Source organism: Hydrogenophaga bisanensis, assembly GCF_042665135.1.
In the GTDB taxonomy this organism is placed as follows: domain Bacteria; phylum Pseudomonadota; class Gammaproteobacteria; order Burkholderiales; family Burkholderiaceae_C; genus Hydrogenophaga; species Hydrogenophaga bisanensis.
On sequence record NZ_JBHTBX010000002.1, the window covers coordinates 248,635 to 302,874 of the forward strand.

A 54,240-nucleotide genomic window follows, 5' to 3' on the forward strand; every position below is an offset into this window, starting at 1 on the left:
TTCATGGGAAGGAGTGTCGCATCCTGCTGGCGCGAAATCCAGTGCCCTTCCGTCGTACCGCAGCTTCTGAACGGGGTTGAACCTCTTGTTTGTGCGCAGGCCAGGTGATAGCCTGAACCCGTCCGTGTCGCAGGCTTCTTCCTTTGCACGCACCGCGGCGCCTGCGTCGTTCTTCCACCCCTGTCGGAAAGCGAGCGAACCGTGAACAACGCCCCTCTGCGCACCTTTCATTTTCCTGAAGGGGCCTGCATCGTGCAGGCCCAGCCACCGATGGGGGTGCCGGTGACGCCATCATCGCCGGCCCGTGCGGTGATGACCGATCTGACCCATGTGCGCGCGGCGACCATCGCGCCGGACATGCCCTTGGGTCAGGCGCGCCAGACGATGATCCATCAGGGCGTCCGTCTTCTGTTTGTGGTCAGTGACTTGCCTTGTGTCGATGGACTGATCACGGCCAACGATCTCGAGGGAGAGCGGCCCATGCAGGTGATTGCCCAGCGAGGCGCCCGCTACGAGGACCTCTCTGTGGCGGACGTCATGTCACCCCTGTCCGCACTGGATGCCATCGATCTGGGTGATCTGGCGCATGCCACGGTCGGGCAGGTGATTGCCACACTCAAGCAGATTGGCCGGCGCCACCTGATCGTGGTGCAGCAGGCCACATCCCATCACGGTCCGCGGGTGCGTGGTGTGATTTCGCAGGCCCAGATCGAGCGCCAGCTCGGACATGCGATCGAAATGGTGGAGACCGCCAACAGCTTTGCCGAGATCCGTTCGTCGCTCGCCCTGGCCTGAGGCGGTTGCCCGCGTCTCAGCCCAGGGAGTTGAACGTCTGCAGCGGCGCCAGGGGCGGGAAGTCACCCGACCGTTTGCCCTTCATGGCCGCGATCGATTCGCCCACGTGCCGGTTGCTCCAGATGGCGCCCTGCAGCCAGCCCATCTGGCGCAGGCTGTCTTCCACGCTGTGGTCGCGCGCATAGTTGACCGCCTGTTTGGTGCCCCAGATGGCGATCGGTGGCTTGGATGCGATTTCCCTCGCGCATTGCAGTGCCGCGGCCAGCATCGCCTCCGGCGTGTCGAAGACCTCGTTGACCAGACCATAGCCCAGGGCGCGTTGCGCGCCCAGGCGCCGGCCGGTGTAGGCCAGTTCCTTGACCACCGCCAGCGGCACCAGCTTCGGCAAGCGCTGCAAGGTGCCCACGTCGGCCACCATGCCGATGTTGATCTCCTGGATGCAGAAGAACGCGTCCTGCGTGGCGTAACGGATGCAGCCGCAGGTCACCATGTCGACCGCGCCGCCGATGCAGCCGCCCTGGATTGCGAAGATCACCGGTATGCGCAAGGTCTCGATCTTCGTGAACGTGGCCTGCATGTCGGTCAGCAGGTCGAAGATGGCCGCCCGCCCTTCGGGGCTCTGGTCGTCCATCTGGATCGCCCCGGCAAAGGTCTCCAGGGCCATGCCCGCCGAGAAATGCTTGCCGGTGCTGCTGATGACCAGGGCCCGGGCCTTCCCTTCCTGGTGGATCTGCGTGAGCAGCTCGTCCAGTTCGCGCCAGAAGGTCGGGTGCATGGTGTTCATGACCTCGGGCCGGTTGAGCACCAGGTGGGCGACGTGGTCGTCACCCAAGTTCAGGGAAAAGCAGGTCGGTGTGGTCATCGGGGCTCCTGTCGCGCGCGGTGCGGGGGGATAAAGATGGGGCCTCACTGTAGCGGCCGCCGGCCAAGGGTTCTGTCCCGGGTTTGACGAGCTTGCCGACCCTGACCCCCAGCAGGCGGAAGCGGCGGCCCAGGTCAACCCGCTTGAGGCATTGACCTGCATGGCGACGGATCACGCCGGGGTCGTCGGTGGCCTCGTCGATCGTGATGTCGCGGGTGACCTTCTCGAAGTTGTCGTAGGTGATCTTGATGCCGATGGTGCGACCGGCATAGCCCTTGCGTTTCAGATCCGCCGACACCTGCTCGCACAGCCGCGTGAAGATGGCCCCCAGCTCGGCGCGGTCGCGCGCGGCGTGCAGATCCCGGTCGAAGGTGGTTTCGCGGCTCATGCTCACCGGCTCGCTCTCGGTGACCACCGGTCGGTCGTCGCGCCCCCAGGCCGCGTCGTGCAGCCATGCCCCGTAGCTGCGGCCGAAGTGTTCCCGCAGCCAGAGAGGGACCCTGGCGGCCAGATCGCCGATGGTGTGGATGCCGTGCGATTGCAGCTTCGCGTCCGCTTTCGGCCCGATGCCGTTGATCTTGCGGCACGGCAATGGCCAGATGAGCGACTGAAGGTCTTCGGGCATCACGATGCTGATGCCGTTGGGCTTGTTGAACTCGCTGGCCATCTTGGCGATCAGCTTGTTGGGCGCCACGCCGATCGAGCAGGTCAGCCCGGTGGCCTGGAAGATGCTTTTCTGGATGAGGCGCGCCAGCACGCGACCGCCCTCACGCTGTCCGCCCGGCACCTCGGTGAAGTCGATGTACACCTCGTCCACGCCCCGATCCTCCATCACCGGTGCGATCTCGGTGATGGTGTGCTTGAACAGGCGGGAGATCCGCTTGACCTCCTCGAAGTCCACCGGCAGCAGGATGGCGTCCGGACACAGCTTGGCCGCTTTCATCAGGCCCATGGCCGAACCGACCCCGAACTGGCGGGCCGCATAGGTGGCGGTGGTGGCCACGCCCCGACCCACGTAGTCCTTGAGGCGGGGGAAGAAGTCCACCGGAATCCGGTCCAGCGTGTCGGGACCCCAGTCCCGGTCCGGGAAGGCTTCGCGAAGCCGCGCCGTCAGGTCGTCCTCGCGGCGTCGCCCGCCGCCAATGACCACCGGCAAGCCCTTGAGCTGCGGATAGCGCAGCAACTCGACCGACGCGTAGAACGCGTCCATGTCCAGGTGGGCAATGCGGCGCGGCCGGTTGGACGGCGTTGCATTGTTGGGGGCTTCGGGTTTCACGGATGTGAGCATAGCGCGCGGCAGAGAAAGCCGATGAGCCCTGAGGGCCAACGCCACACCACTTGGCGATGGCCACCGACATCCCTACACTTTGACTTTCGTCAAACGATCCAACCATGGCCGAGCCGGTGCCCGATTCCGCATCCACCCAATGGCCCGACAGCGGTGCGGAGGTCTCTCTCCAGCCGGTGGCCAGGCTGGTCTATGCCAGCATCAGCCAGGTGGATGGACCGGTGTTGCAGGAGATGCGGCGCATCCGGGACCAGGCCTTGCCCCGCAATGAGGCCGACGGGCTGAAGGTCGCCTTGCTGCACATCCGCGGCTGGTTTGTGGAGTGGATTGAAGGGCCTGAGCAGGCCATCGAAGCCTTGCTCTCGCGCGTGGACCGGGACCACCGTCATCACAGCCTCAGGGTGTTGCACCGGAGCGTGGGGCAGCCGCGCCTGTTCCGCCCCTGGATCGGTGCCATCGTCCAGTCCGACGAGTCGATGGTGGACGTCGCCCGGCGGGTGCTGGATCTCCAGCATCGCCACGAGGCCGATCGACTGCCGGAGCCCGCCAGCGTCTGGCTGTCCTTGTGCTCGCCACCGGCCGAGGCAATGCGCTCGCCGATCGGGGCCTTTCCCCGGATCATGCTCTTGTCGGCGGCCGGATCGACGGCCTTTGATCTCACCAGCTGGGTCGCCCGCGAGACCGGGCAACCCCTGATCCGTCGCCGCTTTGCCGGTGCCGCCGATGATGCACCCGATGTCGAGAGCGACTACGTGGACCTGCCGGACATCGGCCCGGCGGGCGTGCGCCTGATTGCCAACGCCCGCAAGGGTCTGGCCATGGGCATGACCCATGCCTTTCTGCCCGACTATGCCGCGGTGCTGGTCCTGCTGGGTGAAGACGACAGCCGGAACCAGCGTCTGCTGGCGCGACTGCTCTCGGCCTGCCGGCAGGTGCATCACGTCCCCCTCATCATCGGCGCGGGCCATGGGATGGCAATCGGGGCCGACCTGCAGTCCCTGGTCGAGAAGCAGGGCTATCCGTGGCAGGCGGTGGACCTGGGATCGGCCCGGGCGGGCCTGTCAGCCACCTGGCAGGCGGTGGCGCCTGCGCTGGCCATGCTGGGCAGGGAAGACACGGCCGCAACCCGACCTGCGGGCTAAGATGACCAACCGTGCATGCGTCGGTTCGCATGCCATCCAGGGGAGTACACACATGAGTGACCTGTCGCGGCTGGTGGCCGCATTTGTCGTGGGCGCCGGCGTCGCGGCGTCGGGACTTTTCGTCAGCGGCGGGCTGGAACGCTTTCGCATGGCCGATCGCAGCATTGCGGTCAAGGGCCTGGCTGAACAGGACGTAGAGGCCGACTTCGCCGTGTGGACGCTGGGCTTTCGCCGCGCGGGCAACGAATTCGGTGCTGTGCAGCAGGCCCTCTCGGCGGACCGTGAGAAGGTGCTGGCCTTTCTGAAGTCGCGCGGCTTCAAGGACGAGGAAATGGAGTCCCGCCCTGTGCTGGTGCAGGACCTGCTGGCCCGGGACTACGCCCAGGGTAACGTTGCTTTCCGTTTCAATGGCGCCGGCCAGGTGGTGGTGCGCAGTCCGCGCGTGGCCGATGTGGCCCAGGCGGCGCTGGCGCTCGATCCCCTGATTCAGGCAGGCGTCCAGATCGGTGGCGAAGGCGAGGGGCCGTCCGGTCCGCGCTACCAGCTGCGCGGCTTCAACGACATCAAGGCGCCACTGCTCGCGCAGGCCACGCGCAACGCCCGTGAGCAGGCCGAAAAATTTGCAGCCGAGGCTGGGGCAAAACTCGGGCCCCTGAAGAACGCCAACCAGGGTGCCATCCGGATCACCGGGGACGACGGCAGCGACTACGACGACGGCAGCTCGCGCGTCAAGCGCTTGCGCGTGGTCAGCTCATTCGAGTACGAACTGCGCTGATCGCCTGGGCAAGGTGCTGGCGCGCTGGCCTCAGGGGCGGGAATGGGCCGGATCTGATCCGTGGGTCGGGGAGGGCAGGTGCTGAACCACCCGCCGGGGATCCGCAGCGCCGCGCTCCAGCGCCCGTTCCAGCCGGGACATCAGCCTCTGCTCGTCAATGGGCCCCTCTTCGCCCACATCGATGACACCGTCGGGGGGCAGAGCGGTGGTCACCCTCAGTTTGAGCACCGCCTGCGGCCCGATCGCGGGTGCGATCTCCAGGCCACGGGCCACGACCTGCTGCGCCAGGGTCCGGAACTGCTCCACCGGCGGTGGGGCCTCGATCAGCATGGCAAACCGGGCTCTGCCGATGCGGCACACCGTGTCCAGATCCCCGGCCAGTGATGAAAGGCGGGCGCCGGCGATGACCAGCGCGCGATCAGCCGCTTCGCGACCGTGCTGCTCGGCCAATTCCCCATGGTTGGCCAAGTCGACCGCCAGCAGACCGAACCGGGTACCCGGGTGACGCCGTGCCCTGCGCAGGGTGTCCCGCAGCCGGAACATGAACACCGGCTGGATGATCAGGCCCGTCAGGGGGTCGGTGCTCTCCATGGCCCGCATGCGCGCATGGTGTTCGCTGAAGTCCTTGGCCCGGCGATGCAGGATGTACAGCAGCAGCGGGATCTCGATCATGGAGCCGATCAGCAGGGCGTACTGGGTGATCCAGCTGTCGGGCAGCACGCCGGCGCTGCGCAGCGCAGGAAACGGATAGGCCAGATGCACCGGCAGAAAGCCCAGAAACAGCCACCCGGCATAGCGCTCACCCTGGCGCCAGGCCCACAGGCACAGACCGATGCTCAGGAAGACCGACAACAGACCGTACAGGCTGAGCAGGCGAAACGCCGTCGCATCCATCATGGCGGCGTACAGCGCCGGGAACACAGCACCGAACATGCACCAGGCCAGCACCGAGATGTCCAGCCATCGGCTGTAGCGCGACAGCGCACAGGTTTCACGCACGAACCAGATGCCGGCGGCCGCGAGCCATGACATGAAGACGGCGGTGGCCAGGTCGTTCCAGCGGGGCCATTCGCCCCACACGAAGAGGCCGCCGATGCCGGTGAAGCCCAGCTGGAATCCCAGCATGGCGGCCACATAGGCACAGTAAGCCAGGAAGGCCCGGTCACGGTAGAGTCGCAAGTGGACGACGCCCAGGAACAGCACCAGCAGACAGGCTCCCAGGTAGGCGCCGACGAGCAGGAAGGTCTGGTAGCGCTTGGATTGCAGTTCGCGTTCGTCCAGCAGGGCCAGCCTCGGGCTCGTGGGCGCCGGTGCGTTCTCCAGCCGTAGCCAGACGCGCTGTGCGTCGCTGCCGGTCACCGCAAACACCGGGGTCTGGTCCGGCAGGGCCCACTGGCTCAATGGCAGCTGGTCACCGGCGTCCTGGCGCGACACCTGATCGGGTTGATCGACGCGAGGCTGGTACAGGGTGGCGCGGTTGATGAAGGCGGCCGCCGACAGCATCAGGTACCAGCGCTGGTTGGCATCGCGTGCAGGCAGCGGCACTTCCAGCCACAGCGCGCCGGCGCCCAGTTCGAAGGAGCGAAGGCGCTCCATGGGGGTCCATGCCCCTCCGGGCAGGTCTCGCACGGTATCGATAGCAGCCCGACCTGTGGTGTCTATCCAGTACCGACTCGACAGCGTCGGATCGGCCGACCTTGCGGGGTCCGGGGGCGTGTCAGCGTGTGCGAAGGACAGGCACCAGGCCAGGCTCGCCAGACAGATCAGCCATCGTGCCAGGAGGGACATGTGGGCAACGGGTCGGTGTTGTTGGTTGGATGATGCCCGATCAGATCGACTTGGTCACCAGCCAGCCCTTGAACAGCCAGGGCAGGCTCGGACCGGCGCCGGCCGGCACGCCGCCCTTGTTCTCGGCACTGATCCCCAGCTCGGTCACCTCCTTCAGCGCCGGCTCGTCCACCGGCAGCTGCAGCGTCTTGTATCGGCTCTCGATGATGCCCAGCGACCGGGGGGGCTGATCACCACTGATCGCCCAGACCTGCATGCTGTCTTCCCGGCCTTCCTTGACCTCGTTGAGCCGTTGTATCGTCAGGGCCCGGTCCTGGGGATTGAACGTGGCCAGCATGGCCGGACGCCCCTGGGCATCCAGCAGCACCGAGACCTGCCGGATCTGCGGCACCTGGATGAGGCGGGCCTGCAGCTGCTCGATCTGCGCCTGCAGCTGGGTGGTCATGCTCGTGGCGGCGGCCCAGGCCAGCAGGATCACGATGAGCAGGAGGATGGACAGCGCACGCCACCAGGCGCTGACACCCGGGCGGGGGGCGGAAAGGGACGGGGTTGGGTTTTGCTCGGCTGACATGAAAGGGACGGATACACCGTGCGTGAATCGATCGGAAGCGATACCGGAAAGGACCCAAGTATGCCGCCAAGCGGCAGGGGGCCGGCGCGCGGTCAGCATCGTGTAGTCCCGCCGTCTTACACTCGCTGCCCGCCCTGTCCTGCTGTCGGGCGACCAAGCACCGCCCTCGCCACCGAACCGCGAAGTCTCCGATGATCCTGTCCGCTGCTGAACTGGCCCTGTGGTCTGCCATGGCTGGCGTGCTGTTGACGCTGGCCGTGCTGGCGAGCATCGACATGGTGGTCAGTCGCACGCTACCGTCGGTGCGTGGCTGGGTCAGCACCGTCTTCACCAGCATCGCCTGCCTGCTGATGTGCGGCTGGCTGGAGACCCTCTGGCCATCGCTCAGGGACATCGACCTGATGCCTGTGAAGGCCACGCTGGGGCCCCTGTGCGGTGCGCTGGCGCTGGCTTATCTGGGGCACTGGTCCGGCATGCGCGGCGACGACCGGCTGGTGCGCCTCCTTATGGGGCCGGGTGCGGGCATCATTGCCCTCGGCGCGGCGGCCTTGCTGGTCTGGACCCTGCGCGGCGGCGACGACCGGGATGTCCTGATGTGGACCGCGGCGGTCAACAGCCTGGCGGTGATCATGGGCTCGTTGGTGGCGGTGCGCAGCGTGCTGCTGGGTGATCAGCTGGCCCGCTGGATGGTGCTGGCCTGCCTGTGCCTGGCCCAGATGACGGCGGGTCACTACGCCAAGGGCCTGGGCCACGAATGGGGTCTGTGGTACTGGGGCCTGACCGCGACGGCCACCGTGGGCTACTTCCTGACCGTGGTCACCATGGTGCGCCTGCGTAACCGGGAATGGCGGCGCCTGAGCCGGCAAGCACAGGGCGCCATGCCCGTGGCCGACAGTGCCGGCCTGCCCCGGGGCGTGCAGCTGGTGCAGAAAGTCGATGACGCCCTCTGGCGCAGCGCCCGCATGGAGCGTCCCTGCGTGATCGCGGCGGTGGTGGTGCCCAACCTGTACGACTACGGTGATCAGTTGCCGTCAGACCCCGAGGCCGAGATCCTGGTGACCTTGGCGGCCCGCATCCGGCAGGTGGTGGGTTTCCGCAACGTGGTCGGGCTGTTCCACCAGCGCTGCTTCGTGCTGGCGGTGTCGGCGGTGCAGGATCCCCATCGCCGCGAAGTGGTGGGCAGCCGCTTGCTGCAGGAGCTGCGCATGGCGGTGCTGCTCAGCCCTGATCCGACGGTGCCACCCTTTCAGCCGGATGTGGGCATCGGCATCATCGACGTCCCGGCGGGATCGGAGGAAGTGGATGCTTTGCGGGTGATGACCCAGGCCGAACACCTGGCGCTGGAGGCTCGCCACACGCCCCAGCGCCTGTGTCACCGGCCCTGGTCGCCCATCAGGACACCACCGGCCGCCCTGTTTGCGTCGGCGGCCGAGACCATGCCGTCCCCGCTGACGCCCTGAGCGAGCCGCCGCTCAGGCGGTCGGGAACGTGCCCGGCAGCAGGATGGATTTGTCCACCGTCTCGATTTTGGTGTGGCCGCAGAAGGCCATGGTCAGGTCCAGCTCCTTGTGCAGGATTTCCAGGCACTTGGTGACGCCGGCCTCGCCCATGGCGCCCAGGCCGTACAGGAACGGGCGCCCGATGTAGACCGCCTGGGCGCCGAGCGCGCGGGCCTTGAGCACGTCCTGGCCACTGCGGATGCCGCCGTCCATGTGGATCTCGATCTGGCCGCCCACGGCATCGACCACGGCCGGCAGTGCCTCGATGCTGCTTTGCGCGCCATCGAGCTGGCGACCACCGTGGTTGGAGACGATCAGGGCATCGGCACCCGACCGGACGGCCAGTTTCGCGTCCTCCACGTCCTGGATGCCCTTGAGGATCAGCTTGCCGCCCCAGCGCTTCTTGATCCACTCGACATCGCCCCAGTTGAGGGCCGGGTCGAATTGCTGGGCGGTCCAGCTGGACAGGCTGCTCATGTCGGCCACCCCGGTCACGTGGCCGACGATGTTGCCGAACTGGCGGCGCGGGGTGCCCAGCATGCCCAAGGCCCAGCGCGGCTTGGTGGCGATGTTGATCAGGTTGGCGATGGTCAGCTTGGGGGGTGCCGACAGGCCGTTCTTCAGGTCCTTGTGGCGCTGGCCCAGGATCTGCAGATCCAGCGTCAGCACCAGGGCCGAGCAGTTGGCGGCCTTGGCGCGGTCGATCAGGCGTTCAATGAAGCCGCGGTCCTTCATCACATAGAGCTGGAACCAGAAGCCTTCGCCGGCGTGCTTGGCCACGTCCTCGATGGAGCAGATGCTCATCGTCGACAGCGTGAACGGAACGCCGAACTTGCGGGCGGCTTTGGCCGCCAGGATTTCGCCGTCGGCGTGCTGCATGCCGGTCAGGCCGGTGGGGGCGATCGCCACCGGCATGGCCACCTTCTGGCCGACCATGGTCGTCTCGGTCGAGCGGTTCTCCATGTTGACCGCCACGCGCTGGCGCAGCTTGATCTTCTGGAAATCGTCGTTGTTGGCACGGTAGGTGCTCTCGGTCCAGGAGCCGGAATCGGCGTAGTCGTAGAACATGCGCGGCACGCGCTTCTGGGCCAGGATGCGCAGATCTTCGATGTTGGTGATCACGGTCATGAACTTGTCTCCGGGGGATGTCTGGACGGTGGGCCGATCTTAGCGATGGCCGGGCCCAAGGGCACTTGAAAGCCGGTGTGTCCGGTTTGAAATTTCTGATGCCTCAGGCGGGGGATGGCCGGCCGGCGCCCGGTCTTGGCGCTGTTGCAGGCCAGGCGTATGATTTTCTGGCAGCCCGATGCTGCCAGGAGGAACACCGTGTCGCAGCAAACTTCCCTGGGAGCCCTGGCGGGCTCCCGCACCGCCATCGCCCTGGTGGCTGCGCTGCTGGTGGCTGGCCCGTCACTGGCCCAGACCGCGCCCACGCAACTGTGGGTGGACCTGTCCACCTCCACCATGACCGGCATGCCTTCCATGATGCAGGGCGGTGTGGGCGGGATGATCGGTGGCCTGTTCGGTGGGCGCGGAGGCGGAGGGTCCCAGACCTATGGTCATGCCAGTGGCCGCTTCATCCAGCAGGGCAGCAACCCCGGTCTGATGGGCTCCTTTCCGCCCGATCGGGTGATCGACGTGGCCCTGTTCAATCCGCGGCGGCCCGGGGTGGAGGCGGCGCTGGCCATTCCGCCCACGATGGGCATGGGTGAACAGCTGCCCCTGGTGCCACCCAGTCCGAGCTTCCGCGAGCCGGGCGAGGCGACCGGCCCGACCGAGGTGCCCGACATCAAGGGTCGCATCCTGGTGTACTGGGGCTGCGGTGAAAAAGTCCGTCCGGGCCAGCCACGGGTCATCAACCTGGCCAGCAACCCGACCCAATGGGCGCCGGTGCTGGCGGGACGGCATGCCCCCGAGCGGGCTGCCCGGGTGGGGGCACAGCATGCCCTCTACCCCAACGAAAAGAACACGGTCAACCCGCAGGCCAACACCTCGCTGCAGGGCGAGCACCAGGTGCTGGGTGACGGTGTGCCCGCCTCGATGCGTTTCACGCTGGGCGAGCGGCAGGACCTGATGACCGCCATCCGGCTGCAGACCCAGGGGGCGCTGACCGACAGCATCCAGCTCAGCTGGCTGCCGATACCGCGCGCCCATGCCTACCATCTGCACGCCATGGGCATGGCCGGGCAGGACATGGTCCTGTGGTCCAGCGCCGACAACGGGGATGCGGGGCTGGGGCTGTTCGACTACCTGACCGAGTCCACCAGCGCGCGCTGGGTCAAGGACAAGGTGCTGCTGTCGCCCGAGACGACCGAGTGTGCGGTGCCCCAGGGCATCTTTGCCGGGGGACAAGGCGCCGAGGCCGGCGGGGGAGCCATGCTCCGCATGATCGCCTACGGGCCCGAGAGCCACTTCAGTCATCCCGTCAAGCCGGCCAATCCGCCCAAGAACTGGCAGCCCGAGTGGACCGTGCGGGTGCGCACCAAGAGCCAGACCATGGCCATGCTGGGCATCGACATGTCGGGCATGGCCTCGGGTGGGCAGGCGCCTGACCGCGAGGCGCCGCCTCCCACAGAGGATAAGCCCTCGTCCGGCGGCATCCTGCCCGGTGCGGGCACCATCCTGCGCGGCATATTCGGTCGCTGAGCCGGGTCAGCCCAAGGGCAGGACGAACGATCTTTCAGTGGGCGTGAGCGGCTCCAGCCAGCCGAATTGCTGCTCCAGCACCGCGAGCGTGGCTTCCGACGCATCACCGCCCCGCGCCTGGCGTTCACGGATGCGGCGCCTGAGCTCGTCGGGCGGGGCTTCGCAGGCCAGGATGTGGAAGGGGCATCTTGCCTGTGTGGCCAGTTCGGCGAAGGCCTGGCGTTCACGCTGGCGCAGAAACGCGGCATCGACCAGCACCGTCCAGCCCTGGTCCAGCAGGGCACGGCTGCGTGAAAGCAGCGACGCATAGGTATCACCGTGCGCCTGTGGCGAATACAGGCCCGTGTTCAGGCCCGACCCGCTGGCTGCCAGGGCGGCCAGGCCGTGCAGGCGTTTTCGCTCCACGTCCGATCGCAGGCGGATAGCCCGTCCGCCGGTGTGGGCGGCCAGCCAGCGGGTGGATGCCCAGGTTTTGCCGCTGCCCGAGAGGCCATGCGTGATGACCAGACACGGCGAGGGGCGGTGTAGGGGCAACTCCGCCAGCTGGCTGGCCAGTTGAAGGTAGGTGCGCACCTCCTGCAAGGCTGAGGAGGCCTGGTCCACGGATGTCCGCAGCTGGGTCCACCGGATGCCCGCCACCTTGGCGCGCACCAGGGCACGGTAGACCGCAAAGAACGGCAGCAGGGATGGTGCCGTCACATCCCCGCTGACGTCGAGCCATTCGCTCAGCAGCACGTGGGCCAGACCTGCCTGGCCGATGCGCCACAGGTCCATCCAGGTGAAGGCGATGTCGCTGGCCACGTCGATCCAGCGCAGGGCGTCGTTGAACTCGATGGCGTCGAACGGGATGACTTCATCGCCCATGCGCACCAGATTGGCCAGGTGCAGATCGCCATGGCCCTCGCGCACACGGCCATCGGTGCGCCGTTGCTGCAACAGCGGTGTCAGCTGTCCGATGTGTGCCTCGGTCCAGTGCGACAGCGAATTGACCATGCGCAGGTCGGTGTCGTCGGTCACCGTCAGGCGCAGGGAGGCGAGGTTGTCGCGCGCAAACGCCGCCACGTCGTCGGGTGTGCCCCACGGGCTGTCGGGGCCAGCCACGGCGGCGCTGGCCTGGAATCCCGCCAGGTGCCTTGCCAGGGCCTGCATCATGCCGGGAGTCAGCTCGCCACGGTCGGCCACGTGATCCAGCCGGACGGCCTCGGGAAACCGGCGCATCTGCACCGCCCAGTCGATGGCCTGAGATGGGTCACCGCCAATCACCGGATGGGTCGGGGTCCCGGTGATGGCTTGTGCGCACAGGTAGATCCTTGATGCCGGATCGGCTGGCGCGAAACGGCTGTTGACGCGCAGTTCGGCCTCGCAGGCGGTGTGGCGCTTGTCCAGCGTCGAGAAGTCCATGAAAGGCAGGGCCACCGGCTTCTTGATCTTGTAGGCGCGGTTGCCGGCCAGCAGCACCCAGGCGCCGTGGGTCTGCATCAGCTCGACCTGGTCCACCTTGTGCGGATAGCGGCTGGGGTCCATCAAGGCAGTGATCAAGGGCGGGACATCGGGCAGCATGACTTGACTGTATCGTGTCGGCGGAGAATCAGGAGACACTGTTGTGAACCTCGCCCATCTGCTGCAGCGCAAGGCGCTGGAACATCCCGATGCGACCGCCATTTTCAGTGGCGCACGGGCCGTCGCCTCCCACGCCCAATGGGCGCAGCGATCCGCCCGTCTTGGCGCGCGCCTGCGTGCGGCTGGACTGCAGCCCGGCGAGCGCGTGGTGCTGTTCATGCGCAACCATCCGCGCTATCTGGAGCTGCTGTTCGGGGCCTGGTGGGCCGGGCTGGTGGTGGTGCCGGTCAACGCCAAGCTGCATATCAGGGAGGTGCAGTGGATCGTGGAGAACGCCGACGCGCGCCGGGCCTTCGTCACCTCGGACATCGTACCCGACCCGCGGGAACTCACCGGGCTGGACGGCGTGATGGACGTGGACAGCGCCGAGTGCGACGCGTGGATCAACGAAGGAGACGGGCTGCCCGACATCGAAGAACGCACCCCCGACGACACCGCGTGGCTGTTCTACACCAGCGGTACCACGGGCCGTCCCAAGGGCGTGATGATCACGCACCGCAACCTGCTCACCATGGGCCTGGGCTACTTCAACGACGTCGATCACGTTGCCGCGCAGGATGCCATCGCCTACGCGGCACCCATGTCGCACGGCGCCGGCATCTACGCCATTCCGCACCTCATGGCCGGTGCGCGGCACGTGGTGCCCGCCTCGGGCAGCTTCGACGCGGCCGAGCTGTTCGGGCTGGGCCGCCAGCTTGGCCCGCTTTCCCTGTTCGCGGCCCCCACCATCGTCAAGCGCATCGTCGACGAGGCCGAGGCGCAGGGCCTCACGCCCGAGCAGTGTGGCCAGAGCTTCAAGACCATCGTCTACGGCGGCGCGCCCATGTACGCCGCCGACATCCGCCGCGCGCTGCGCACCATGGGCCCGCGCTTCGTGCAGATCTACGGCCAGGGCGAAAGCCCCATGACCGGCACCGCCCTCAGCCGCGCCCACCTGGCCGACACCGCGCATCCGCGGTTTGAGGCGCGTATCGCCTCCGTCGGCGTGGCGCAGACCCCCGTGCGCATCCGCGTCGCGGGGCCCGACGGCCAATCACTGCCCGCGGGCGAGGTGGGTGAAGTGCTGATCCAGGGCGACAGCGTCATGGCCGGCTACTGGCGCAACCCCGAGGCCACGCAGGCCGCTATCCGCAATGGCTGGCTGTGGACCGGCGACATGGGCGCGCTGGACGCTGACGGGTTCCTCACCCTCAAGGACCGCAGCAAGGACCTGATCATCAGTGGCGGCAGCAACATCTACCCGCGCGAGGTGGAAGAGGTGCTGCTGCACGCGCCCGGCGTGGCCGAAGTGGCGGTGGTCGGCGCGCCCGACCCCGAGTGGGGCGAGATCGTCGTGGCCTTCGTGGTGCCACAGCCCGGTGCGGCGCTGGACGCCAAGACGCTTGACGCCTTCTGCCTGGACCAGATCGCCCGCTTCAAGCGGCCCAAGCGGTATGAGCTGGTTGAAGTGCTGCCGAAGAACAACTACGGGAAGGTGTTGAAGACGGTGTTGAGGGGGCGGGTTCAAGCCAGCCCTGGTGCTTGCCGATAAAGACTCAACCACCAGAGAGAATTGAACATGGACATGTCCGTTTCCCCCGCCCTTGTCGCTGACCGTGTGGCCCAGATGCGCCAGGGCGCGGTGGAGCAGCAGGTTCAGATTCATGTGCTCAAGGAGGCCATGCAGACGCAGGCTTCGGCGGCAGCCACGCTGCTCAATGCGGTGGCGGGCGATTTGCCGCTGGCGAGCACTGGCCCCACGGGGACACAGGTCAACACGATGGTTTGACCGTCCTCGGGCTATGTCCGCCTGAGCATCCTGGCCGCCAGCACGCTGGCCAGCAACACCAGCACCGCGCCGGTCAGCGCCGTGAGCTGTAGCGCATCGGTGAAGGCGGCCTGTGCCGCGACGATCAGCCGTTTGCCCGAATCGCCCGGCATGTGCTCGGCCACCTTGAGTGCGCCGCCCAGCGTCGTCAAGGCTTCAGGCGGCAGGTTGGCTACCCCGGCCTGCGCCAGTTGTTGGCGGTAGATCAGCGTGCCTGCGCTGCCGAACAGGGCAATGCCCAGCGCGCCGCTGAATTCGGCGCTGGTCTCGGCGATGGACGAGGCCGCGCCCGCACGCTCCGGTGGCGCGGCGGTGATGATCTGCTCGGTCCCGATGGCAAACACCGGTGCCATGCCCAGGCTGACGACGATCATGCCAGCTACCAGCATCCACAGGGCCCAGGAGCCATCGGCGCCCACCATGGCCAGCATGCCCAGTGAGGCGGCTGCCAGGCACCAGACCATGACCCGTCCGGGGCCAAACCGGGCGGCCAGCCGGGGTGCCAGCACCATCGAACCCACCACAAAGCCCAGTGCCCAGGGCACGGTGGCCCAGCCGGCCTGCAGCGGCGAGAGCATCAACACCATCTGCAGGTACTGCGCGATGAAGATGTAGATGCCGAACATGGCCAGGCACGACAGGGCGTAGGCCATGATCGCGGTGCGGAAGGTGGGAATGGCAAACAGCCGCAGGTCCAGCAAAGGGTAGTCGATCTGGCCCTGCCGCCGCAGGAAGAGTGCGCCGATGGCCATGCCCGCGGCCAGCAAGGCCAGCCGGGGCAGGCTGGGGCCGTGTTCGGCCATGACCTTGATGGCGTAGATCATGCTCAGCACGGCCGAAAGCGACAGGACCACGCTGGCCGGGTCGACACGGCCGGCGTGTTCGTCGCGGAACTCCGGCAGCAGCCGAGGGCCCAGGACCAGCAGCAACAGCATCACGGGGACGGCGGGCAGGAACACCGATCCCCACCAGAAGTGCTCCAGCAGCCAGCCGCCCACCAGTGGGCCGATGGCGCTGCCCACCGAAAACGCGGTGATCCAGACCCCGATGGCGAACTGGCGCTGCGTCTCGTCGTGGAACATGTTGCGAATCAGCGAGAGCGTTGATGGGGCCAGCGTGGCACCGGCCACACCCAGCAGCGCGCGAAGGGCGATGAGCTCGGCCGGTGTGCGGGCAAAGGCCGCCAGCACCGAGGCCACGGCGAAGAACGCAGCTCCGATCAGCAACAGGCGCCGTCGCCCGATGCGATCGCCCAGCGTGCCCATGGTGATGAGAAAGCCGGCCACCAGGAAGCCATAGACGTCGATGATCCAGAGCAGTTCCGAGGCGCTGGGCGAGAGTGCCCGGCTCAGCGCCGGCACGGCCAGGTTCAGCACCGTCAGGTCCATGGCATAGACCAGGCAGGGCAGGGCGATGACCGCCAGGCCCCACCATTCACGTGCCGTGGCTTTGGGGTGCGTTGTCATCCGGGCTTGTCCGCTGCGAATGGCCATAGGCGCGCTCGACCCGCGCCACACGCAGGCTGTAGTGCGCGTACCAGCGCTCGCGGCCCAGGGTCTGTGCCATCAGGTGTTCGGTCTGCTGCTTCCAGGCCGCAATGTCGGCCTCGGTGGCCCAGTAGGACACGGTGATGCCGAAGCCGTCGGCGCCGCGTGCGCTCTCTACCCCCAGGAAACCGGGTTGCTGGCGGGCCAGTTCCACCATTCGGTCGGCCATGGCGGCATAGCCCTGATCGCCCTCGGTCCGCTGGGAAGAGAAGATGACGGCGTAGCAGGGTGATTGCATGGTGGAAATCGATCAGGTCGATAGGGCGTACAGACGAGGCTGTGGCGCATTGTGCACCGCAGCGGGGGCATTGCATCGCTGTCGCATGGGTGACGAGGGGTGGGATGCGGGTTGCGCACCACATCAACTCGGTACAAGCGCAAGGCGGGCCGCTTACCTAGCATGAATTGGCCACGTCACGGGCCTTGTCCGGCCGCCGGGCAGGCGTGATGTCAGGCATCCACCCATCCAACGAGGAGACCTACCCATGAACACCCGCGTTGCACGACGCTGCGCCACCCTGCTCAGCCCCTTGGTCTTGCTGGCACCCTTGATGAGCCTGGGGGTCGCCCAGGCCCAAACCAGCCCCCCCACATCAGAATCGCTCAATGCGCGATCGGGCCCGCTGAGCATCGCCAGCGAAAACGTCTCCCGTCTGGCGGCGCGGGGATTCGGTGGGGGCACGATCTACTATCCGCGCACCAGCGGACGCTACGGACTCATTGCCATCAGCCCCGGATTCACTGCGACCGAAGGCAGTGTTGCCTGGATCGGCGAGAAGCTGGCGTCTCACGGATTCGTGGCGATCGTGATCAATACCAACACCACGCTGGATCAACCGTCGGGCCGGGCGCGGCAGCTCAGGGCCGCGCTCGACCACGCGGTCAATCGGGCCAGCAGCACGGTGCGCAGCCGCATTGACCCGACCCGTCAGGCGGTTGCGGGGCACTCCATGGGTGGCGGTGGTTCGCTGATCGCTGCCGAGGAGGACCCGTCCCTCAAGGCGGCGTTCCCGCTCACACCCTGGAACACCAGCAGCAGCTTCACGCGCGTGCGCGTGCCCAGCATGATCTTCGGTGCCGACGGTGACACGATCGCGCCGGTGGCCGTGCACGCACGCCCCTTCTATGCGAGCCTTCCCCAAGGCACGTCCAAGGCCTATGCCGAACTTCAGGGGGCGTCCCACTTTGCGCCCAACGTGCGCAATGAAGCCATCGGACGCTATGGTGTGGCCTGGATGAAGCGCTTCATGGACGGTGACACGCGCTACTCCACCTTCCTGTGCGGGGCTGAACACGACCGCTACAACACCTCCGTGCGTTTCGACCGGTACCAGAACAACTGCCCTTACTGAGGTCCCATGGCTATCCATGACCTTTCTTCTCGCCGACGGGCGGATGGGGTAAGCCAGCCCCGGATGACGGGCGACAGGTCCGCGCCGGGACATGGCTGGTGGCTGGTGGCCGCAGTGATCGGCACCCTGGCCACGTTGGTGTGGTGGCTGGCCGGGCAGACGCCGCCGGCGAGTCCGGATGCCGCTTCGGGACCAGTATTTCCGGCAGGGGCTGGCGGCCGCACTGCCCCCAGCCCCTGGCTCAACCCCAATCTCGGCATCGACGAGGACGAGCCGGTGTTGCCGTCTCCCACGCCTGCCGTCCCGGCACCGGTGATGGCAGCGTCGCCTGCCGACAAGGTGTTTGCCGTGGATCAGGCCGGCAACCTGGTGCTGGATGAGCCGATGCGCCTGCGGCTGGAGAACCTGGTGGTGCTCTCTCCAGAGGATCAGCTGTCCGCCAGGGTGGAAGCCCAGGTGGCACACCTGCCGCCCAAAGCAGCCGCTGCAGCGAGAGAGCTGGTCTCCCGCTATGAGGGGTACATGTCGGCGCAAAAGCTGTCCTCATCCTCGGTGCAGGCGCCACTGCTGCCGCAGGAAGGGTTGGCCGAGCTGGCCGAGTTGCGTGCGCTGCGGCAGAGCTACTTTGGTCAGGCGGCGGCGCAGCGCCTCTTCGGAAAGGAAGAGCAAGTGGTGCAACGGCTGCTGGAGCTGATGATGGATGATCCGGTGCCGGATGCACCCATGGCCGAAAAGGCCCTGCGTGCGCAAGCGCGCTACGATGAGGAGCGATAGCCATTGCCGTGAAATGCGGGCGACGGTTCGCCGGGAGGCTTCAGCATGGGACGACTCGACGATGGAAGCGACTTCACTGCGCAGCCCATCTGGCTGCCGCCTGGTGCGCGGGGCAGACTCATGGGAGACACGTTCTGTTTTGCCTCCACAGGTCTGATCAGCCGCGCTTGCCGGCATTCGGTCACCCTTGTGCAGGCCCTTGAACCGGACAAGCCATTGAGGGTCGGGACGGCGCAGGGATTGGTTGAGGGACAGCTCATTCTGGTGCCCCCGCAGACCGAGCGCACCTTGAACGCCGAGCACTCGCCGTTTCTGATGGTGGACGTGGAGCCTATTCACATCGACTACCGGGTGCTCGCCGGTGTGAGTGGGCGGGTCGGCACCCTCGATCACCTGGCCTTCGACGCGCTGCGACAGGTGGGTCAGGGGTTCCTGCATGATGGCCTGCACGGGCGCGAGCTGGATCATGCGGTTCGCGAGGCACTGTCACAGCTGACAGGTCACTTTCCGCGGCCACCTGCACTGGATCCCCGGGTGCGCTGGATGATGACGGAGATCCAGAGCGATCCGGGCCGTCCGTTGACCGATCTGGCAGCCGAACTCGATCTGTCGGTGGAGCACGCGTCCCGGCTGTTCTCCAGCCAGGCCGGATTGCCTCTGCGGACGTACTGTCTGTCCAGCAAGATCCGGCTGGCCGCCCGCTACCTGGGAAGGGGGCGTTCGTTGACGGAGGTGGCCCAGATGGCCGGGTTTGCCGACTCCGCGCATTTCGCCAAGGTGTGGACCCGCTGCTATGGGGCGCCACCGTCGGTGTACTTTCCGGTGGACCGGATGCAGGTCGATCATTCGGCGTTGCCCAGGTGGATCCAGCCACCCAGGTACTGAGCGCTCAGCAGGCGTTCAGCTGCAGCTGACGCTGCCGCAACCGCTCATGGTGGCCGGACGCACCTTGCCCGGGTCTGCCAGGGTTTCGGTACGGGAGTCGAAGCCGACATCCTTCATGTGCAAGGCCAGGCCTGCGTCCATGGTGGCGGCATGCTGCGGAAACCACTCCACCAGCGCTTCGGCCAGGCGGTTGATGATGTCGGTGTCACCCTTCTCGAAGTGCTCGACCACCGCATTCATGGTCTCGAGGATGGTGGCGTGGTGGCTCGCGTGGCAGTTGTCCGCCGCAAAGCCGGTGGCCACCATCCAGCGTTCCTCCTGTGCGAAGTGCTCGACCGTGTGGTCGATGAAGCGCTTGTACAGGGCCAGCTGCTCGTGCTCCGGTGTGGCCAGCAGCTCGTTGAGCATCTCCACGAATTCCTCGTGGGTGTCGTCCATGCGGGCATCGCCCGTCTGGAGCTGGGGTGCCCAGGTCAGGCCCTGGGTGGTGTCGGCGGTGGTGGGGTTTTCCATGGCGGCAATTCTGGAGTCGTCGCGGTGCAGAAGGCTTGACCGATGTCAACAGCCATCGATCACCATGCTCCCGGGTCCAGCATGTTACCGCCGACGTTGCCTGCGGTCAGGCGGGCGTCTCGCGCCCCAGCAGCTGGTCCACGGCCGCACCCATTTCCGGGGTGTGCAAGGCCGCGTCCAGTCGCGCCAAGGGCGGCAGGGCCAGGTAGCTGCGCAGGTGGTGGGCATCGTCGGCCTCATCCATCGCGGGCTGGTATTGGTCCAAGGATTCCATTCTGCCGTTGGCCAGGCATTCGCCCAACCTGGCACACAGGTAACCAAGAGCCATCATGGGCGCCCGCTCTGGCCGCGCCTTGGCGGCTGGCGTGACCAGCACCCGCCCGATGCCCGCCACGTCCTCGACCAGCGAGGCGGGCAGGCCCCAGTGCCGCATCATCAGCGCACCGGTCTCCACGGCGCTGATGCCGATCAGTTCCTGTTCCAGGCGCGCCCTGCCCAGGCGGTCGGCGGCCAGCCATTCGGTCAGCCGGCCAGCGGGCAGCATCGAGGCCATGGCCAGCTGGCCGACAAAGCTCAGCACCACCTGGGTGGACAGCGACCCCTGTTCGGACCAGTGCAGGGCCTTGCCCAGACGCACAGCCAGTTCGCTGGCGCAGGCGCTGGCCTTCCAGATGCGGTCAAAGGCCTGTTGCGCCTCGGCCAGCTTGGGCTTGAAGGCCTCGGCCAGCATGTACTGCAGGCAGATGTTGCGCACGCTGTTGATGCCCAGGAAGGTCACGGCCTGCCCCAGGCTGGCCACCGGCTGGCGCAGGCCGTACATCGGGGAGTTGACGGCGGAGAGCACTTTGGCCGCGATGATGGGCTCGGCCATGATGAGCTGACTCAGTTCGGCCGAACCGGCGCGCGCCAGAAAGTCGGGTGACAGCAGTTGCTGCATCGATTGGGGCGGGCGCGGAATGCCCCGGATGGTTTGCAGCAGCTGCTCGCGCCGCTGTTGCGGGAGTGCGGCGTCCGTGATCCACTGGAATGCCGCCAGGGCGGGAGGTATCGGCGCGGCGGGGGGCGGGACCGGCGACGGTGATGCCGTCACGGGGGGCATCTGCGGCGCGCTGCGCTGGATGGGCGCGGCGGCGCCGCTCACGGGGGCGGTTCTTTTGCCGGGCGCCGTTGGGCTGGCCGGGCGCCGGGCGAACCACCAGACGGCGGCCACGGCGAAGACAGCGGCAATCCAGAGCATCAATACAGTCACGGGAGTCCTCCAGGCATGGCCGCGACTTCTGAGGGCGGCACGGTTGTGATGCCTATGGCATCGGCAACGGCCGCCGGATCTTGATTCCGTCCGGCTTGGCCCTGCCGCCGTCTGTCCGAAGCCGGTGCGGTGTTCAGCCCTGTCGGTGGTGCGGGCGTGTGGCCAACGCGTCGGTCAAGTGTTCCACCACCAGCACCGCCTTGGCGAGGGTCTTGCCCGGGTTGCGGATGCTGTGCTGCACATCGGCGGGGTAGCGTGCGCTGTCACCTGCCTTGAGGGTCTGGTCGCTGTCTGCGGCCTGCACGCACAGAACGCCGCTGAGCACCGACAGGTGTTCGCGCGCGCCCGCGTCATGGGCTTCCGAGGCCAGCACACCGCCGGGTTCGACGGTGAGTTCGTACCACTCCACCTGTCCCGCCAGCGCAATCGGGCCCAGGATGCGCAGCGAACATTTTCCGTCGATGCTGGCCGTCACGGGGATCGCATGGGCAGCCACCCGCTCAACCATGGGTGAGGCCTTGGCGGTCTGGCCAGGCGCCAGCAGGTCGGTCAGCTCGATGCCCAGCGCACTGGACAGTCGCCAGAGCACGGCCACGGTGGGGTTGGCCTGGTTGCGCTCCACCTCGGACAGCATCGACTTGGAGACCCCCGCGCGACGGGACAGCTCGTCGAGCGAGAACTTCTGGGCTTTGCGGACTTCCTGCAGCCGCGAGCCCACCGCCGGAGGACCGTCAGAGAGCGGGGTATTGAAGGGCGCTTGCGTCATGGTTGATTTGATCGTTAAAATGAACAAAAGTTCGATATATCGAAATTGTTCGTCGATTCATTCTATCCCGTTCAGTCATGTCCACCGCCAGTCCTACCCCTAACGAGCAGCCCGGCCACTTCCTGCAATTTGCCAGCGACAACACCTCTGGCATCTGCCCCGAAGCCATGCAGGCACTGGTGGCGGCCGATGTGGGGTTTGCGGCGTCCTACGGCAACGACCATGCCACCCAGCAGGCCTGTGATCGCATCCGCGAGCTGTTCGAAGCCGATGCGGAGGTGTTCTTCGTGTTCAATGGGACGGCCGCCAACTCCATTGCCCTGGCATCGTTGTGCCAGTCGTATCAGGCGGTGATCTGCAGCGACACCGCCCACGTGGAGACCGACGAATGCGGAGCGCCCGAGTTTTTCTCCAACGGGTCCAAGCTGCTGTCGGCCCCGCACCGGCAGGGCAAGCTGACATCGGCCGGCGTGCTGGAGGTCATCACCCGGCGCACCGATGTCCACTACCCGCGCCCCAAGGTGGTCACGCTGACCCAGTCGACCGAGATGGGCACGCTTTACCAGAAGGGCGAGATCAGTGGCATCAGCCGGGTGGCGCAGGAGCACGGGCTGAAAGTCCATATGGACGGCGCCCGCTTTGCCAACGCGGTGGCGGCGCTGGGTGTGGCACCAGCCGACATCACCTGGCGCGCCGGTGTCGATGTGCTGTGTTTCGGCGGCACCAAGATGGGGTTACCGATCGGTGAAGCCATCGTCTTCTTTGACCGCCGTCTGGGCGAGGAGTTTGCCTACCGCTGCAAGCAGGCCGGGCAGTTGGCCTCCAAGATGCGCTATCTCTCGGCGCCCTGGCTGGCCATGCTGACCGATGGGGTTTGGCTGCGTCATGCCGGGCACGCCAATGCCATGGCTCATCGCCTGTCCGAGAAAGTGGCGGCCATCGCGGGGGCGGAACTCCTGCTGCCCACCGAGGCCAACGGGGTCTTTGTCAATCTGCCCGAGGCGGCCCTCACCCGCCTGAAGGCCATGGGCTGGACCTTCTACACCTTCATTGGCGGTGGTGCCCGTTTCATGTGCTCATGGGCCACGACCGAGGCGGCCGTGGATCACCTGGTGCGTGACATGGACCGGGCGCTGGGGGGCTGACGCCCCAGCCTGCCACTCAGCCCAGACGGGCGCGGTGGCGGGCGATCTGTGACTTCACCTGGGCCGGCGCGGTGCCGCCCAGGGTGTTGCGGGCGTTGAGGCTGCCGCGCAGGCTCAGGCACTCGTAGACGTCTTTCTCGATCGACGCATTGAAGCCCTGCAGCACGGCCAGCGGCAGTTCGGACAGGTCGCAGTTGTGGCTGGTGGCGGCCTTGACGGCGTGGGCCACGGTCTCATGCGCGTCGCGGAAGGGCAGGCCCTTCTTGACCAGGTAGTCGGCCAGGTCGGTGGCCGTGGCGTAGCCCTTGTTGGCGGCGGCCTCCATGGCGGGCGCGTTGACGGTGATGCCGCCTTCCTTGGCGCCGGTGGCCGGGTTGAGCTGGCCGCCCACCATCTCGCAGAAGATGCGCAGGGTGTCCTTGAGCGTGTCGACCGTGTCGAACAACGGCTCCTTGTCTTCCTGGTTGTCCTTGTTGTAGGCCAGCGGCTGGCCCTTCATCAGGGTGATCAGGCCCATCAGGTGGCCGACCACGCGGCCGGTCTTGCCACGCGCCAGTTCGGGCACGTCGGGGTTCTTCTTTTGCGGCATGATGGAACTGCCGGTGGTGAAGCGGTCAGCGATCTTCACGAAGCCAAAGTTCTGGCTCATCCACAGGATCAGCTCTTCGCTGAAACGGCTGATGTGCACCATGCACAGGCTGGCGGCGGCGGTGAACTCGATGGCGAAGTCGCGGTCGCTCACGCCATCCAGGCTGTTCTGGCACACGCCTTCCATACCCAGGGTCCTGGCCACGCGCTCACGATCGAGCGGGTAGGTGGTGCCGGCCAGTGCGGCGCTGCCCAGCGGCAGGCGGTTGGTGCGGCGGCGCACGTCGGCCATGCGCTCGGCGTCGCGGCTGAACATCTCCACGTAGGCCAGCAGGTGGTGCGCAAAGCTCACCGGCTGCGCCACCTGCAGGTGCGTGAAGCCGGGCAGGATGACGTCCACGTTCTGCTCGGCCACGTCCACCAGGGCTACCTGCAGCTCCTTGAGCAGGTCCGAGATCAGGTCGATCTCGTCGCGCAGCCACAGGCGCACGTCGGTGGCCACCTGGTCGTTGCGGCTGCGGCCTGTGTGCAGGCGCTTGCCAGCGTCGCCCACCAGCTGGGTCAGGCGGGCCTCGATGTTCAGGTGCACGTCTTCCAGGTCCAGCTTCCACTCGAAGGTGCCGGCCTCGATTTCCGAGCGGATCTGCGCCATGCCACGCTGGATGTCGGCCAGGTCCTTGGCGCCGATGATGCCTTGCGCCGCCAGCATCTCCGCGTGAGCGAGGCTGCCGGTGATGTCGGCCAGCCACAGTCGCTTGTCAAAAAAGACACTGGCGGTGTATCGCTTGACCAATTCACTCATCGGCTCCGAGAATAGGGCGGACCAGGCTTCGGATTTCTTGTCGAGTTGGTTGGTGGACATGGTGCTAGCCAGCGACAGGCGGGATTGGGAGGAGCGGTCGGCAATACCTTGACGACGCGCAGGAGGGAAAAGGCTGCCGGATGAATCCGGGGTCGGATTCCGGCGCCAGCAGCCAAAGATCTCTATGAAGGATTCCCGGATTTTATCGAGCTTCCTGGACCTGCAGTCCGGACGATCCCGGACCGGGCCAGCCGAATTGCCGGAGCCGGCCCGCATGCGGCCCTATGTGTTCGACACCTGCCAGCCCGGTGTCGTGCTGCGCGCTGTCGTGTTCGTGCAGGCCATTGTCCTGGTGGCGTCGCTCTTCGAGACCTCGGGCTGGATGGCCTGGCTGCTGCACGCCGCGACCCTGACCGGGGCGGCGTTGCCTGGACTGCTGGTCTGGCTGCTGTCGGTCTGCCTGCTCAAACGGCTGCTGGACCGCTTGCCGCACCGCGCCCAGTGGCTGGTCAGCCTGTCCCTGGGTATCGTGGCTGGGCTGTATGGCTGCGGCTTGCTGGCCTGGATCGGTCTGGTGTCGCCCGCGCCTTGGGTGGCCAGCGCCGCCAGCGGCGCGCTGCTGGCGGCCATGCTGACCTGGTCGCTGTTCTGGCGTGCGCGCGCCAGGATGCCCGCTAGTGCCGCGGCGCGCCTGGCCGAGTTGCAGGCCCGCATCCGTCCTCATTTCCTGTTCAACACCCTCAACAGTGCGATCGCTCTGGTGCGTGATGAACCCGCCAAGGCAGAGCGCCTGCTGGAGGACCTCAGTGAACTGTTCCGCCACGCCCTGGCCGACGCCAAGGAAGCCGTCACCCTGCGCCAGGAGCTGGATCTGGCCCGCCACTACCTGGCCATCGAGCAAATCCGGTTCGGGGAACGGCTGCGCATTGAATGGAACATCGACGATACCGCGTCTCGTGCGAAACTCCCGCCATTGATCCTGCAGCCTCTGGTGGAGAATGCGATCAAGCACGGGGTGGAACCCAGCCCGAGCGGAGCCACGGTCCGCATCAGCACCAAGCGGCGTGGCGACATGGTGGTGATCAAGGTGACCAACACCGTGCCAGCCGGTACGGGTGCCAAGGGAAACGGACTGGCGCTGGACAACGTCCGCCAGCGCTTGAGTTTGCTGCATGATCTGGAGGGGAGGTTCCAGAGTGCGCTGGTCAATGGGGTGTTTCAGGCGCGACTGGAAATCCCCTTCTGAGAGGTTCACACGCATGACCGTACGGAGCATCGCATGACACTGAAGGTCCTGATCGTTGACGACGAGGCGCTGGCGCGCTCGCGGCTGCGCACGCTGCTGTCCGAATGCAGCGACCCCCGCACCGAGGTGGTGGGGGAGGCTGGCAACGCGGTTCAGGCCATGCAGCACATCCAGCGCTTGCCGTGCGATGTCGTCCTGCTTGACATTCACATGCCCGGCGTCGACGGCATGGCGCTGGCCGCCCAGTTGCGCGAAATGTCCTCGGCCCCTTCCGTGATTTTCGTGACAGCTCATGCCGAACATGCGGTTCGCGCCTTTGAACTCGAAGCCATCGACTACCTCACCAAGCCGGTGCGCAGGGAACGGCTGGAGCAGGCGCTGCAGAAGGTGCAACGCCTACGGCAGACCGCCGATTCCGCCTCCTCTGCAGACGCGCCCGGTGCCAACGACTGTCTGATCATCCAGGAGCGCGGGCGCAGCGAGCGGGTGGCCTTGGCCGATGTGATCTTCCTCAAGGCCGAGCTCAAGTACATCACCGTGCGCACGGCCGACAAGGAGTACATCTACGACGGCGCCCTGAGCGATCTGGAGTCCCGCTACCCGCACCTGTTCGTGCGGGTGCACCGCAATGCCCTGGTGGCGCGCCGCTGTGTGCGCGCGGTGGAGAAGCACAACGATCCGGTCGAGGGCGAGGGCTGGACCGTGCGCCTGGATGGCGTGGACGACCGGCTGGCGGTGTCCCGACGTCAGCTGGCCTCGGTGCGAGAAGCCCTGATGGGCTGACCCGGACCGCCGGGGTTCAGAGTTCGGCGCCTTCCACCAGGAAGCGCACGCGGCGCTGGCCCTGCCACTCGTCCACATCCAGCCGGTAGGCCAGCTTCACAAGGGACGGCAGGGGTTCGGTGCGGCCGAACCAGATGCCGTCCACCGGGTCGCCCTGGTGCCGCATCTTCAGCTGAAGGTGTCGCTCACCGACGAGGCGTTGCGACACGATCTCCACCTCCTCGCTGAAAACCGGCGGCGCGAAGCCCTGGCCCCAGACCTCGCGGTGCAGGGTGTCGACCAGATCGGGCCTTCGGTACGCCCGGTCCAGGGCACCATCGGCCTCCAGCCGCCGCTGCAGGGTCGCCGCGTCCAACCATTCGTGCGCCACCTGCTGCAGGGCGGCCTCGAAGGTGTCCAGGTGCTCCTCCTCGATGGTGCAGCCGGCGGCCATGGCATGACCACCGAAGCGCAGCAGCACGCCCGGGTGCCGCTTGGCCACCAGGTCCAGCGCATCGCGCAGGTGAAAGCCCGCAATGGAGCGGCCTGACCCCTTGAGCTCGTGTTCCTTGCCCTCGGCGGCGCTGGGGGCGAACACGAAGGTCGGGCGGTGCAGCTTTTCCTTCAGCCGTGAGGCCACGATGCCGACCACGCCTTCGTGAAAATCGGGATCGAACACGGTGATGGCGGGTGGCGGCTCCTCGGACTCGTCGAACATCTCCTCGGCCATCATCAGCGCCTGCTCGCGCATCTCGCCCTCGATCACCTTGCGGTCGCGGTTGATCCCGTCCAGCGTCCGCGCCAGTTCGTCGGCCCGGCCGGCGTCGTCGGTGATCAGGCATTCGATGCCCAGGGTCATGTCGGCCAGACGGCCGGCCGCGTTCAGGCGGGGGCCGAGGGCAAAGCCGAAGTCGAAGGTGGTGGCGGCCTCCGGGCGGCGTCCGGCCACGTGAAACAGCGCCGCCATGCCAGGGGGAATCGCGCCGGCGCGCACCCGGCGCAGGCCCTGTGCGACCAGGCGCCGGTTGTTGGCATCGAGTTTCACCACATCGGCCACCGTACCCAGCGCCACCAGGGGCAGCAAGGCATCGATGCGCGGCTGGCTCTTCGCGTCGAAGACGCCGCGTTCGCGCAGTTCGGCCCGCAGCGCCAGCAGCACGTAGAGCATCACCCCCACGCCCGCGATCGATTTGCTTTCGAAACCGCAACCCGGCTGATTGGGGTTGACGATGGTGCAGTCCTGGGGGAGCACCGTCTGGCCGTCCTGTACCGCGGGCAGGTGGTGGTCGGTCACCAGCACCTGGAGGCCCAGATCCCGCGCGGCTTGCACACCGGTCACGCTGGCGATGCCGTTGTCCACGGTGACCAGCCAGTCGGCGCCGCGCTGCTTGACGCGCTGGGCAATCGACGGGGTCAGCCCGTAGCCGTCGGTGACGCGATCGGGCACCAGGTACTCGACCCGGTCCCAGCCCAGCGGTGCCCCGAGCAGGCGCAGGCCGCGAACACCCACCGCGCAGGCGGTCGCCCCGTCGCAGTCGTAGTCGGCCACAATGCACAGGCGCTGGCCTGCCGCCATGGCGTCGGCCAGCTGGACCGCCGCCTCCTGCGCACCCTTGAGCTGTTGGGGGGGGATCAGCAGGCCGAGGGCGTCGTCCAGTTCTTCCTTGCGGGTGATCCCGCGGGCGGCGTACAGACGGGCGAGCAGCGGGTGCAGGCCCGCCTGCTCCAAGGCCCAGGCGGCACGCGGGGGAACGTCACGGGTGATGATCTTCATAGGGACTGCAGAATGGGAGCCACGGGCGAGGGGCCACGCAGGCGGCGCCAGAGCCCGCCCAGACCGGCGACCGGGCCGTGCCAGGTGCGGGCATGACGTTCGCCGCACAGGGTCAGGGTCACCGGATGGCGCGCGCGCGCGGCGTCCAGCAGCCTAGCCATCGGTCCGGCGTCCAGCTCCGTCCAGGCCTGGCTCCAGGACGACCAGTCGGCACTCAGCGCAGGCTGGCGCAGGTGGTCGGCCACCTGCGGGGCGGCCGGGTGCGGGTTACCCGGGTTCATAGCGCCCGCGCCGTCGGCCCAGAAGCCGTTGAGGGTCAGGGCCCGTCGCGCCTCGCGCGCGTCGTTGACCGGGTGGGTGTAGAACAGCATCTGCGCTTCGTTCTGCAGGCGCCGCAGCCATCGCTCGGCCTGCGGGTCGGTCGGGCTGGTGGCCATCCAGCCGTCCACCGATCGACCGGCCACACGGTCCAGGCTGGCGCAGCGCAGGCCAGCCAGCGCCGGACCCTGCGCATGCCAGCGGCCCGGGGTGTCCATGGTCAGGGTCAGGCCGTCTTCACGGCACAGCGGCTCGATGGCCTGCATCAAGGCGGCCGATTCGTCCGGCTGGATGTCCAGCTGGTTCGCGGGCACCAGCTGGACCTGGTCCATGCCCACCTGGAAGTGGCACAGGTGGAACCAGGCCTGCGGGCCCGGAATGTCCGGGTGGGCCAGTGCGGCCCACGGCAGGCGGCCATCTTCGCCTTCCAGCCCGATGGCGCGGGCCAGAGCCCGCTCGTGCGGGGTGCTGAAGCTGTAGTCGTCACCCGCCAGGGTCTCGCCGGCCTGCAGCAGAGCGAGCAGGGACCCCAGGTTCGGCAAAGCCAGACCCGTCATGCGCTCCTGGCAAGCCGGGTCGCTGGCGGCGGCAAAGGGAACCAGCAGGTGCAGGGCAGACTCAGGGGAGGATGGCGGGGTCGGCATGGCGAGATTGTCGGTGATGCCACAATCGCCGCTGGAAATCACCATGCAAACACCTTACGAACTGCTGCTGGGTTGGCGCTACACCCGCGCTGGCCGGGCCACCCGCCGCAACGGCTTCATTTCTTTCATCTCGGGCGTGTCCATGCTTGGCATCGCGCTGGGCGTGGCGGCGCTCATCGTGGTGCTGTCGGTCATGAACGGCTTCCAGAAGGAGGTGCGCGACCGCATGCTGGGCGTGCTCTCCCATATCGAGGTCTACGATGACGCCGGTCAGGGCCTGGCCGATCTGCCTGGCACCATCGCCACGATCGAACGCCACCCGGAGGTGCGCGGCGCGGCCCCGTTCGTGGCTGCCCAGGCCCTGGTGGCCCGGGGCGAGGACATGAAGGGCGTGATGGTGCGTGGCATCGACCCGGCCCAGGAGCCCAAGGTGACCGATCTGGCCCGCGATCTGGCCGATACCGTGCTGCCGCGTCTGGTACCCGGCGAGTTCGGCATCCTGCTGGGCCTGGACCTGGCGCGCAGCCTGGGGGTCGGTGTGGGCGACAGCGTCACCCTGATCGCGCCCAGCGGGCAGGTCACGCCGGCCGGCGTCGTGCCGCGCGTGCGCCAGATGACGGTGGTGGGTACCTTCAGTTCCGGCCATTACGAGTACGACTCGGCGCTGGCCATGCTGCACATGGACGATGCGGCGCGCATCTTCCGGCTGGAGGGCCCGACCGGGGTGCGCGTGAAGATCCGCGATCTGCACCAGGCCCGCGAAGTGGCCCTGCAACTGGCCGGCGAGCTGCCGTCGGGCATGTTTGTCAGCGACTGGACGCGCCAGAACCGCAGCTGGTTTGCCGCTGTCCAGCTGGAAAAGCGCATGATGTTCATCATCCTCACGCTCATCGTGGCGGTGGCCGCATTCAACCTGGTCTCGACCCTGGTCATGACCGTGACCGACAAGCGCGCCGACATTGCCATCCTGCGCACCCTGGGGGCCAGCCCGTCAAGCATCATGGGTATCTTCATGGTGCAGGGCGCCACGGTCGGGGTCATCGGCACGGGACTGGGCCTGCTCATGGGCCTGGGGGTGGCGTTCAACATCGACACCATCGTCCCGGCCATTGAGCGCCTGGTGGGCGCCAGCTTTCTGCCGCAGGACGTTTACCTCATCAGCCGCATGCCCAGCGACCCGCAGCAGGGCGACATCGTGCCGGTGGCGCTGATCTCCCTGGTGCTGGCATTCGTGGCCACCATCTACCCGAGCTGGCGCGCCAGCCGCGTCAACCCGGCCGAGGCATTGAGATATGAGTGATCAGGTGGTTCTTCAGGCGACCGGCCTGACCAAGCGCTTCACCGAAGGGCGGCTCGACGTCACGGTGCTCCAGGGGGTCGACCTGTGCGTGCGCGCGGGCGAGACCGTGGCCATCGTCGGGGCCTCCGGTTCGGGCAAGAGCACCTTGCTGCACCTGCTGGGCGGCCTGGACGCCCCCACCGCCGGCCAGGTCGAGCTCATGGGCCAGCGCATGTCCGGCCTGAGTGCTGCGCAACAGGGGGTGCTGCGCAACCGGCATCTGGGTTTCGTCTACCAGTTCCACCACCTGCTGCCCGAGTTCAGCGCCCGCGACAACGTCGCCATGCCGCTGTGGATCCGGCGCGAGGATCGCGCGGCAGCGGCTGGGGCGGCGGAGGCGATGCTCAGGCAGGTGGGTCTGGGAGAGAGGCTTCAGCACCGCCCTGCCGAACTGTCCGGTGGCGAGCGCCAGCGGGTGGCGATTGCGCGCGCGCTGGTCACCCAGCCGGCCTGCGTGCTGGCCGACGAACCCACTGGCAACCTCGACCGCGGGACGGCCGAAGGGGTCTTCGAGCTGATGCTTTCGCTGGCGCGCGACCGGGGCACGGCGTTCGTCGTCGTCACCCATGACGAGGACCTGGCGCGGCGCTGCAGCCGCATGGTGCGCCTGCAGCGCGGCGTGCTGCAGGCCTGAACTGCGGCCTCAGGGTCGGGCAGGCACGAATCGCAGCACCGCCGCCGGGCTGTCGCTGCGGATCAGCAGCCCACCGTCCTGTTGACGGACCTGCGCAGCACCCTGCAGTGCCTGGAGATAGCGGTTTTCCTGTTGGCCGACGGGGCCAGGACAACCGATCCGGGTGGCGGCCACCGGTCCGATGGTGAGTCGGTCGCTGTCCAGGCGGTAGCTGGCGGTGAACCGGTTGCAGGTGCCGTGACCGGACAGTCGCCCGTCGGCGCCGAACACCAGCGTGGCCGGCGGATGCGCCAGCACCGCATCGTCGTTGATGTGGCTCAGACGCCATTCGCTGCCCGCCAGCGGGGGCACCGCCTGGGAAGTGGCACAGGCCGCCAGGGTCAGGCAGGTGCCCAGCAACAGCCGGCGGACAGGGTGGATCGGATCGGACAATGGCATGGGGCTCTCCCGGTGGTTGCCGCTGAAACCGGCGACAGGCTCGCGTGCGAGGCAGAATGTGAAGACTGTACCCCTTGCTGCCATGTGGATCGACACCCATTGCCATTTGGATGCCCCCGAATTCGGCGCCGACCATGCCGCGGCCATCCAGGTCCGTGAGCAGGCACGTCGCCTGGGCGTGGGGCTCTGTGTCATTCCGGCGGTGGAGCGCTCGAACTTCGACACCGTCCGCCATCTGGCCCACCGACTCGGGGACGCCTATGCCCTGGGCATTCACCCCATGTATGTGCCCCGTGCCGACGACGGCGACTTGCAGGCACTGGACGAGGCGCTGGCCCGCCACCGCGATGACCCGCGCCTCGTGGCGGTCGGTGAGATCGGCCTGGATTTTTTTGTACCCGCGTTGTGCGAGCCCGACATGCGGGAGCGCCAGATCCACTTCTATCGCGAGCAGTTGCGGCTGGCGCGGCGCCACGGTCTGCCCGTCATCCTGCATGTGCGACGCAGCGCCGACCAGCTGCTCAAACACCTGCGCGAAGTTGCCGTCCCGGGCGGCATCGCCCATGCCTTCAGTGGCAGCCGGGAGCAGGCGCAGGCCTTCATCCGGCTGGGCTTCTGCCTGGGCTTCGGCGGCGCCATGACCTTCGACACCGCACGGCGGCTGCGTGACCTGGCCACCACGTTGCCGGACACGGCCCTGGTGCTGGAGACCGATGCGCCGGACATTCCACCCCAGTGGCTGTATGTGACCGCCGATCAGCGCGCGGCCGGCCAGCCCCAGGGCGTCAACACGCCGGCCGAGCTGCCCCGCATGGGGTCGGTGCTCGCTCGGCTCAGGGGCATGGCGGACGAACTGGTGGCCGACCGGACCACCGCGAACGCCCTGGCCGCCTTGCCGCGCCTGCAAGCCCTGTGGGTGCCCCGGGCATGACCCGCCTGACGGGCCTGCCTCCGGTCATCGGTCCCGCCACGCGTGTCCTGGTGCTGGGCAGCTTTCCGGGCGTGGCTTCGCTGCGTGCGCAGCAGTACTACGGTCACCCCCGGAACCAGTTCTGGAAGATCCTGGGTGCCTTGTGGTCCAAGGACCTGATGGTCATGACCTATGAGGACCGGCTGACCTGCGTGCGCGAGCAGGGGCTGGGGATCTGGGACGTGTACGCCAGCTGCGAGCGCGAGGGCAGCCTCGATGCCGACATCCGCGAACCGGTCCTGAACGACTTGGCCCTGGTGCGGGCGCAATGCCCCGGCTTGCAGGCCATCGCCCACAACGGTAGCGAGAGCTTTCGGCATGCCCGGCATACCCATGCCCTGGGGCTGCTGGTCTACCGCCTGCCGTCGACCAGCCCGGCCAACGCCAGCTGGTCCTTCGATCGCAAGCTGGCTGCCTGGGCCGAGGTGCTGCGCCGCCATGGTGTGGCGCCGTGAGTGCACCGTGCGCCGGCCGATAATGGGGTTTTGCGCTGCTTGATTGTGTCCATGTCCAACTGCACCCCCTTTTTCGCCTCGGTTCGGGCCCATTTCCGCAGGGGCATGGCATGAGAGGCGCTGCGCGAACCCGAGCGGCCGTGCAGTCCCGTGCCCAGCTGCCCGAAGTCACGATCTCCGAGGACGGCGAGGTCCGCTTCCTGCACCTGGGCACCGAGTGGATCCAGGGATCGATGCTGATCGACTCACCGTTTGACATCGAGCTGGAGTATGTCCAGCGCATGATGGCCTGGCTGCTGTTCGTCGATCCCGACACGGTGTCCAAGCGCCGTGCGCTGCAGTTGGGACTGGGGTCGGCAGCGTTGACCAAGTTCTGCTACAAGAAGCTGCGCATGGACACCACCACCTTTGAGATCAATCCCCAGGTGCTCGCGGTGTGCCGGCAGTGGTTCAAACTGCCTGCGGACGGCCCCCGCCTGCGGGTGGTGCTCGGCGATGCGGGCGAAGCCATCCGGCAGCCCGAACATGCGGCGCGTTACGACGCCCTGCAGGTCGACCTGTACGACCACGAGGCGGCTGCACCCGTGCTGGACAGCGCCGATTTCTACCGGGATTGCCGTGGGGTGCTCACGGACGAGGGGGCCATGACGGTCAACCTGTTTGGCCGCGACGCGAGCTACGAGGCTTCGTTGCGCAGCATCTGTGAGGCTTTTGGCGACGAATCGGTCTGGGCCTTCCGCCCGACACGCGAGGGCAACACCATCGTGCTGGCGCTGCGCACGCCGCAGCACCCCACGCGCATGGCGCTGCTCGAACGTGCCGAGGAGATCCAGACCCGCTGGAACCTGCCGGCGGTCAAGTGGCTGCGACTGTTCAAACCCGTGCTGGCCAAGACATGAAAACCAAGGCTTCGTCCCCCACCCAGAGCCACCAGGGTCCGCTGTCCTGGCAGCTGCTGTTGCGCTGGTTGCGCGAGGATGACGTGATTTCGGCCGAGGTGGCCGAACGCACCGCCCACCGGATGGCGTCGGCCGACAGTGCGCAGCATCCGGTGCAGCGCCTGGCCCTGCTGGGGCTGCCTCGACAGGCTGATGGCAAGTTGCTGGATGCCGAGGACCTGACCCAGTGGCTGGCGGTCCGTGCGGGTCTGGCCCATGTGCGCATCGACCCGCTGAAGGTGGATGTGGGCAAGGTGGCGGACGTGATGAGTGCAGCCTACGCCGAGCGCCATCGCGTGCTGCCGATCCAGGTGGGCATTTCCGAAGTGATGGTGGCCACTGCCGAACCGTTCGTGCGCGACTGGGTACCGGAGGTGGAGCGGCAGACCCGCCGGACCGTTCGGCTGGCGCTGGCCAGTCCGCAGGACATCACCCGCTACACCGCCGAATTCTTTGCGCTGGCCAAGTCGGTGCGGGCTGCCGTCAAGACCGGCGGCCAGAACGGTCTGGCCAGCTTCGAACAGCTGGTGGAACTGGGCAAGAGCAACAAGCAGCTGGATGCCAACGACCAGGGCGTGGTGCAGGTGGTCGACTGGCTCTGGCAGTACGCCTTCGACCAGCGCGCCAGCGACATTCACCTGGAACCGCGGCGCGAGCAGGGCGTCATCCGCTTTCGCATCGATGGCGTGTTGCACCCGGTCTACCAGTTGCCGATCGGGGTGATGAACGCCATGATCGCCCGCGTCAAGCTGCTGGGTCGCATGGACGTGGTCGAACGGCGTCGGCCGCAGGATGGCCGCATCAAGACCTTGCGCCCCGGCGTCGGCGGTGCCCGGGGTGACGAGGTGGAAATGCGCCTGTCCACCCTGCCCACGGCCTTTGGCGAGAAGCTGGTGATGCGGATTTTCGATCCCGATACCACCGTCAAGGACCTGGGCGCGCTGGGCTTCTCCGCCCACGACGCCCAGCGATGGGAGGGCCTGACCCGCCGTCCGCACGGCGTGATCCTGGTGACCGGGCCGACCGGCTCGGGCAAGACCACCACGCTGTACGCGACCCTCAAGCGGCTGGCCACCGAGGAGGTCAACGTCAGCACCATCGAAGACCCGATCGAGATGATCGAGCCATCTTTCAACCAGACGCAGGTGCAGCCGCACCTGGATCTGGATTTCGCCCAGGGTCTGCGATCGCTCATGCGTCAGGACCCGGACATCATCATGGTCGGCGAGGTGCGCGACCTGGCCACCGCCGAGATGGCCGTGCAGGCGGCCCTGACTGGCCATCTGGTGTTCACCACGTTGCACACCAACGACGCGCCCTCGGCCATCATGCGCCTGATGGAGCTGGGCATCCCGCCCTACCTGATCAATGCCACCGTGCTGGGGGTGCTGGCCCAGCGCCTGGTGCGCACGCTGTGCCCGGCCTGCCGAGTGCAGGAAGACGAAGCCCGCGTACCCGCCTCCCGCGAGGCTTTGACCGAGCTGGTCAAGCCCTGGCAGGTCAGTGGCAGCTACCGGCCGTTCAAGCCGGTGGGCTGTGTCGATTGCCGCATGACCGGCTTCAAGGGTCGCATGGGTCTGTACGAACTGCTGACCGTGTCCGAGGCTTTCAAGGACAAGATCAGCCACGAACCGCGCATCGACCTGCTGCGCCGTCAGGCGGTGTCCGACGGCATGCGTCCCCTGCGGCTGGCCGGCGCAGCCCGGATTGCCGAGGGCCTGACCACCATGGAAGAGGTGCTGGCCTGCACGCCACCCATACAGTGAGCCTGACATGATCCCCATCAAGACCGAGTCCGCCTGGCGGGGCACCGCCGACTGTCGCAACTGCGGCATCCGCGACATGGTGCTGTTTGCCGACCTGCACGAGGAGGACTTCAACCTCATCCATGCGCCGATCGATGACCTGGAATATCCGGCGGGCCAGCCGCTGGTTCGCCTGGGCGAGACGGCCACGTCGCTTTACACCCTGCGATCGGGCATGGTCAAGCTGGTGCGCAACACGGTGGATGGTCGACAGCGCATCGTGCGGGTGCTGCGCGCCGGTGACATCATTGGTCTGGAAGCGTTGATGGGGCCGACCTACGAATCGGATGCCATTGCCCTGTCGCCGGCCAAGGCCTGCCGCATCCCCCTGCAGGTCATCCAGCGCCTCAACCGCGAGACACCCCGGCTGCACCAGCGCCTGCTGGAAAAGTGGCACCGCAGCCTCAAGGAGGCCGACGACTGGCTGGCCGATCTCAACTTCGGCAATGCCCGCCAGCGCGTGGCCGGCCTGATCCTCAAGATGCGCTCGGAGCACGATGCCACGGTGGCCACCCTGTTTTCCCGCGAAGACATGGGGGCCATGCTGGACCTCAAGCTCGAGACCGTCAGCCGCACACTCAATGCCTTCGCGCGCGAAGGCCTGATCGAGCCGCTGGACAAGCAGGGTCGTGTCTACCGGGTCCTGGACGAACAACGTCTGTCGGCCCCCAAGGACTGACGAATCCCGTCGTCGCGATCTGGCATGTCCCGGTGACAGCGCGACCGGTCTGACCGGCCGATAATCGGCCGGATGTCTGCTTCCGGCGCGCCTGCGCATCCTCCCTCCCACCTGGCGACCGGCCTGCTGCTGGCCAGCGCCGGTTCGATCGCTTTCAGCGGCAAGGCCATCATCGTCAAGCTCGCCTACCGTCACGGGGTCGATGCGGTCACGCTCATCATGTACCGCATGCTGTTTGCCCTGCCGCTGTTTCTGGGTCTGGCCTGGTGGGCCAGCCGCAGGGCACCACGTCTGAGCCGCCATGACTGGGCGGGCATCGTCGGGCTGGGGGTGACGGGCTACTACCTGGCGAGCTTTCTGGACTTCTGGGGGCTCGAATACATCAGTGCCAGCCTGGAACGGCTGATCCTTTACCTCAACCCCACGCTCGTGCTGGTGCTCGGCTGGCTGCTGTACCGGCGCCGCATCAGCGCCATGCAGGGCGTGGCCATGGCCGTGAGCTACGCCGGGGTGCTGCTGGTCTTCGGTCATGAAGCCGACTTTGCCGGCCCCAACGCGGTGCTCGGTGCCCTGCTGGTGTTCGGCAGCGCCATCAGCTACGCGATCTACCTTGTCTACAGCGGCGAACTCGTCAAGCGACTGGGCGCCATGCGCCTGGTGGGGCTGGCCACCAGCGTCGCCTGTGTGCTGTGCCTGCTGCAGTTCGTGCTGCTGCGCCCGCTGTCGGCGGCTGTGGTGGCGCCCGAGGTGATCTGGCTGTCGGTGCTCAACGCCACGCTGTGCACCTTTGCGCCGGTCATCATGGTCATGATGGCCATCGAGCGCATCGGCGCCGGTCTGGCGGCCCAGACCGGCATGATCGGCCCCATGTCCACCATTGCCATGGGTGTGCTGATCCTTGACGAAGCCTTCAACGCCTGGATCGTGGCCGGCACCGTGCTGGTGGTCTCGGGCGTTTTCCTGGTGACCCGCTTCGGCACGCCGGGCGGCAGGTGAGCACGCTTTTCTTTCATTGACCGAGACACAAGGAGACCGAACACATGGATCTGGGTATTGCGGGCAAATGGGCGCTGGTCTGCGGCGCCAGCAAGGGCCTGGGGCTGGGCTGCGCGCAGGCGCTGGCGGCCGAGGGGGCGCATGTCGTGATCGTCGCGCGTGGCGCCGAGGCGCTGGACGCTGCCGCCACGAGCATCCGCGCGGCCAGCCCGGGGGTGTCCGTGCTGGCCGTGGCGGCCGACATCACCACGCCTGAAGGCCGTGCGGCGGCCTTTTCGGTCCCTGGCGGTCCAGGGACCGCGTTCGATATCGTGGTCACCAACGCCGGCGGACCTCCGCCGGGTGACTTCCGCAGCTGGGATCGCGAGGCGTGGATGAAGGCGGTCGATGCCAACATGCTCACCCCCATCGAGCTGATCAAGGCCACCGTGGACGGCATGGCCGAGCGCGGTTTCGGCCGCATCGTGAACATCACGAGCAGCGCCGTCAAGGCACCCATCGACATCCTGGGGCTGTCCAACGGTGCACGCAGCGGTCTGACGGGCTTCGTGGCCGGCCTGGCCCGCAGCGGCATCGCGGCCAAGGGGGTCACCATCAACAACCTGCTGCCGGGCAAGTTCGACACCGACCGCCTCAAGGCCACGCAGGTGGGCGCGGCCAGCAAGACCGGCCAGAGCATCGACGCGGTGCGGGCGGCGCAGGAAGCACAGATTCCGGCCCGGCGTTTCGGCAACCCCCAGGAATTCGGCGCCATCTGCGCCTTCCTGTGCAGCCAGCAGGCGGGCTATCTGACCGGGCAGAACATCCTGCCGGATGGCGGGCTGTATCCGGGCACCTACTGAACGGGAGGTGACCTCAGCGGCGTGAGGTCACCAGAATGCCGCCCACGATCAGCACGAAACCGGCCGCGTGATACAGCTGCGGGGCCTCGCCCAGCACCAGGGCCGACATGACGGCGGCAAACAGCGGTGTGAGGTTGTTGAAGAAGCCGGCCACAGCCGGTCCCACGCGGCCCACACCCGCCCCCCAGCAGCGGTAGGCCAGCAGCGATGGGCCGATGGCCACATAGGCGAGTGCGGCCGCCAGCGGCCATCCCCAGGTCAGGGTGGGCATGTTCTGTCCGGTGGCGGCCGGCAGCAGCCATTCCCCGGCGGTCATCAGGCCTGACCACCCCAGGCCGAACGCGATCTGGGCCAGCAGGAAGGCCGCCCAGTCGTTGCGGACGTTGGCGGGATACCCGCCTTCGGGGGGCCTGACCAGCAGCCAGCTGTACCAGGCCCAGGTCAGCGCGGCCAGCAGCATCCAGGCATCGCCGGCCACGAGCTTGACCTGCAGCAGCTGGCTCAGGTCGCCGCGTGCCAGCACGGTGCCCACGCCCAACAGGGACAGCACCGCGCCAAAGGCCGCGCGGCGCGTGATCGTCACCCCATACAGCACGCGCCCCAGCAGCAGCATCCAGATGGGGATGCTGGCCGCCACCAGCGTCACATTCATCGGCGTGGACGTTTTCAGCGCCATGTACTGGAGCGCGTTGTACAGGCCGACACCCAGCAGCCCCAGCAGGGCGAAGCGCCGCGTGTGGGTTTGCAGGCCACTGCCCGGTCGCAGCACCCATCCCGCCAGCGGCAGCAGCAGGGCACCGGCGATCACCCAGCGCATGAAGTTGAAGGTGATGGGCGGGATGGTGCCCTGCATCATCCGTCCGACCACGGCGTTCCCAGCCCACATCAGCGGGGGAACGAGCAACAGGGCGGCGGTGGACCAGGTCAGGCGGGCGGACGGGGTGGCAGACATGCCGGGACTGTACCAAGCCCCAGTGGCCTGGCCGCAACGCGGGACTTCGGTTCCTGTCGCACGGAGGGCTTTGCCGATTCATGGCAGCATGTGGGGCTGAAGTTTGGCGGGAAGCGCAATCCCGCCTCCCACCACGAAGACGAGGAGAACCCGACATGACCCAGACCACCCGTGCCATCCGCATCCACGCCCCCGGCGGCGCCGAGCAACTGCAGCTCGACACCGTGGAGGTGGGTGATCCCGGTCCGGGCCAGGTGCGCATCCGCCACCACGCCATCGGCCTGAACTTCATCGACGTCTACCACCGCACGGGTCTTTATCCGCTGGCCATGCCGCATGGCATCGGCATGGAAGGCGCGGGCGTGATCGAGGCCGTGGGTGAGGGCGTGACGCACCTGAAGGTGGGAGATCGTGCCGCCTACGCCGCCAACCCGCCCGGCAGCTACTGCGATGCCCGCGTGATGCCCGCCATGAACCTGTGCCGCCTGCCCGATGGCATCGACTTCGAGACCGGCGCCGCCATGATGCTCAAGGGTCTGACGGCACAGTATCTGCTCAAGCGCTGCAAGCCGGTGGAGGGGCTGGAGGCCGGTGACTTCGTGCTGTTCCATGCCGCCGCCGGCGGTGTCGGCCTGATTGCCTGCCAGTGGGCGAAGGCCCTGGGCCTGCGCCTGATCGGTACTGCCGGTTCCGACGACAAGTGTGCGCTGGCCCGCGAACATGGTGCCGAGTTCACCATCAACTACCGGACCGAGAACTTCACGCAGCGCGTCAAGGAAATCACCGGTGGGCAGGGCGTCAAGGTGGTGTACGACTCGGTGGGCAAGGACACCTGGGACGGTTCGCTCGACTGCCTGCGGCCTTTTGGCCTGATGGTGAGCTTCGGCAACGCCAGCGGCCCGGTGGCGCCATTCTCTCCCGGCATCCTCGGCCCCAAGGGATCGATCTATGTGACCCGACAGACCCTGTTCACCCACATCAGCAGCCGCGAACGGACCCAGGCCATGGCCGACGACCTGTTCTCGGTGGTCGGTTCCGGTCAGGTCAGGATCCGCATCGACCAGCGCTTTGCACTGGCCGATGCCCAGGCGGCGCACCGCAGCCTGGAGGGGCGCCAGACCACGGGTTGCACCATCCTGCTGCCCTGAGTGCCGCTCAGAAAGCCATGCCAGCGCCGATCGTGATGCCCGAGAACCTGACACCGCTGCCGCTGTAGTAGGACATGTAGTCCCCGGACACCGAGATGGGCCGCTGGCCAAAGCTTCTCCAGGGGGTCTGCATCTTGACGCCCACGCCGTACGACAGGCCGGCACCGGAGTCGGTGCCGGTGTACCCGCCGACGCTGGCGCCGGTGCTGGCAATGCCCACACGGGCAAAGATCTCGGACCCCTCGCCAATGATCAGACGGGGTTTGGCATAGACCCCGATCATCGTTCCCGCGCTCACACGGTACGGGCTGCCGTAGATACCTGTGCCGCTGAATCCACGCAGGCCGAAGCCCAGCATGCCCTCGGCGGCCAGCAGGGGGTGGTAGTCGTACCCGACCACCGCGCGCAGCGCCACGGGTTTGCCGGAGATGCCGGAGCCGGAGATCCGGTAGTCCAGAAGGCTCAGACCCAGTTCGCCGTAGAGTCCGGCGTTCTTCAGACCTTGCGACTGCAACCCCTGATCAATGGCTTTCTCGGCTTTGGCTGCGCCGCCGGCGGCCTTCTTCTGGACGGCCTGTGCCGATGCGGTGGCCGCGCAGAGGCTGGTGGAGAGCACGAGTGCCGAAGCGATGAGTCGATGCATGGATAGTCCCTGAGATATGTGGAGAGTGGTCGGCCATGAAACCGGTTGGTTCCAGAGTTGAATAAAAAAGAGCTCCTTTGATGGAGCTCTTTGGTCATTCATGGCTTATTGATTATATCTTTGGAACTAATATGACTCGTCTTCAGAGGGGGTTGAGATCCCCAGAAAAGTGGATGAATCAGAACTTGAAGCCGACGCCGACCGTCACGCCATCGACCTTGATGCCCTTGCGGTCGTAGTAGTTCATGTAGTCGGCGTTCAGGGAAAGCTGGGGCGTCAAGGCGAAGCTGGCGCCGGCGCCATAAGCAAAGCTGGTGCCCCGGTCTGACGCGCTGAGACCGCCCGAGCTGGCGCTGACCTTGGTGCTGGCCACACCCGCTCGGCCGAACAGTTCCACCGTCTCCCCCAACTTCACCTTGGGCTTGATGAAGGCGCCCACCATGTTGTCGACCTCGCCCTTGACCGACACACCGCCGATACGGGTGGTGTCATCGTTCAGGCCGATGCCCAAGTGGCCTTCAACCGCGAGGTTGGGGTTGATCTCGTAGCCGACGATGCCCCGAATGGCCGAGGGTTCGACCTTGGCACCGAATCCGCGGTTGTCTTCCTTGAACGTGAGCTGGTTGTAGCCGATCTCGCCGTACAGTCCCTGAGCCTGGGCGCCAATGGCCAGCAGGGACGTGGTGGCCGCAATGGCCAGGGTGTGCAGTCGAAACTTCATGAAACCTCCTGGTTGGAACACATCATTGGCCCGGATGGACCAACATGACGTTGGAGGTTGAGGTTGGTGTGCTGTTCCCGCCTGCCGGCCAACCGGAGGCAAAGAACGTGTCCAAACGTACCGGGCCGCCAGGTGCCGCCCGGTGTCCCGGTCAGGCGCTGACGGCCGATGGCACCGGCGCCACGCTGGCAAGCGCCTGCTGCAGGTGCTGCACCGTGGCGGCCACATCGTGCCATTTGTCCAGGCCGAACAGGCCAATGCGGAAGGTCTTGAAGTCGGGTTTCTCGTCGCACTGCAGTGGCACGCCCGCGGCGGTCTGCAAGCCGGCGGCGAGAAATTTCTTGCTGTTCTGGATGTCCGGATCGGTGGTGTAGCTCACCACCACGCCCGGAGCCTGAAAGCCGGGCGCCGCCACGCTGGGGAACCCGTGGCCCTCCAGCAAGGCACGGACCGCGCGGCCGAGGGCCACCTGCTCATCGCGCACTTTGGTGTAGCCATAGGCCTCGGTCTCGGCCATGGTGTCGCGCAGGCGTTGAAGGGCGTCGGTGGGCAGCGTCGTGTGGTACGCATGACCGCCCCCTTCGTAGGTTTCCATGATCTGCAGCCACTTCTTCAGGTCCATGGCGAAGGTGGTGCTCTGGGTCGCATCGATGGCCGCGCGGGCACGTTCGCTGAGCATGACCATCGCGCAGCAGGGCGAACTGCTCCAGCCCTTTTGCGGCGCCGAGATCAGGATGTCCACGCCGGTGGATTGCATGTCCACCCACATGGCCCCTGAGGCGATGCAGTCCAGCACGAACAGGCCGCCGACGGCGTGCACCGCATCGGCCACCGCCCTGAGGTAGTCGTCCGGCAGGATCATGCCGGCGGCGGTTTCCACATGTGGCGCAAACACCAGCGCCGGCTTTTCCCGGGCGATGGCGGCTGTTACTTCGTCAATCGGACAGGGTGCCCACGGCGCCTGTGACCCTTCGCCTGTCTGGCGGGCTTTGAGCACGGTGTGGCTGGCCGGGATGGCACCCATGTCGAAAATCTGGGTCCAGCGGTAGCTGAACCAGCCGTTTCGGATGACCATCACGTGCTTGCCATGGGCGAACTGGCGCGCGACTGACTCCATGCCGAAGGTGCCGCTGCCAGGCACCAGGACGGCCGAATGCGCGCCATAGACCCGCTTGAGCATGGCCGAAATGTCGGTCATCACGCCCTGGAAGCGCCGGGACATGTGGTTGAGGGCACGGTCGGTGTAGACGACCGAAAACTCCAGCAGACCGTCAGGGTCGATGTGGGGCAGCAATCCGGGCATGGCGAGTCTCCGTCAACAGGTTTGACGGGCAGGTTAGCACATCGTCACCGGCTTTTGCGCACCCTCAGGATCTCGTCGAGGATCAAGGCCGCAGCACCGGCCGTGATCGCCATGTCGGCCACGTTGAAGGCCGGAAAATGCCCGCCATGGAAGATCCCGGCCAGGAAGCGCCAGTGGAAGTCCAGGAAGTCCACCACATAGCCGTGTACCACGCGGTCGATCAGGTTGTTGCCGATGGCGCCCGCCAGGATGCAGGACAGCGCGAAGCAGAACAGCTTCTGGTTGGCGTGCGAGCGCAGCATCCAGAGAATGAACATCACGATGACCGCGCTCAGCCCGATGAAAAACCAGCGCTGCCAGCCACCGGCATTGGCCAGGAAAGAGAAGGCGGCGCCGGTGTTGTGAGCCCGGACGATATTGAAGAAGCTGGTGACGTAGGTGCTGTCACCGAGCCGGTAGTTGCCCAGGATCAGCCACTTGGTCAGCTGGTCCACCAGGACGATGCCCACGGCCAGGGCCAGCCAGGGCCACATCGACGCCTTGTTCTTTGCCATCAGGCCACCGTCCTCGTTTCGCCAGCGCCCGTGCCGGCCGCTTCGGCCAGATTGCTCACGCAGCGGCCGCACAGCGTCGGGTGGTCGGCGTGGGCACCCACATCATCGGCGTAGTGCCAGCAGCGTTCGCACTTGGTGGCGGTGCTGGGCGTGACGGTAATGGCCAGTTCGCTGCCGTCCACCACGGCCACGGCCGAGGTGATGGTGACGAACTTCAGGTCCGCACCCAGCGAGCGCAGCAGAGCGGCGTCATCCGCACCGGCGGTGATCGTCAACGTGGCCTGCAGCGAGGCACCCACCTGGCCGGCGGCACGCAGGTCTTCGATGGCTTTGTTGGCCACATCGCGGATTTCACGGATGCGCGCCCACTTGGCCAGCAACGCCTCGTTGGGTGAGGGCAGGGCCGAGAAGGTCTCGAAGAAGATCGAGCCCTTGGTGGTGTCTTTGGCGAACACGGCCCAGGCCTCTTCGGCGGTGAAGCTGAGGATGGGCGCCATCCAGCGCAGCATGGCGTGGGTGATATGGTGCAGCGCGGTCTGGGCCGAGCGGCGCGCCAGGCTCTTGGGCGCCGTGGTGTACAGCCGGTCCTTGAGCACGTCCAGGTAGAAGGCGCCCAGATCTTCGGAGCAATACACCTGCAGCTTGCTGACCACCGGGTGGAACTCGTACACGTCGAAGTGCTTCAGGAGCTCGGCCTGCAATTCGCTGGCGCGGGCCAGCGCGTAGCGGTCGATTTCCAGCATCTGCTCCAGCGGCACGGCGTCGGTGGCCGGGTCGAAGTCGACCGTGTTGGCCATCAGGAAGCGCAGCGTGTTGCGGATGCGGCGATAGGCATCCACCACCCGGGCCAGGATCTTGTCGTCGATGTTCAGGTCGCCAGAGTAGTCGGTCGCACCCACCCAGAGACGCACGATCTCGGCACCCAGCTTGGTGGTCACCGATTGCGGCTCCACCGTGTTGCCCAGCGACTTGCTCATCTTGCGGCCCTGGCCGTCGGTGGCGAAGCCGTGGGTCAGCAGGCCGCGGTACGGGGCGCGGTCGTAGATGGCGCAGCCCAGCAGCAGCGAGCTGTGGAACCAGCCGCGGTGCTGGTCGTGGCCTTCGAGGTACAGATCGGCCTCAGGGCCCTGCGCATGCGAAGCGCCGTTGGGGTAGGCCTTGGCGTGGCTGCCGCGCAGCACGTGCCAGAAGGTCGATCCCGAGTCGAACCAGACTTCCAGGATGTCGGTGCTCTTGGTGTACTGCGGTGCGTCGGCGCCCAGGATCTCTTCGGTCGTCACACGGCTCCAGGCCTCGATGCCGCCCTTTTCGACGATGTCGGCGGCCTGGTCGAGGATTTCCATGGTGCGCGGGTGCAGCTCGCCCGAATCCTTGTGCAGGAAGAAGGGGACCGGCACGCCCCAGGAGCGCTGGCGCGAGATGCACCAGTCGGGCCGGTTGGCGATCATGTCGCGCAGGCGGGCCTTGCCGTTCTCGGGGTAGAAGCTGGTGTGGTCGATGGCGTCCAGGGCCAGCTGGCGCAGGGTCTTGGGTGCCTTGTCCTTGGTGAAGACACCTTCGCCTTCGTCCATGCGCACGAACCACTGCGCCGCGGCGCGGTAGATCACCGGCGTCTTGTGGCGCCAGCAGTGCGGGTAGCTGTGGGTGATCGCCTGCGTGGCCATCAGGCGGCCGTGCTCGCGCAGGGTGTCGATGATGACCGGGCAGGCCTTCCAGATGTGCTGGCCACCGAAGTGCGGCAGCTCGTCGGTGTAGACACCGTTGCCCTGCACCGGGTTGAGGATGTCGTCGTAGGCCAGGCCGTGCGCGACGCAGCTGTTGAAGTCGTCCACGCCGTAGGCGGGGGCCGAGTGCACGATACCGGTGCCGTCGCTGTCGCTGACGTAGTCGGCCAGGTAAAGTGGCGAGAGGCGGCGGTAGCTGTACTTGCCGCTGCCACTGTCCACATCGTGCAGCGGGTGGCGGAACACCTGGCCGCGCAGGGCCTCGCCCTTGGCCGTGGCCAGCACGCTGCCGGTCAGGCCGAAGCGCTCCAGGCACTTCTCGACCAGGCTGGCGCCCAGCAGCAATACGCCCTTGGGCGTGTCGACCAGCGCGTACTCCAGCTCGGGGTGGGCGTTGAGCGCCTGGTTGGCCGGGATGGTCCAGGCGGTGGTGGTCCAGATGACGGCGAAGGCCTGCTTGCCGTCAGGCAGGGCGCTCAGGCCGAAGGCCTGGGCCAGGCCCGCCGCGTCGTTGGACTCGAAGGCCACGTCCAGCGTGTCGCTCTTCTTGTCGGCGTATTCGATCTCGAACTCGGCCAGCGAGCTGCCGCAGTCGAAGCACCAGTACACGGGCTTGAGGCCGCGGTAGACGAAGCCGCGCTCGATCACGCGCTTGAAGGCTCGGATCTGGCCGGCCTCGTTGGCCGGGTCCATGGTGCGGTAGGGGCGCTCCCAGTCGCCCAGCACGCCCAGGCGCTTGAAGTCCTCGCGCTGCTGATCGATCTGCTCGGTGGCATAGGCGCGGCTCTTGGCCTGCATGTCGTCGCGGCTGAGGTTGCGGCCATGCAGCTTCTCGATCGCGTTCTCGATCGGGAGGCCATGGCAGTCCCAGCCGGGGATGTACTGCGCGTCGAAGCCGGCCAGCTGGCGGCTCTTGACGATCATGTCCTTGAGCACCTTGTTCAGCGCATGGCCGATGTGCAGCTTGCCGTTGGCGTAGGGCGGGCCGTCGTGCAGCACGAACAGCGGAGCGCCCTGGCGGGCGTCGCGCAGGCGTTTGTACAGGCCGCCGCTGTTCCAGTCGGCCACCCAGCCTGGCTCGCGCTTGGGCAGGTCGCCGCGCATCGGGAAGGGTGTGTCGGGCATGTTCAACGTGGCGCGGTAGGCGCCGCCGGAGCTCTCGCCTTTGCCCTCGGAGCGGGCGTTGTCGTTCTTCGGGGCAGCGTGCTTGTCAGCCATGGTGGGTTCGGCTTTCTGGGAAATCGGATCGCGGGCCGGTCAGTGGGCAGCGGGGCTGCCTCAAGGGCAGGGCGTGTCGCCCCGGGCCTGTGACAGGGCGCGCCACCGTCGGGTCGGACCATTGACCGACCCCCTGGCAGCGTTAAATTCGGTCGCGGGTGGTCTGGCGACGCGTCTGGGCGTGCAGCGACGCGAAGTAGGCACGAGCATCATCGCAGTCCTTGGCAATGCCCCGGGTGAGGGCGGCCAGGCTGTCGTACTTGAGCTCGTCGTGCAGTTTGTGCAGCAGTTCCACCCGGATGATTTTACCGTAGGCCTCCCCTCCGGGCAGCGACGCCGACAGGTCAGCCGGCCAGTCCAGGCAATGGGTTTCCAGCAGGACGCGACCGCCGTTGACGTCGTTCGGGTCCAGCGAGGGCCTGACACCCAGGTTGGCCACGCCCGCAATCGGTGCCGCCGCAGGGTCGGGGTGGAGCCCGTGCACCTGCACGGCAAAAATCCCGCTGGCGGCCGGCTTCCAGTGCGAAAAGCGCAGGTTCAGGGTGCGAAAACCGTCACCGGCACCGGGCGTCGATTCGGCCAGCTGCCGGCCCAGCTTGCGGCCATGCACCACGTGTCCACTGATGCTGTAGGGGCGACCGAGCAAGGCGGCCACCCGCTCCATGTCACCAGCGGCCAGCGCATCCCGCACGGCCGAGCTGCTGACCCGGATGCCGTGCACCTCATAGCTTTGCATGCGGGCCACATCGAAGCCCAAGCGTTCGCCAGCGGCGTCCAGCATCGCGTAGTCGCCGGTGCGCCGGACCCCGAAGCGGAAATCGTCACCGACCAGCACGTACTTCACCCCGAGCGCATCCACCAGGATGTCGTCGATGAAGGATTCCGGGGGCTGGGAAGCCAGGCGCTCGTTGAAGGGCAGCACCACGCACTGGTCCACACCGCAGCGGGCCAGTTCCTCCAGCTTGTCGCGCAGGGTGGCGATGCGCGCCGGCGCCAGCTCCGGCTTGCGGTGCACCGCAGCAAAGTAGTCGCGCGGATGCGGCTCGAAGGTCATGACGCAGGACGGCACGCCGCGGTGGCGGGCTTCGTTCTGCAGCAAGGCCAACATCGCCTGGTGGCCGCGGTGGACGCCGTCGAAATTGCCAATGGTCAGCGCACAGCCCTGAGACGGACGGGATGCCCGTGCGCTGCCCAGGGACAGGCCGCGAAAGATCTTCATGGTGTTCGGATGTGCGCAGCGCAGCGTCGGGATGCCCGCTGTCGCTGGATATTCATGGAATCTTGCTATATTGACACACAAGACGAGGCCCTGTCCTTGGGGGCGGGGCGCATCCGGTGACTTGTTTCGACGAAGGAGCCTGGTCTTGAAGGTCTTGAAGCTCTCCGCACAGGGGCTGCCGCAATCGTGGATCAGCCTGGAAGAAGCCGTGCTGCACTACGCTGCGGACGATGTCCGCTGGGAGGTCGGTGCCGAGATCGCGGTGTTTCACGGGGGCCACAACGCCATCACCGGCCGGCAGTCCGTCATCACCGTCAACTCCATCATCGGCACCAAGGGTGTGCCTGGCATCAACCCCTTCGACCTGCGGCCCTCGCTGACCAACAGCAAGCTCTTTGCGCGCGACCGGAACCTGTGTGCCTACTGCGGGCAGCATTTTGGTGAAGACCACCTGACGCGCGAGCACATCGTCCCGCTGGCCCAGAGCGGACGGGATCACTGGATGAACGTGGTGACCGCCTGCAAGGCCTGCAACCACCGCAAGGGCAACCGCACGCCCGAACAGGCCCGCATGGGTCTGCTGTACGCCCCGTATGTGCCGAGCCTCTGGGAAGACTTCATCCTGCGCAACCGGCGCATCCTGGCCGACCAGATGGAGTTCCTGATGGCCCATCTGCCGCGCAGCTCTCGCTTGCACGCCTGAGCGTCAAGCCGCTGCTTGGCGGCGTTTTTCCCGCTTTTCCCGCGATTGGCATGATTGGCCCGGCTTAGGATCGGGGCATGACTGCTTCGCGTGCCTTGCGGGTCCTGGTGGCCGATGACGATCCGATCCAGCTTCGGCTGGCGGCCCGGTTGCTGCGCTCGCTCGGGCACAGCGGTGCGTTGGCCAGCAATGGTCGCATTGCGCTGGACCTGCTGGACAAGCAGACCTTTGACCTGCTGCTGCTCGACCTTCAGATGCCCGTGCTGGGTGGTCTGGAGACGCTGGCGGCCCTGAAGTCCCGCCGCGAAAGGGGCGCATCCACGGTGCCCGTCGTGCTGGTCAGCGGGGACGATCTCAGTCACAACTGGTCGTTCTACCGCGACGCTGGCGCCCAGGCTCACCTGGTCAAGCCGCTCGACATCGGTTCTCTGGGCGAGCTGCTCAAGCGCTGGGGCTGAGGGCTGAGTGATGTGCCGTCACTTTCTTCCTCAAGTCGTTGGCAGCACATCCGATATGCATACAACGGCTTTACACCCATCCGCGTCAAGACAATCGGCCGCCACCACGACGCGATCCCGCTTCCATGCATAGGGGTTTCCAATGCGCAAGAACCTGCCGGTCACGCAGAATGCGTATGACTTTCCTTCTGACCAGACCCTGATCTCGGTCACCGACCTCAAGGGGCGGATCACCTACTGCAACGCCAATTTCGTCTCGGTCAGCGGATACACGCGCGAGGAGCTGATGGGGCAACCCCACAACCTGGTGCGCCATCCGGACATGCCGGAAGAAGCCTTCCGCGACATGTGGGAGACCATCGAGAGCGGGTTGCCCTGGACAGCGCTGGTCAAGAACCGCCGCAAGAACGGCGATCACTACTGGGTGCGGGCCAACGCCACGCCGGTGCGCAGCGGCGACCGCATCGTGGGTTATCTGTCCGTGCGCAGCAAGCCCGGCGCCGAGGAGGTGGCGGCAACCGAAACACTGTACGCCACCATGCGTGCCGAAGCGGAAGCGGGGCGCCTGGTGCACAGGCTGCACCGGGGAGAACTGGTTCGCGCCGGCTGGTTGGGCAAGCTGGGCCGAGCCCTCCGACCGGGCATCCGCGGGCAGCTGGTGCTCATCAGTGCCTGGGCTGCGCTGGGACCGGTGGTCAGTGCGCAGTTCGATGCCCCTCACACCGTGACCGCGCTGGTGGGGCTGCTGACGGTTGCGTCGGGTTCATGGCTGGCCAATCACCTGACGCTCAAGCCGCTTCGGGGGGTGGTCGAGACCGCCAACAAGGTGGCCAGCGGCGACCTGACCAGCCTGGTCACGGTCGATGGTCGGGACGAGATCCGTCAACTGCAGCTGGCCCTGGCCCAGCTGGTGGTGTCGGTGCGCACCGTGGTGCGCGACGTGCGTCACGAGGTGGCCAACCTCCGTGGCGCCACGCATGAAATCGCGGCGGGCAACCAGGACATGTCGGCCCGCACCGAGTCGCAGGCCGCCAACCTCGAACAGACGGCTTCCTCCATGGAGGAAATCAACGGCACCACCCAGCAGACCACCCAGCTGGCCCGCGACGGCGCCCATGCTGCCCGGGACACCTCCGGCGTGGCGCGTCGCAGTCACGAGGCGGTGCTGGCCGTGGCACAGACGATGCAGGAGATCTCCGATTCCTCGCGCCGGATCGGCGACATCATCCAGGTGATCGAGGGTGTGGCCTTCCAGACCAATATCCTGGCCCTGAACGCGGCGGTCGAAGCGGCCCGTGCCGGCGAGCAGGGGCGGGGGTTTGCCGTGGTGGCGTCCGAGGTTCGGGCCCTGGCGCAGCGCACCACCGCAGCGGCCAAGGAGATCCGGCAGCTGATCGAGGAATCCCGCGAGCGCGTCGAAAACGGCACCCAGCGGACCGCCGAGGCGCGCACCCGCATGGACGAGGCCATGGGGTCGGTCGAGCGCGTGGCGCATGTGCTGGAAGACATCAGTCACGCCACGACGGAGCAGTCCACCGGGGTATCCAAGATCAGCACCGCACTGGTGGACATGGATGCCATCACGCAGCAGAACGCCGCCATGGTGGAAGAGCTGGCGGCGGCTGCCCACTCGCTCAACCACCAGGTCCAGCAGGTGCACGATTCGATTCGCGTGTTCCGCCTGACCGACAAAGACATTACCCTCGCCGAGGCCGATGCGGTGGCCATGCGCAAGGAATCCAAGGGCGCCGGCGGTGGCGAGGTCGACACCGCCAGCGTGCTGCAGGAGCATCAGCAGTACACCGTCGACCTGCGCAACGCGGTCATGCGCAAGCTCAAGCTCGAGGTGGATCGCTTCAGCCGTCCGGACTGCTGCCAGCTGGGCGCATGGATGTCGGGCGCGGGCGGTCAGCGGTATGGACACCAGCCCGCGTTTCGCGAACTGACCCGCCATCACCAGGCGGTTCACGCAGAGGCCGGCCGCGTGGCCGAGGTCATCAACCAGCAGCGCTACGCCGATGCGCAGGCCATGCTGGAAGCCGGATCGATCCAGCAGGCCACCCGTGCCATGACCGGCGTGTTCAAGAGCCTGACGGAGTAAGCGGAGAAACCGCAAGGTGCCCGCTGGGGCACCCTGCGACCGACCGGTGTCAGGCGAAGACGCCCGCCGTGTCTTCCATGCGGTCAGACACCTCACCCAGGTGGTGCAAGGTGTCGCCGTAGGTCATTTCCAGCTGGGTCAGCTTCTTGAAGTAGTGGCTGACGATGTACTCGTCGGTCACACCGATGCCGCCGTGCAGCTGCACCGCCTGCTGGCCCACGAAGCGCATGCTCTGGCCCAGCTGCACCTTGGCCCGTGCCAGGGCTCGCCGGCGTTCGTCGGCGGACGCATTGAGTTTGAGGCTGGCGTAATAGCTCATGGAGCGGGCCAGCTCCAGCTGCATCTTCATGTCGGCCATGCGGTGGCGCAGCGCCTGGAAGCTGGCAATCGGCACACCGAACTGCTTGCGGGTGTTCAGGTACTCGGCTGTCACGGCCACCGTCTTGTCCATCACACCCACCGCTTCGGCACAGACGCAGGCGATACCGATGTCCACCGCGTGTTCCAGAGCCGCCTGGCCGTTGGTGGTGATCAGGGTGGCCGGGGTCTGCGCCAGGGTGATGTCGGCCGCACGGCTGCCATCCTGCGTGCCATAGCCACGGGAAGTCACGCCACTGGCGCCACGCTCGACCATGAACAAGGCTAGCTGGCCGTTGGCCATGGCCGGTACCACGAAGGTGTCGGCCTGGTCACCGGCCGGCACCACGTTCTTGGTGCCGCTGAGCTGCCAGCCACCACCGGCCTGGGTCGCGGCGGTCTTGCAGGCATCAAGCCGGTAGCGTGCGCCACGCTCCTGGTGCGCCAGCACCACCAGCGCCTCGCCGGCCGCGATTTTCGGCAGCCAGGAGGTCTTGACGTCGGCGCCGCCGTAGGCACCGATCACGCCGCTGGTGATCAGCGTCTGGCCGAAGGGCTCCAGCACGATGCCGCGTCCCAGTTCTTCCATCACCACCATGCCTTCGACCGGACCCATGCCCAGACCGCCGTCGGCCTCGCTCACATACAGGCCGGGCAGGCCAAGTTCGGCCAGCTCGCCGTAGGCGCCACGGTCAAACCCACCCGCCTTCACGATGGCGCGCCGGCGCTCGAAGTCGTAGCCCTTGTCCACCCACTTGCGCACCGCATCGCGCAACTGTTCCTGGTCTTCGCTGAAATCGAAATCCATGTCTGTGTCTCCTCTCAGCCCAGAACGGTTTGGGCGACGATGTTGCGCTGCACTTCGTTGGAACCGCCGTAAATGGTGGTCTTGCGCATGTTGAAGTAGGTCGATGCCAGCGGCGCATTGGCCACCACGCCGCCGGGGAAGTTGCCCTGCCAGCCGGCTTCCATGGCTTCCTCGATGAAGGGCACGCTGAACGGGCCGGCCGCCAGCATCATCAGTTCCGTATAGCGCTGCTGGATCTCGCTGCCCTTGATCTTGAGCAGGCCGGCAATGTCCAGCGAGTTCTTGCCCGATTTTTCGGCCGACAGCACGCGCAACACCAGCATTTCCAGCGCCACGATGTCGACTTCCAGCAAGGCGATCTGGTCCCGGAAGCGCAGATCGTCCCACACGCCCTCGGCCTTGGCGATGCGCTTGAGCCGTTCCAGCTCGCGCTTGGCGCGGTTGACGTCGGCGATGTTGGTGCGCTCGTGCGCCAGCAGGTGCTTGGCGTAGGTCCAGCCTTTGTTCTCTTCGCCGATCAGGTTTTCGGCGGGCACCTTGACGTTGTCGAACCAGACTTCATTGACCTCGTATTCGCCGTCGAGCAGCTTGATCGGCCGCACCGTGACGCCGGGCGACTTCATGTCGATCAGCAGAAAGCTGATGCCGGTCTGGGGTTTGCCTTCGGTGCTGGTGCGCACCAGGCAGAAGATCCATTCGCCGTACTGGCCCAACGTGGTCCAGGTCTTCTGGCCATTGACGATGTAGTGGTCGCCCTGCCGCTCGGCGCGGGTCTTGAGCGAGGCCAGGTCGGAGCCCGAGCCCGGTTCGCTGTAGCCCTGGCTCCACCACACTTCACCACTGGCGATGCCGGGCAGGAAGCGCTGCTGCTGCTCCGGGTTGCCGAAGGCCATGATCACCGGGGCGACCATCACCGGCCCGAAAGGCACGATGCGCGGCGCGCCCGCCAGGGCGCATTCCTCTTCAAAGAGGTGCTTCTGCACCGCGTTCCAGCCCGGACCGCCGAACTGCCTGGGCCAGCCATAGCCCAGCCAGCCCTTCTTGCCCAGGATCTTCGCCCAGCGCTGCATGTCGTCGCGGCTCAGGCGCAGCGCGTTGTGCACCTTGTGGCTGATGTCGGCGGGTAGGTTGTCCCTGACCCAGGTTCGGATTTCCTCCCGGAAAGCCTGTTCTTCGGGCGTGAATGCCAGATCCATGTGTGTCTCCGTGTGTGGCAACAAACGACGGGCCTGCAGAGCAGACCACCCGAACAGTTTGGCACGACCGTTCGATTTTCCCCTGTCAGGGCTGCGACAGACCCAGCTGTTCGCTGAGGTTTTGCAGCAGGCGTTCCAGTTCGTCGACCCGTGCCTCCAGGGCCTGCAGGCGTTCCTCCGGCACGGCGGCGGCTGGGCGGGGCGGCGCTTCGGCGGGGATGGACATGTCCACCGGTCCTCCCAGCAGGTGGGCCCAGCGCTGCTCTCTGGCACCCGGCGCCCGGGGGAGCTTGGCCACCAGTGGCCCCCCTTTTTCCTCGGCGCGGTCCTGCAGTTCTTCCAGGAAGGCTTCGACCGAGGCAATGTCCAGGAATTTGTACCAGCGATCGGCGTTGATGCGCAGTTCACCAGCGGTCTGTGGGCCCCGCAACATCAGCAGGCCCAGCAGGACGGCCGACTGCTCCGGCACACCGACCCCCCGCTGGAAGTTGTGTTCGTAGCGGGTCACGCGCGAGCCGCTGGACTCGACCACCAGACTGAGTTCCCGCAGACCATCGATGGCTTCGCTGATCTCCGCCTCGCTCAGGTTCATCACCGGATCGCGGCTGGACTTCTGGTTGCAGCCCGTCTGCAGGCTGTTGAGCGTCAGCGGGTAACTGTCGGGTACCGTGCGGGCTTTCTCCATCAGGGTGGCCAGCACGCGGGCTTCGGCGGGGCTCAGGGGGCGGGATGTGAAAGAGTGGTTCATTACACTTGCGGGCTTATGTCTTCGGCTAACAACATTGTCATCCTGATTTCTGGCAGCGGCTCCAACATGGCGGCCATTGTCGAGGCGGCCCAGTCCCGCCACTGGTCAACCCGGTATGGTGCCCGGGTGGCCG

General features: G+C 66.9%; 53 protein-coding genes (2 of these 53 cut by a window edge). 27 read left to right on the plus strand and 26 right to left on the minus strand.

Features of this window, described 5'->3' with window-relative positions; genetic code table 11:
- Positions 1 to 5: the beginning of a histone deacetylase family protein gene (locus ACFQNJ_RS03870; RefSeq protein ID WP_382253946.1), read on the minus strand. Its footprint begins 1,057 nt before the window's first position; 5 of the gene's 1,062 nt are visible here — the first part of the coding sequence; the start codon lies at positions 3 to 5; its stop codon lies beyond the left edge, outside the window.
- Positions 6 to 201: 196 nt separating this feature from the next.
- On the opposite strand from ACFQNJ_RS03870, the gene ACFQNJ_RS03875 reads away from it, so the two are divergent.
- The gene (locus ACFQNJ_RS03875; RefSeq protein ID WP_374641156.1) at positions 202 to 795 is read left to right on the plus strand and encodes a CBS domain-containing protein; all 594 of its coding nucleotides are present in this window, start codon (positions 202 to 204) and stop codon (positions 793 to 795) included.
- Positions 796 to 811: 16 nt separating this feature from the next.
- Here the strand turns inward: ACFQNJ_RS03875 and ACFQNJ_RS03880 are convergent, their stop codons facing one another.
- Positions 812 to 1,657: an enoyl-CoA hydratase-related protein gene (locus tag ACFQNJ_RS03880; RefSeq protein WP_382253948.1), complete on the minus strand. Its 846-nt coding sequence runs from the start codon at positions 1,655 to 1,657 to the stop codon at positions 812 to 814.
- On the minus strand, positions 1,620 to 2,945 hold the full coding sequence (locus ACFQNJ_RS03885; protein ID WP_382253950.1) for a DNA polymerase Y family protein: 1,326 nt from the start codon (positions 2,943 to 2,945) through the stop codon (positions 1,620 to 1,622). Before ACFQNJ_RS03885 ends, ACFQNJ_RS03880 begins: the two co-directional genes overlap by 38 nt.
- Before the next feature lie 104 nt (positions 2,946 to 3,049).
- Here ACFQNJ_RS03885 and ACFQNJ_RS03890 point away from each other — a divergent pair, with 104 nt between their 5' ends.
- Positions 3,050 to 4,087 (plus strand): BLUF domain-containing protein, encoded by a 1,038-nt coding sequence (locus tag ACFQNJ_RS03890; RefSeq protein ID WP_382253951.1) that lies wholly within the window; start codon positions 3,050 to 3,052, stop codon positions 4,085 to 4,087.
- 52 nt (positions 4,088 to 4,139) lie between these two features.
- Positions 4,140 to 4,862 (plus strand): SIMPL domain-containing protein, encoded by a 723-nt coding sequence (locus tag ACFQNJ_RS03895; protein WP_374641152.1) that lies wholly within the window; start codon positions 4,140 to 4,142, stop codon positions 4,860 to 4,862.
- Between the two features lie 30 nt (positions 4,863 to 4,892).
- Here the strand turns inward: ACFQNJ_RS03895 and ACFQNJ_RS03900 are convergent, their stop codons facing one another.
- On the minus strand, positions 4,893 to 6,650 hold the full coding sequence (locus ACFQNJ_RS03900; RefSeq protein WP_382253953.1) for a sensor domain-containing diguanylate cyclase: 1,758 nt from the start codon (positions 6,648 to 6,650) through the stop codon (positions 4,893 to 4,895).
- Positions 6,651 to 6,690: 40 nt separating this feature from the next.
- Positions 6,691 to 7,221: an anti-sigma factor domain-containing protein gene (locus ACFQNJ_RS03905; protein WP_382253955.1), complete on the minus strand. Its 531-nt coding sequence runs from the start codon at positions 7,219 to 7,221 to the stop codon at positions 6,691 to 6,693.
- 191 nt (positions 7,222 to 7,412) lie between these two features.
- Between ACFQNJ_RS03905 and ACFQNJ_RS03910 the strand changes: the two genes are divergently transcribed.
- Entirely contained in the window at positions 7,413 to 8,681 is a 1,269-nt protein-coding gene (locus tag ACFQNJ_RS03910) for a hypothetical protein (RefSeq protein ID WP_382253957.1), read from the plus strand.
- Positions 8,682 to 8,693: 12 nt separating this feature from the next.
- On the opposite strand, the gene ACFQNJ_RS03915 is transcribed toward ACFQNJ_RS03910, so the two are convergent.
- On the minus strand, positions 8,694 to 9,848 hold the full coding sequence (locus ACFQNJ_RS03915) for an alpha-hydroxy acid oxidase (RefSeq protein WP_382253959.1): 1,155 nt from the start codon (positions 9,846 to 9,848) through the stop codon (positions 8,694 to 8,696).
- 198 nt (positions 9,849 to 10,046) lie between these two features.
- Between ACFQNJ_RS03915 and ACFQNJ_RS03920 the strand changes: the two genes are divergently transcribed.
- Complete coding sequence (locus ACFQNJ_RS03920) at positions 10,047 to 11,366, plus strand: hypothetical protein (protein ID WP_382253960.1); 1,320 nt, start codon at positions 10,047 to 10,049, stop codon at positions 11,364 to 11,366.
- 6 nt (positions 11,367 to 11,372) lie between these two features.
- Here ACFQNJ_RS03920 and ACFQNJ_RS03925 read toward each other — a convergent pair whose 3' ends face one another.
- Positions 11,373 to 12,926: a bifunctional aminoglycoside phosphotransferase/ATP-binding protein gene (locus tag ACFQNJ_RS03925; protein WP_382253962.1), complete on the minus strand. Its 1,554-nt coding sequence runs from the start codon at positions 12,924 to 12,926 to the stop codon at positions 11,373 to 11,375.
- Between the two features lie 43 nt (positions 12,927 to 12,969).
- On the opposite strand from ACFQNJ_RS03925, the gene ACFQNJ_RS03930 reads away from it, so the two are divergent.
- Together ACFQNJ_RS03930 and ACFQNJ_RS03935 are read left to right on the plus strand one after the other, a co-directional pair.
- A complete protein-coding gene (locus ACFQNJ_RS03930) occupies positions 12,970 to 14,517 on the plus strand; it encodes an AMP-binding protein (RefSeq protein WP_382253963.1) in 1,548 nt (515 codons plus the stop codon).
- A 33-nt stretch (positions 14,518 to 14,550) separates the two neighbouring features.
- Positions 14,551 to 14,754 carry a putative motility protein gene (locus tag ACFQNJ_RS03935; RefSeq protein ID WP_382253965.1) on the plus strand — a complete coding sequence of 68 codons (204 nt, stop codon included), beginning with the start codon at positions 14,551 to 14,553 and terminating at the stop codon, positions 14,752 to 14,754.
- Positions 14,755 to 14,765: 11 nt separating this feature from the next.
- Here ACFQNJ_RS03935 and ACFQNJ_RS03940 read toward each other — a convergent pair whose 3' ends face one another.
- A complete protein-coding gene (locus ACFQNJ_RS03940) occupies positions 14,766 to 16,259 on the minus strand; it encodes an MFS transporter (RefSeq protein ID WP_382253967.1) in 1,494 nt (497 codons plus the stop codon).
- Positions 16,228 to 16,578, minus strand: a complete 351-nt coding sequence (locus ACFQNJ_RS03945; RefSeq protein WP_382253969.1) for an antibiotic biosynthesis monooxygenase family protein — start codon at positions 16,576 to 16,578, stop codon at positions 16,228 to 16,230. The genes ACFQNJ_RS03940 and ACFQNJ_RS03945 overlap by 32 nt, the downstream gene beginning before the upstream one ends.
- A 247-nt stretch (positions 16,579 to 16,825) precedes the next feature.
- Here ACFQNJ_RS03945 and ACFQNJ_RS03950 point away from each other — a divergent pair, with 247 nt between their 5' ends.
- The 3 genes from ACFQNJ_RS03950 (at position 16,826) to ACFQNJ_RS03960 (ending at position 19,351) form a co-directional block, all read left to right on the plus strand.
- A complete protein-coding gene (locus ACFQNJ_RS03950; protein ID WP_382253970.1) occupies positions 16,826 to 17,692 on the plus strand; it encodes an alpha/beta hydrolase family protein in 867 nt (288 codons plus the stop codon).
- A 63-nt stretch (positions 17,693 to 17,755) separates the two neighbouring features.
- Positions 17,756 to 18,466: a hypothetical protein gene (locus ACFQNJ_RS03955; RefSeq protein ID WP_382253971.1), complete on the plus strand. Its 711-nt coding sequence runs from the start codon at positions 17,756 to 17,758 to the stop codon at positions 18,464 to 18,466.
- Positions 18,467 to 18,511: 45 nt separating this feature from the next.
- On the plus strand, positions 18,512 to 19,351 hold the full coding sequence (locus tag ACFQNJ_RS03960; protein WP_382253972.1) for a helix-turn-helix transcriptional regulator: 840 nt from the start codon (positions 18,512 to 18,514) through the stop codon (positions 19,349 to 19,351).
- Positions 19,352 to 19,366: 15 nt separating this feature from the next.
- Here ACFQNJ_RS03960 and ACFQNJ_RS03965 read toward each other — a convergent pair whose 3' ends face one another.
- The 3 genes from ACFQNJ_RS03965 to ACFQNJ_RS03975 all read right to left on the minus strand — a co-directional run bounded on the left by ACFQNJ_RS03965 (position 19,367) and on the right by ACFQNJ_RS03975 (position 21,879).
- Positions 19,367 to 19,864 carry a bacteriohemerythrin gene (locus ACFQNJ_RS03965; protein ID WP_382253974.1) on the minus strand — a complete coding sequence of 166 codons (498 nt, stop codon included), beginning with the start codon at positions 19,862 to 19,864 and terminating at the stop codon, positions 19,367 to 19,369.
- 106 nt (positions 19,865 to 19,970) lie between these two features.
- The gene (locus ACFQNJ_RS03970) at positions 19,971 to 21,113 is read right to left on the minus strand and encodes an HDOD domain-containing protein (protein WP_382253975.1); all 1,143 of its coding nucleotides are present in this window, start codon (positions 21,111 to 21,113) and stop codon (positions 19,971 to 19,973) included.
- A 133-nt stretch (positions 21,114 to 21,246) separates the two neighbouring features.
- A complete protein-coding gene (locus tag ACFQNJ_RS03975; protein ID WP_382253977.1) occupies positions 21,247 to 21,879 on the minus strand; it encodes a helix-turn-helix domain-containing protein in 633 nt (210 codons plus the stop codon).
- 77 nt (positions 21,880 to 21,956) lie between these two features.
- Between ACFQNJ_RS03975 and ACFQNJ_RS03980 the strand changes: the two genes are divergently transcribed.
- Positions 21,957 to 23,024 carry a threonine aldolase family protein gene (locus ACFQNJ_RS03980; protein ID WP_382253979.1) on the plus strand — a complete coding sequence of 356 codons (1,068 nt, stop codon included), beginning with the start codon at positions 21,957 to 21,959 and terminating at the stop codon, positions 23,022 to 23,024.
- Between the two features lie 16 nt (positions 23,025 to 23,040).
- Here the strand turns inward: ACFQNJ_RS03980 and argH are convergent, their stop codons facing one another.
- Positions 23,041 to 24,474, minus strand: coding sequence for an argininosuccinate lyase (argH, locus tag ACFQNJ_RS03985; RefSeq protein ID WP_382253980.1), 1,434 nt, complete (start codon positions 24,472 to 24,474; stop codon positions 23,041 to 23,043).
- 124 nt (positions 24,475 to 24,598) lie between these two features.
- On the opposite strand from argH, the gene ACFQNJ_RS03990 reads away from it, so the two are divergent.
- Together ACFQNJ_RS03990 and ACFQNJ_RS03995 are read left to right on the plus strand one after the other, a co-directional pair.
- Entirely contained in the window at positions 24,599 to 25,660 is a 1,062-nt protein-coding gene (locus ACFQNJ_RS03990) for a sensor histidine kinase (protein WP_382253982.1), read from the plus strand.
- A 33-nt stretch (positions 25,661 to 25,693) separates the two neighbouring features.
- The gene (locus ACFQNJ_RS03995) at positions 25,694 to 26,443 is read left to right on the plus strand and encodes a LytR/AlgR family response regulator transcription factor (RefSeq protein WP_382253984.1); all 750 of its coding nucleotides are present in this window, start codon (positions 25,694 to 25,696) and stop codon (positions 26,441 to 26,443) included.
- A gap of 16 nt (positions 26,444 to 26,459) precedes the next feature.
- Here ACFQNJ_RS03995 and recJ read toward each other — a convergent pair whose 3' ends face one another.
- On the minus strand, positions 26,460 to 28,196 hold the full coding sequence (gene recJ / locus ACFQNJ_RS04000; RefSeq protein ID WP_382253986.1) for a single-stranded-DNA-specific exonuclease RecJ: 1,737 nt from the start codon (positions 28,194 to 28,196) through the stop codon (positions 26,460 to 26,462).
- A complete protein-coding gene (locus tag ACFQNJ_RS04005; protein ID WP_382253987.1) occupies positions 28,193 to 29,158 on the minus strand; it encodes a hypothetical protein in 966 nt (321 codons plus the stop codon). Before ACFQNJ_RS04005 ends, recJ begins: the two co-directional genes overlap by 4 nt.
- A gap of 43 nt (positions 29,159 to 29,201) precedes the next feature.
- Here ACFQNJ_RS04005 and ACFQNJ_RS04010 point away from each other — a divergent pair, with 43 nt between their 5' ends.
- A complete protein-coding gene (locus tag ACFQNJ_RS04010; RefSeq protein ID WP_382253989.1) occupies positions 29,202 to 30,458 on the plus strand; it encodes a lipoprotein-releasing ABC transporter permease subunit in 1,257 nt (418 codons plus the stop codon).
- Positions 30,451 to 31,131, plus strand: coding sequence for a lipoprotein-releasing ABC transporter ATP-binding protein LolD (lolD, locus tag ACFQNJ_RS04015; RefSeq protein WP_382253991.1), 681 nt, complete (start codon positions 30,451 to 30,453; stop codon positions 31,129 to 31,131). The genes ACFQNJ_RS04010 and lolD overlap by 8 nt, the downstream gene beginning before the upstream one ends.
- Positions 31,132 to 31,140: 9 nt before the next feature.
- Here the strand turns inward: lolD and ACFQNJ_RS04020 are convergent, their stop codons facing one another.
- A complete protein-coding gene (locus ACFQNJ_RS04020) occupies positions 31,141 to 31,569 on the minus strand; it encodes an META domain-containing protein (protein ID WP_382253993.1) in 429 nt (142 codons plus the stop codon).
- Positions 31,570 to 31,651: 82 nt separating this feature from the next.
- On the opposite strand from ACFQNJ_RS04020, the gene ACFQNJ_RS04025 reads away from it, so the two are divergent.
- From ACFQNJ_RS04025 to ACFQNJ_RS04055, 7 genes are all read left to right on the plus strand, one after another.
- Positions 31,652 to 32,500, plus strand: coding sequence for a TatD family hydrolase (locus tag ACFQNJ_RS04025; RefSeq protein ID WP_382253995.1), 849 nt, complete (start codon positions 31,652 to 31,654; stop codon positions 32,498 to 32,500).
- The gene (locus tag ACFQNJ_RS04030) at positions 32,497 to 32,994 is read left to right on the plus strand and encodes a DNA-deoxyinosine glycosylase (RefSeq protein ID WP_382253997.1); all 498 of its coding nucleotides are present in this window, start codon (positions 32,497 to 32,499) and stop codon (positions 32,992 to 32,994) included. Before ACFQNJ_RS04025 ends, ACFQNJ_RS04030 begins: the two co-directional genes overlap by 4 nt.
- A 110-nt stretch (positions 32,995 to 33,104) precedes the next feature.
- Entirely contained in the window at positions 33,105 to 33,893 is a 789-nt protein-coding gene (locus ACFQNJ_RS04035; RefSeq protein WP_382254000.1) for a spermine/spermidine synthase domain-containing protein, read from the plus strand.
- On the plus strand, positions 33,890 to 35,698 hold the full coding sequence (gene tfpB, locus ACFQNJ_RS04040; RefSeq protein WP_382254003.1) for a type IV pilus assembly ATPase TfpB: 1,809 nt from the start codon (positions 33,890 to 33,892) through the stop codon (positions 35,696 to 35,698). The genes ACFQNJ_RS04035 and tfpB overlap by 4 nt, the downstream gene beginning before the upstream one ends.
- A gap of 7 nt (positions 35,699 to 35,705) precedes the next feature.
- Positions 35,706 to 36,416, plus strand: a complete 711-nt coding sequence (locus ACFQNJ_RS04045) for a Crp/Fnr family transcriptional regulator (RefSeq protein ID WP_374641660.1) — start codon at positions 35,706 to 35,708, stop codon at positions 36,414 to 36,416.
- A gap of 72 nt (positions 36,417 to 36,488) precedes the next feature.
- Entirely contained in the window at positions 36,489 to 37,412 is a 924-nt protein-coding gene (locus ACFQNJ_RS04050) for a DMT family transporter (protein ID WP_382254007.1), read from the plus strand.
- Between the two features lie 44 nt (positions 37,413 to 37,456).
- Positions 37,457 to 38,254, plus strand: coding sequence for an SDR family oxidoreductase (locus tag ACFQNJ_RS04055; RefSeq protein WP_374641664.1), 798 nt, complete (start codon positions 37,457 to 37,459; stop codon positions 38,252 to 38,254).
- Between the two features lie 13 nt (positions 38,255 to 38,267).
- Here ACFQNJ_RS04055 and ACFQNJ_RS04060 read toward each other — a convergent pair whose 3' ends face one another.
- Positions 38,268 to 39,206, minus strand: coding sequence for a DMT family transporter (locus ACFQNJ_RS04060; RefSeq protein WP_382254010.1), 939 nt, complete (start codon positions 39,204 to 39,206; stop codon positions 38,268 to 38,270).
- Positions 39,207 to 39,361: 155 nt separating this feature from the next.
- Between ACFQNJ_RS04060 and ACFQNJ_RS04065 the strand changes: the two genes are divergently transcribed.
- A complete protein-coding gene (locus ACFQNJ_RS04065; RefSeq protein ID WP_382254013.1) occupies positions 39,362 to 40,354 on the plus strand; it encodes a quinone oxidoreductase family protein in 993 nt (330 codons plus the stop codon).
- Positions 40,355 to 40,361: 7 nt separating this feature from the next.
- Here the strand turns inward: ACFQNJ_RS04065 and ACFQNJ_RS04070 are convergent, their stop codons facing one another.
- The 6 genes from ACFQNJ_RS04070 to ACFQNJ_RS04095 form a co-directional block, all read right to left on the minus strand.
- Positions 40,362 to 40,997 carry a hypothetical protein gene (locus ACFQNJ_RS04070; protein ID WP_382254015.1) on the minus strand — a complete coding sequence of 212 codons (636 nt, stop codon included), beginning with the start codon at positions 40,995 to 40,997 and terminating at the stop codon, positions 40,362 to 40,364.
- Positions 40,998 to 41,175: 178 nt separating this feature from the next.
- Positions 41,176 to 41,718, minus strand: coding sequence for a porin family protein (locus ACFQNJ_RS04075; protein ID WP_382254018.1), 543 nt, complete (start codon positions 41,716 to 41,718; stop codon positions 41,176 to 41,178).
- Between the two features lie 151 nt (positions 41,719 to 41,869).
- Positions 41,870 to 43,021: an aminotransferase class V-fold PLP-dependent enzyme gene (locus ACFQNJ_RS04080; protein WP_382254021.1), complete on the minus strand. Its 1,152-nt coding sequence runs from the start codon at positions 43,019 to 43,021 to the stop codon at positions 41,870 to 41,872.
- A gap of 44 nt (positions 43,022 to 43,065) precedes the next feature.
- Entirely contained in the window at positions 43,066 to 43,575 is a 510-nt protein-coding gene (gene lspA / locus ACFQNJ_RS04085) for a signal peptidase II (RefSeq protein WP_382254023.1), read from the minus strand.
- A complete protein-coding gene (gene ileS / locus ACFQNJ_RS04090; RefSeq protein ID WP_382254615.1) occupies positions 43,575 to 46,424 on the minus strand; it encodes an isoleucine--tRNA ligase in 2,850 nt (949 codons plus the stop codon). The genes lspA and ileS overlap by 1 nt, the downstream gene beginning before the upstream one ends.
- A 235-nt stretch (positions 46,425 to 46,659) precedes the next feature.
- Positions 46,660 to 47,736 carry a bifunctional riboflavin kinase/FAD synthetase gene (locus ACFQNJ_RS04095; RefSeq protein ID WP_382254026.1) on the minus strand — a complete coding sequence of 359 codons (1,077 nt, stop codon included), beginning with the start codon at positions 47,734 to 47,736 and terminating at the stop codon, positions 46,660 to 46,662.
- 145 nt (positions 47,737 to 47,881) lie between these two features.
- Here ACFQNJ_RS04095 and ACFQNJ_RS04100 point away from each other — a divergent pair, with 145 nt between their 5' ends.
- The 3 genes from ACFQNJ_RS04100 to ACFQNJ_RS04110 all read left to right on the plus strand — a co-directional run bounded on the left by ACFQNJ_RS04100 (position 47,882) and on the right by ACFQNJ_RS04110 (position 50,998).
- Positions 47,882 to 48,439: an HNH endonuclease gene (locus tag ACFQNJ_RS04100; RefSeq protein ID WP_382254028.1), complete on the plus strand. Its 558-nt coding sequence runs from the start codon at positions 47,882 to 47,884 to the stop codon at positions 48,437 to 48,439.
- A gap of 77 nt (positions 48,440 to 48,516) precedes the next feature.
- A complete protein-coding gene (locus ACFQNJ_RS04105) occupies positions 48,517 to 48,897 on the plus strand; it encodes a response regulator (protein ID WP_382254030.1) in 381 nt (126 codons plus the stop codon).
- A gap of 142 nt (positions 48,898 to 49,039) precedes the next feature.
- Positions 49,040 to 50,998 (plus strand): methyl-accepting chemotaxis protein, encoded by a 1,959-nt coding sequence (locus tag ACFQNJ_RS04110; RefSeq protein WP_382254033.1) that lies wholly within the window; start codon positions 49,040 to 49,042, stop codon positions 50,996 to 50,998.
- A 49-nt stretch (positions 50,999 to 51,047) separates the two neighbouring features.
- On the opposite strand, the gene ACFQNJ_RS04115 is transcribed toward ACFQNJ_RS04110, so the two are convergent.
- The 3 genes from ACFQNJ_RS04115 to ACFQNJ_RS04125 form a co-directional block, all read right to left on the minus strand.
- Positions 51,048 to 52,163, minus strand: a complete 1,116-nt coding sequence (locus ACFQNJ_RS04115; RefSeq protein WP_382254036.1) for an acyl-CoA dehydrogenase family protein — start codon at positions 52,161 to 52,163, stop codon at positions 51,048 to 51,050.
- Between the two features lie 14 nt (positions 52,164 to 52,177).
- The gene (locus tag ACFQNJ_RS04120) at positions 52,178 to 53,359 is read right to left on the minus strand and encodes an acyl-CoA dehydrogenase family protein (protein WP_382254039.1); all 1,182 of its coding nucleotides are present in this window, start codon (positions 53,357 to 53,359) and stop codon (positions 52,178 to 52,180) included.
- An 85-nt stretch (positions 53,360 to 53,444) separates the two neighbouring features.
- A complete protein-coding gene (locus ACFQNJ_RS04125) occupies positions 53,445 to 54,107 on the minus strand; it encodes a YceH family protein (RefSeq protein ID WP_382254042.1) in 663 nt (220 codons plus the stop codon).
- A gap of 15 nt (positions 54,108 to 54,122) precedes the next feature.
- Here ACFQNJ_RS04125 and purN point away from each other — a divergent pair, with 15 nt between their 5' ends.
- On the plus strand, positions 54,123 to 54,240 hold the start of the coding sequence (gene purN, locus ACFQNJ_RS04130) for a phosphoribosylglycinamide formyltransferase (protein ID WP_382254044.1). Its footprint extends 470 nt past the window's final position; only the first 118 of its 588 coding nucleotides appear in the window; its start codon is at positions 54,123 to 54,125; its stop codon lies off the right edge, out of view.

Excerpts from the sequence above, each read along its gene's own strand:
- ACFQNJ_RS03880 (WP_382253948.1), bottom strand. The coding sequence starts at position 1,657 with ATGACCACACCGACCTGCTTTTCCCTGAACTTGGGTGACGACCACGTC.
- ACFQNJ_RS03885 (WP_382253950.1), bottom strand. The coding sequence starts at position 2,945 with ATGCTCACATCCGTGAAACCCGAAGCCCCCAACAATGCAACGCCGTCC.
- ACFQNJ_RS03890 (WP_382253951.1), top strand. The coding sequence starts at position 3,050 with ATGGCCGAGCCGGTGCCCGATTCCGCATCCACCCAATGGCCCGACAGC.
- ACFQNJ_RS03895 (WP_374641152.1), top strand. The coding sequence starts at position 4,140 with ATGAGTGACCTGTCGCGGCTGGTGGCCGCATTTGTCGTGGGCGCCGGC.
- ACFQNJ_RS03900 (WP_382253953.1), bottom strand. The coding sequence starts at position 6,650 with ATGTCCCTCCTGGCACGATGGCTGATCTGTCTGGCGAGCCTGGCCTGG.
- ACFQNJ_RS03905 (WP_382253955.1), bottom strand. The coding sequence starts at position 7,221 with ATGTCAGCCGAGCAAAACCCAACCCCGTCCCTTTCCGCCCCCCGCCCG.
- ACFQNJ_RS03910 (WP_382253957.1), top strand. The coding sequence starts at position 7,413 with ATGATCCTGTCCGCTGCTGAACTGGCCCTGTGGTCTGCCATGGCTGGC.
- ACFQNJ_RS03915 (WP_382253959.1), bottom strand. The coding sequence starts at position 9,848 with ATGACCGTGATCACCAACATCGAAGATCTGCGCATCCTGGCCCAGAAG.
- ACFQNJ_RS03925 (WP_382253962.1), bottom strand. The coding sequence starts at position 12,926 with ATGCTGCCCGATGTCCCGCCCTTGATCACTGCCTTGATGGACCCCAGC.
- ACFQNJ_RS03935 (WP_382253965.1), top strand. The coding sequence starts at position 14,551 with ATGTCCGTTTCCCCCGCCCTTGTCGCTGACCGTGTGGCCCAGATGCGC.
- ACFQNJ_RS03940 (WP_382253967.1), bottom strand. The coding sequence starts at position 16,259 with ATGACAACGCACCCCAAAGCCACGGCACGTGAATGGTGGGGCCTGGCG.
- ACFQNJ_RS03945 (WP_382253969.1), bottom strand. The coding sequence starts at position 16,578 with ATGCAATCACCCTGCTACGCCGTCATCTTCTCTTCCCAGCGGACCGAG.
- ACFQNJ_RS03950 (WP_382253970.1), top strand. The coding sequence starts at position 16,826 with ATGAACACCCGCGTTGCACGACGCTGCGCCACCCTGCTCAGCCCCTTG.
- ACFQNJ_RS03955 (WP_382253971.1), top strand. The coding sequence starts at position 17,756 with ATGACGGGCGACAGGTCCGCGCCGGGACATGGCTGGTGGCTGGTGGCC.
- ACFQNJ_RS03960 (WP_382253972.1), top strand. The coding sequence starts at position 18,512 with ATGGGACGACTCGACGATGGAAGCGACTTCACTGCGCAGCCCATCTGG.
- ACFQNJ_RS03965 (WP_382253974.1), bottom strand. The coding sequence starts at position 19,864 with ATGGAAAACCCCACCACCGCCGACACCACCCAGGGCCTGACCTGGGCA.
- ACFQNJ_RS03975 (WP_382253977.1), bottom strand. The coding sequence starts at position 21,879 with ATGACGCAAGCGCCCTTCAATACCCCGCTCTCTGACGGTCCTCCGGCG.
- ACFQNJ_RS03980 (WP_382253979.1), top strand. The coding sequence starts at position 21,957 with ATGTCCACCGCCAGTCCTACCCCTAACGAGCAGCCCGGCCACTTCCTG.
- argH (WP_382253980.1), bottom strand. The coding sequence starts at position 24,474 with ATGTCCACCAACCAACTCGACAAGAAATCCGAAGCCTGGTCCGCCCTA.
- ACFQNJ_RS03990 (WP_382253982.1), top strand. The coding sequence starts at position 24,599 with ATGAAGGATTCCCGGATTTTATCGAGCTTCCTGGACCTGCAGTCCGGA.
- ACFQNJ_RS03995 (WP_382253984.1), top strand. The coding sequence starts at position 25,694 with ATGACACTGAAGGTCCTGATCGTTGACGACGAGGCGCTGGCGCGCTCG.
- recJ (WP_382253986.1), bottom strand. The coding sequence starts at position 28,196 with ATGAAGATCATCACCCGTGACGTTCCCCCGCGTGCCGCCTGGGCCTTG.
- ACFQNJ_RS04005 (WP_382253987.1), bottom strand. The coding sequence starts at position 29,158 with ATGCCGACCCCGCCATCCTCCCCTGAGTCTGCCCTGCACCTGCTGGTT.
- ACFQNJ_RS04010 (WP_382253989.1), top strand. The coding sequence starts at position 29,202 with ATGCAAACACCTTACGAACTGCTGCTGGGTTGGCGCTACACCCGCGCT.
- lolD (WP_382253991.1), top strand. The coding sequence starts at position 30,451 with ATGAGTGATCAGGTGGTTCTTCAGGCGACCGGCCTGACCAAGCGCTTC.
- ACFQNJ_RS04020 (WP_382253993.1), bottom strand. The coding sequence starts at position 31,569 with ATGCCATTGTCCGATCCGATCCACCCTGTCCGCCGGCTGTTGCTGGGC.
- ACFQNJ_RS04025 (WP_382253995.1), top strand. The coding sequence starts at position 31,652 with ATGTGGATCGACACCCATTGCCATTTGGATGCCCCCGAATTCGGCGCC.
- ACFQNJ_RS04030 (WP_382253997.1), top strand. The coding sequence starts at position 32,497 with ATGACCCGCCTGACGGGCCTGCCTCCGGTCATCGGTCCCGCCACGCGT.
- ACFQNJ_RS04035 (WP_382254000.1), top strand. The coding sequence starts at position 33,105 with ATGAGAGGCGCTGCGCGAACCCGAGCGGCCGTGCAGTCCCGTGCCCAG.
- tfpB (WP_382254003.1), top strand. The coding sequence starts at position 33,890 with ATGAAAACCAAGGCTTCGTCCCCCACCCAGAGCCACCAGGGTCCGCTG.
- ACFQNJ_RS04045 (WP_374641660.1), top strand. The coding sequence starts at position 35,706 with ATGATCCCCATCAAGACCGAGTCCGCCTGGCGGGGCACCGCCGACTGT.
- ACFQNJ_RS04050 (WP_382254007.1), top strand. The coding sequence starts at position 36,489 with ATGTCTGCTTCCGGCGCGCCTGCGCATCCTCCCTCCCACCTGGCGACC.
- ACFQNJ_RS04055 (WP_374641664.1), top strand. The coding sequence starts at position 37,457 with ATGGATCTGGGTATTGCGGGCAAATGGGCGCTGGTCTGCGGCGCCAGC.
- ACFQNJ_RS04060 (WP_382254010.1), bottom strand. The coding sequence starts at position 39,206 with ATGTCTGCCACCCCGTCCGCCCGCCTGACCTGGTCCACCGCCGCCCTG.
- ACFQNJ_RS04065 (WP_382254013.1), top strand. The coding sequence starts at position 39,362 with ATGACCCAGACCACCCGTGCCATCCGCATCCACGCCCCCGGCGGCGCC.
- ACFQNJ_RS04070 (WP_382254015.1), bottom strand. The coding sequence starts at position 40,997 with ATGCATCGACTCATCGCTTCGGCACTCGTGCTCTCCACCAGCCTCTGC.
- ACFQNJ_RS04075 (WP_382254018.1), bottom strand. The coding sequence starts at position 41,718 with ATGAAGTTTCGACTGCACACCCTGGCCATTGCGGCCACCACGTCCCTG.
- ACFQNJ_RS04080 (WP_382254021.1), bottom strand. The coding sequence starts at position 43,021 with ATGCCCGGATTGCTGCCCCACATCGACCCTGACGGTCTGCTGGAGTTT.
- lspA (WP_382254023.1), bottom strand. The coding sequence starts at position 43,575 with ATGGCAAAGAACAAGGCGTCGATGTGGCCCTGGCTGGCCCTGGCCGTG.
- ileS (WP_382254615.1), bottom strand. The coding sequence starts at position 46,424 with ATGCCCGACACACCCTTCCCGATGCGCGGCGACCTGCCCAAGCGCGAG.
- ACFQNJ_RS04095 (WP_382254026.1), bottom strand. The coding sequence starts at position 47,736 with ATGAAGATCTTTCGCGGCCTGTCCCTGGGCAGCGCACGGGCATCCCGT.
- ACFQNJ_RS04105 (WP_382254030.1), top strand. The coding sequence starts at position 48,517 with ATGACTGCTTCGCGTGCCTTGCGGGTCCTGGTGGCCGATGACGATCCG.
- ACFQNJ_RS04110 (WP_382254033.1), top strand. The coding sequence starts at position 49,040 with ATGCGCAAGAACCTGCCGGTCACGCAGAATGCGTATGACTTTCCTTCT.
- ACFQNJ_RS04115 (WP_382254036.1), bottom strand. The coding sequence starts at position 52,163 with ATGGATTTCGATTTCAGCGAAGACCAGGAACAGTTGCGCGATGCGGTG.
- ACFQNJ_RS04120 (WP_382254039.1), bottom strand. The coding sequence starts at position 53,359 with ATGGATCTGGCATTCACGCCCGAAGAACAGGCTTTCCGGGAGGAAATC.
- ACFQNJ_RS04125 (WP_382254042.1), bottom strand. The coding sequence starts at position 54,107 with ATGAACCACTCTTTCACATCCCGCCCCCTGAGCCCCGCCGAAGCCCGC.